Source organism: Virgisporangium aurantiacum (genome assembly GCF_016863635.1).
Taxonomy (GTDB): Bacteria; Actinomycetota; Actinomycetes; order Mycobacteriales; family Micromonosporaceae; genus Virgisporangium; species Virgisporangium aurantiacum.
On record NZ_BOPG01000050.1, the window covers coordinates 1 to 57132 of the forward strand.

The 57132-nt window shown below is 72.7% G+C and carries 51 protein-coding genes, 1 pseudogene and 1 riboswitch (1 of these 53 only partly in view); of the genes and pseudogenes, 25 read left to right on the forward strand and 27 right to left on the reverse strand.

What is annotated here, in order from left to right:
- The 5 genes from Vau01_RS37785 to Vau01_RS37805 all read right to left on the reverse strand — a co-directional run.
- Positions 1-222, reverse strand: a 222-nt coding sequence (locus Vau01_RS37785; protein WP_204003834.1) for a hypothetical protein, incomplete at its 3' end; no start/stop codon positions are given.
- Positions 219-617, reverse strand: a complete 399-nt coding sequence (locus tag Vau01_RS37790; RefSeq protein ID WP_204003836.1) for a hypothetical protein — start codon at positions 615-617, stop codon at positions 219-221. The genes Vau01_RS37790 and Vau01_RS37785, both read right to left, overlap by 4 nt.
- A gap of 13 nt (positions 618-630) precedes the next feature.
- Complete coding sequence (locus tag Vau01_RS37795) at positions 631-897, reverse strand: hypothetical protein (protein ID WP_204003837.1); 267 nt, start codon at positions 895-897, stop codon at positions 631-633.
- Between the two features lie 26 nt (positions 898-923).
- Complete coding sequence (locus tag Vau01_RS37800; protein ID WP_204003841.1) at positions 924-2564, reverse strand: conjugal transfer protein; 1641 nt, start codon at positions 2562-2564, stop codon at positions 924-926.
- A 1-nt stretch (position 2565) separates the two neighbouring features.
- Entirely contained in the window at positions 2566-3201 is a 636-nt protein-coding gene (locus tag Vau01_RS37805) for a hypothetical protein (RefSeq protein ID WP_204003844.1), read from the reverse strand.
- A gap of 171 nt (positions 3202-3372) precedes the next feature.
- Here Vau01_RS37805 and Vau01_RS37810 point away from each other — a divergent pair, with 171 nt between their 5' ends.
- Both Vau01_RS37810 and Vau01_RS37815 read left to right on the forward strand, forming a co-directional pair.
- The gene (locus Vau01_RS37810; RefSeq protein WP_204003847.1) at positions 3373-3717 is read left to right on the forward strand and encodes a hypothetical protein; all 345 of its coding nucleotides are present in this window, start codon (positions 3373-3375) and stop codon (positions 3715-3717) included.
- A 126-nt stretch (positions 3718-3843) separates the two neighbouring features.
- Positions 3844-4026 (forward strand): hypothetical protein, encoded by a 183-nt coding sequence (locus tag Vau01_RS37815; RefSeq protein WP_204003849.1) that lies wholly within the window; start codon positions 3844-3846, stop codon positions 4024-4026.
- Positions 4027-4085: 59 nt separating this feature from the next.
- Here the strand turns inward: Vau01_RS37815 and Vau01_RS37820 are convergent, their stop codons facing one another.
- The 6 genes from Vau01_RS37820 to Vau01_RS37845 form a co-directional block, all read right to left on the reverse strand.
- The gene (locus Vau01_RS37820) at positions 4086-7331 is read right to left on the reverse strand and encodes a S8 family serine peptidase (protein WP_204003852.1); all 3246 of its coding nucleotides are present in this window, start codon (positions 7329-7331) and stop codon (positions 4086-4088) included.
- Between the two features lie 26 nt (positions 7332-7357).
- Positions 7358-8623 (reverse strand): CU044_5270 family protein, encoded by a 1266-nt coding sequence (locus tag Vau01_RS37825; RefSeq protein WP_204003854.1) that lies wholly within the window; start codon positions 8621-8623, stop codon positions 7358-7360.
- A 9-nt stretch (positions 8624-8632) separates the two neighbouring features.
- Positions 8633-9196 (reverse strand): RNA polymerase sigma factor, encoded by a 564-nt coding sequence (locus Vau01_RS37830; RefSeq protein WP_239152178.1) that lies wholly within the window; start codon positions 9194-9196, stop codon positions 8633-8635.
- A gap of 101 nt (positions 9197-9297) precedes the next feature.
- Positions 9298-10776 (reverse strand): MFS transporter, encoded by a 1479-nt coding sequence (locus tag Vau01_RS37835; protein ID WP_204003857.1) that lies wholly within the window; start codon positions 10774-10776, stop codon positions 9298-9300.
- Positions 10777-10926: 150 nt separating this feature from the next.
- On the reverse strand, positions 10927-12861 hold the full coding sequence (locus Vau01_RS37840) for an ABC transporter ATP-binding protein (protein ID WP_204003859.1): 1935 nt from the start codon (positions 12859-12861) through the stop codon (positions 10927-10929).
- Positions 12862-12895: 34 nt separating this feature from the next.
- Entirely contained in the window at positions 12896-13108 is a 213-nt protein-coding gene (locus Vau01_RS37845) for a hypothetical protein (protein ID WP_204003861.1), read from the reverse strand.
- A 578-nt stretch (positions 13109-13686) separates the two neighbouring features.
- Between Vau01_RS37845 and Vau01_RS37850 the strand changes: the two genes are divergently transcribed.
- From Vau01_RS37850 to Vau01_RS37870, 5 genes are all read left to right on the forward strand, one after another.
- The gene (locus Vau01_RS37850) at positions 13687-16782 is read left to right on the forward strand and encodes a lantibiotic dehydratase (protein ID WP_204003864.1); all 3096 of its coding nucleotides are present in this window, start codon (positions 13687-13689) and stop codon (positions 16780-16782) included.
- Complete coding sequence (locus Vau01_RS37855; RefSeq protein ID WP_204003866.1) at positions 16779-18143, forward strand: lanthionine synthetase C family protein; 1365 nt, start codon at positions 16779-16781, stop codon at positions 18141-18143. The genes Vau01_RS37850 and Vau01_RS37855 overlap by 4 nt, the downstream gene beginning before the upstream one ends.
- Before the next feature lie 21 nt (positions 18144-18164).
- Positions 18165-18341, forward strand: coding sequence for a hypothetical protein (locus tag Vau01_RS37860; RefSeq protein WP_204003869.1), 177 nt, complete (start codon positions 18165-18167; stop codon positions 18339-18341).
- Between the two features lie 107 nt (positions 18342-18448).
- Positions 18449-18760, forward strand: coding sequence for a hypothetical protein (locus Vau01_RS37865; protein WP_204003871.1), 312 nt, complete (start codon positions 18449-18451; stop codon positions 18758-18760).
- A complete protein-coding gene (locus Vau01_RS37870; RefSeq protein WP_204003874.1) occupies positions 18727-21813 on the forward strand; it encodes an AfsR/SARP family transcriptional regulator in 3087 nt (1028 codons plus the stop codon). Before Vau01_RS37865 ends, Vau01_RS37870 begins: the two co-directional genes overlap by 34 nt.
- Positions 21814-21868: 55 nt before the next feature.
- Here Vau01_RS37870 and Vau01_RS37875 read toward each other — a convergent pair whose 3' ends face one another.
- The 5 genes and pseudogenes from Vau01_RS37875 to Vau01_RS65405 form a co-directional block, all read right to left on the reverse strand.
- Positions 21869-23017 carry a hypothetical protein gene (locus Vau01_RS37875; RefSeq protein ID WP_204003877.1) on the reverse strand — a complete coding sequence of 383 codons (1149 nt, stop codon included), beginning with the start codon at positions 23015-23017 and terminating at the stop codon, positions 21869-21871.
- A 159-nt stretch (positions 23018-23176) separates the two neighbouring features.
- On the reverse strand, positions 23177-23884 hold the full coding sequence (locus Vau01_RS37880) for a hypothetical protein (RefSeq protein ID WP_204003879.1): 708 nt from the start codon (positions 23882-23884) through the stop codon (positions 23177-23179).
- The gene (locus Vau01_RS37885; protein WP_204003881.1) at positions 23884-24426 is read right to left on the reverse strand and encodes a SigE family RNA polymerase sigma factor; all 543 of its coding nucleotides are present in this window, start codon (positions 24424-24426) and stop codon (positions 23884-23886) included. The genes Vau01_RS37880 and Vau01_RS37885 overlap by 1 nt, the downstream gene beginning before the upstream one ends.
- Positions 24427-24466: 40 nt before the next feature.
- Complete coding sequence (locus Vau01_RS37890) at positions 24467-26539, reverse strand: molybdopterin-dependent oxidoreductase (RefSeq protein ID WP_373320364.1); 2073 nt, start codon at positions 26537-26539, stop codon at positions 24467-24469.
- Between the two features lie 98 nt (positions 26540-26637).
- Positions 26638-26715 (reverse strand): annotated as a pseudogene (locus tag Vau01_RS65405) (hypothetical protein); the annotation flags it as partial.
- A 366-nt stretch (positions 26716-27081) separates the two neighbouring features.
- Between Vau01_RS65405 and Vau01_RS37895 the strand changes: the two are divergent.
- Genes Vau01_RS37895 through Vau01_RS37905 form a run of 3 tightly spaced genes read left to right on the forward strand, consistent with a single transcriptional unit; the run spans position 27082 to position 29211 of the window.
- Positions 27082-28050 carry an ATP-binding cassette domain-containing protein gene (locus Vau01_RS37895; protein ID WP_204003895.1) on the forward strand — a complete coding sequence of 323 codons (969 nt, stop codon included), beginning with the start codon at positions 27082-27084 and terminating at the stop codon, positions 28048-28050.
- A complete protein-coding gene (locus Vau01_RS37900) occupies positions 28047-28787 on the forward strand; it encodes an ABC transporter permease (protein ID WP_204003897.1) in 741 nt (246 codons plus the stop codon). The genes Vau01_RS37895 and Vau01_RS37900 overlap by 4 nt, the downstream gene beginning before the upstream one ends.
- Before the next feature lies 1 nt (position 28788).
- Entirely contained in the window at positions 28789-29211 is a 423-nt protein-coding gene (locus Vau01_RS37905; protein WP_204003900.1) for a hypothetical protein, read from the forward strand.
- Here the strand turns inward: Vau01_RS37905 and Vau01_RS37910 are convergent.
- Together Vau01_RS37910 and Vau01_RS37915 are read right to left on the reverse strand one after the other, a co-directional pair.
- Complete coding sequence (locus Vau01_RS37910) at positions 29189-32299, reverse strand: ATP-binding protein (RefSeq protein ID WP_204003903.1); 3111 nt, start codon at positions 32297-32299, stop codon at positions 29189-29191. The two genes, Vau01_RS37905 and Vau01_RS37910, sit on opposite strands and share 23 nt — an antisense overlap.
- Positions 32300-32387: 88 nt before the next feature.
- Positions 32388-33233 (reverse strand): alpha/beta fold hydrolase, encoded by an 846-nt coding sequence (locus tag Vau01_RS37915; RefSeq protein ID WP_204003906.1) that lies wholly within the window; start codon positions 33231-33233, stop codon positions 32388-32390.
- A 90-nt stretch (positions 33234-33323) separates the two neighbouring features.
- On the opposite strand from Vau01_RS37915, the gene Vau01_RS37920 reads away from it, so the two are divergent.
- The 3 genes from Vau01_RS37920 (at position 33324) to Vau01_RS37930 (ending at position 36045) form a co-directional block, all read left to right on the forward strand.
- Entirely contained in the window at positions 33324-33917 is a 594-nt protein-coding gene (locus Vau01_RS37920; RefSeq protein ID WP_204003908.1) for a TetR/AcrR family transcriptional regulator, read from the forward strand.
- 250 nt (positions 33918-34167) lie between these two features.
- Entirely contained in the window at positions 34168-35391 is a 1224-nt protein-coding gene (locus Vau01_RS37925; RefSeq protein WP_204003910.1) for a DUF418 domain-containing protein, read from the forward strand.
- Between the two features lie 42 nt (positions 35392-35433).
- The gene (locus tag Vau01_RS37930) at positions 35434-36045 is read left to right on the forward strand and encodes a hypothetical protein (RefSeq protein ID WP_204003912.1); all 612 of its coding nucleotides are present in this window, start codon (positions 35434-35436) and stop codon (positions 36043-36045) included.
- On the opposite strand, the gene Vau01_RS37935 is transcribed toward Vau01_RS37930, so the two are convergent.
- Entirely contained in the window at positions 36031-36777 is a 747-nt protein-coding gene (locus Vau01_RS37935) for a phytanoyl-CoA dioxygenase family protein (protein WP_204003914.1), read from the reverse strand. The genes Vau01_RS37930 and Vau01_RS37935 overlap by 15 nt on opposite strands.
- Before the next feature lie 96 nt (positions 36778-36873).
- Here Vau01_RS37935 and Vau01_RS37940 point away from each other — a divergent pair, with 96 nt between their 5' ends.
- A complete protein-coding gene (locus tag Vau01_RS37940) occupies positions 36874-37713 on the forward strand; it encodes a helix-turn-helix transcriptional regulator (RefSeq protein WP_204003916.1) in 840 nt (279 codons plus the stop codon).
- On the opposite strand, the gene Vau01_RS37945 is transcribed toward Vau01_RS37940, so the two are convergent.
- Together Vau01_RS37945 and Vau01_RS37950 are read right to left on the reverse strand one after the other, a co-directional pair.
- Positions 37705-38448, reverse strand: coding sequence for a haloacid dehalogenase type II (locus tag Vau01_RS37945; protein WP_204003918.1), 744 nt, complete (start codon positions 38446-38448; stop codon positions 37705-37707). The two genes, Vau01_RS37940 and Vau01_RS37945, sit on opposite strands and share 9 nt — an antisense overlap.
- A gap of 16 nt (positions 38449-38464) precedes the next feature.
- Positions 38465-39334 (reverse strand): bifunctional 5,10-methylenetetrahydrofolate dehydrogenase/5,10-methenyltetrahydrofolate cyclohydrolase, encoded by an 870-nt coding sequence (locus Vau01_RS37950; RefSeq protein ID WP_204003920.1) that lies wholly within the window; start codon positions 39332-39334, stop codon positions 38465-38467.
- Between the two features lie 13 nt (positions 39335-39347).
- Positions 39348-39425: riboswitch (ZMP/ZTP riboswitch) on the reverse strand.
- Positions 39426-39667: 242 nt separating this feature from the next.
- Here Vau01_RS37950 and Vau01_RS37955 point away from each other — a divergent pair.
- On the forward strand, positions 39668-40060 hold the full coding sequence (locus Vau01_RS37955) for a nuclear transport factor 2 family protein (protein ID WP_204003922.1): 393 nt from the start codon (positions 39668-39670) through the stop codon (positions 40058-40060).
- 7 nt (positions 40061-40067) lie between these two features.
- On the opposite strand, the gene Vau01_RS37960 is transcribed toward Vau01_RS37955, so the two are convergent.
- Positions 40068-40766: an SDR family NAD(P)-dependent oxidoreductase gene (locus tag Vau01_RS37960; protein WP_204003923.1), complete on the reverse strand. Its 699-nt coding sequence runs from the start codon at positions 40764-40766 to the stop codon at positions 40068-40070.
- Between the two features lie 57 nt (positions 40767-40823).
- On the opposite strand from Vau01_RS37960, the gene Vau01_RS37965 reads away from it, so the two are divergent.
- Positions 40824-41411 (forward strand): hypothetical protein, encoded by a 588-nt coding sequence (locus Vau01_RS37965; protein ID WP_204003924.1) that lies wholly within the window; start codon positions 40824-40826, stop codon positions 41409-41411.
- Between the two features lie 19 nt (positions 41412-41430).
- A complete protein-coding gene (locus Vau01_RS37970; RefSeq protein WP_204003925.1) occupies positions 41431-42579 on the forward strand; it encodes a hypothetical protein in 1149 nt (382 codons plus the stop codon).
- Between the two features lie 27 nt (positions 42580-42606).
- On the opposite strand, the gene Vau01_RS37975 is transcribed toward Vau01_RS37970, so the two are convergent.
- Positions 42607-43092 carry a MarR family winged helix-turn-helix transcriptional regulator gene (locus Vau01_RS37975; RefSeq protein WP_204003926.1) on the reverse strand — a complete coding sequence of 162 codons (486 nt, stop codon included), beginning with the start codon at positions 43090-43092 and terminating at the stop codon, positions 42607-42609.
- Positions 43093-43183: 91 nt separating this feature from the next.
- Between Vau01_RS37975 and Vau01_RS37980 the strand changes: the two genes are divergently transcribed.
- Genes Vau01_RS37980 through Vau01_RS37990 form a run of 3 tightly spaced genes read left to right on the forward strand, consistent with a single transcriptional unit; the run spans position 43184 to position 47837 of the window.
- The gene (locus tag Vau01_RS37980; RefSeq protein WP_204003927.1) at positions 43184-43759 is read left to right on the forward strand and encodes an NADPH-dependent F420 reductase; all 576 of its coding nucleotides are present in this window, start codon (positions 43184-43186) and stop codon (positions 43757-43759) included.
- Entirely contained in the window at positions 43759-44625 is an 867-nt protein-coding gene (locus Vau01_RS37985; protein WP_204004284.1) for a dioxygenase family protein, read from the forward strand. Before Vau01_RS37980 ends, Vau01_RS37985 begins: the two co-directional genes overlap by 1 nt.
- Before the next feature lie 20 nt (positions 44626-44645).
- On the forward strand, positions 44646-47837 hold the full coding sequence (locus tag Vau01_RS37990) for an ATP-binding protein (protein ID WP_204003929.1): 3192 nt from the start codon (positions 44646-44648) through the stop codon (positions 47835-47837).
- On the opposite strand, the gene Vau01_RS37995 is transcribed toward Vau01_RS37990, so the two are convergent.
- Both Vau01_RS37995 and Vau01_RS38000 read right to left on the reverse strand, forming a co-directional pair.
- Positions 47813-48583 (reverse strand): ABC transporter permease, encoded by a 771-nt coding sequence (locus Vau01_RS37995; protein ID WP_204003931.1) that lies wholly within the window; start codon positions 48581-48583, stop codon positions 47813-47815. The genes Vau01_RS37990 and Vau01_RS37995 overlap by 25 nt on opposite strands.
- Positions 48580-49521, reverse strand: a complete 942-nt coding sequence (locus Vau01_RS38000; protein WP_204003934.1) for an ATP-binding cassette domain-containing protein — start codon at positions 49519-49521, stop codon at positions 48580-48582. Before Vau01_RS38000 ends, Vau01_RS37995 begins: the two co-directional genes overlap by 4 nt.
- 197 nt (positions 49522-49718) lie before the next feature.
- On the opposite strand from Vau01_RS38000, the gene Vau01_RS38005 reads away from it, so the two are divergent.
- From Vau01_RS38005 to Vau01_RS38015, 3 genes are all read left to right on the forward strand, one after another.
- A complete protein-coding gene (locus Vau01_RS38005) occupies positions 49719-50621 on the forward strand; it encodes an epimerase (RefSeq protein WP_204003937.1) in 903 nt (300 codons plus the stop codon).
- 162 nt (positions 50622-50783) lie between these two features.
- Positions 50784-51143 (forward strand): hypothetical protein, encoded by a 360-nt coding sequence (locus tag Vau01_RS38010; RefSeq protein ID WP_204003940.1) that lies wholly within the window; start codon positions 50784-50786, stop codon positions 51141-51143.
- Between the two features lie 72 nt (positions 51144-51215).
- Positions 51216-51575, forward strand: coding sequence for a hypothetical protein (locus tag Vau01_RS38015; protein WP_204003943.1), 360 nt, complete (start codon positions 51216-51218; stop codon positions 51573-51575).
- On the opposite strand, the gene Vau01_RS38020 is transcribed toward Vau01_RS38015, so the two are convergent.
- Together Vau01_RS38020 and Vau01_RS38025 are read right to left on the reverse strand one after the other, a co-directional pair.
- Entirely contained in the window at positions 51572-51955 is a 384-nt protein-coding gene (locus Vau01_RS38020; RefSeq protein ID WP_204003944.1) for a VOC family protein, read from the reverse strand. The two genes, Vau01_RS38015 and Vau01_RS38020, sit on opposite strands and share 4 nt — an antisense overlap.
- Before the next feature lie 7 nt (positions 51956-51962).
- The gene (locus Vau01_RS38025) at positions 51963-53102 is read right to left on the reverse strand and encodes an MFS transporter (RefSeq protein WP_204003946.1); all 1140 of its coding nucleotides are present in this window, start codon (positions 53100-53102) and stop codon (positions 51963-51965) included.
- Between the two features lie 70 nt (positions 53103-53172).
- On the opposite strand from Vau01_RS38025, the gene Vau01_RS38030 reads away from it, so the two are divergent.
- Positions 53173-54081: a LysR family transcriptional regulator gene (locus Vau01_RS38030; RefSeq protein ID WP_204003948.1), complete on the forward strand. Its 909-nt coding sequence runs from the start codon at positions 53173-53175 to the stop codon at positions 54079-54081.
- Between the two features lie 183 nt (positions 54082-54264).
- Positions 54265-57132, forward strand: partial view of a non-ribosomal peptide synthetase gene (locus Vau01_RS38035; protein ID WP_204003950.1) — the 5' portion only. Its footprint extends 3699 nt past the window's final position; 2868 of the gene's 6567 nt are visible here — the first part of the coding sequence; the start codon lies at positions 54265-54267; its stop codon lies beyond the right edge, outside the window.

The window sequence follows — 57132 nt, forward strand, 5'->3', positions numbered from 1 at the left end:
CCGGTCCCACTCCTCGACGGTACGGAACTCCACCGAGATCGTCGGCAACCGGAGATACGTCCACGCGTCGACATCGGTGAGCAGCACGGCGTCGTCGAAGTACCGCACGGACAACCGCGCCGGTAATGCGGTGACCGTACGGTCCTTCCGTTCCCGGCCCGACATCCGTGCGTAGGCGACACCGGCGATCCCGATGACGGCCAGCAATGCGAGCACGGTCATCGGCCGCCACCGTCGGGGATCCACCGCGACGCGGTGAGCACGATCGGCCGGGCCGGGTGCGCGGCCGCCATTCCACCGAGCATGCGTGGCTCCTGGCTGCGCACCGCGATGGCGCCCAGCCACTCTTCCACCTTCTTCTCGTGCGCGACCGGCCGGTCCACCTGGAGCATCAACAGGACGGGTGGACCCGCGTACACCAGGATCGCGATTCCCACGTTGCCGACCAGGCCGCCCAGGCCGAGCAGTGCGCACAGCGGCATCCACACGGCCGCGGCGACCAGACCCGCCAGTAGTTGCGGAATACTGATGCCGTCACGCAGCGGCAGCCGCACGTCGTCGAAGGCGTAGATCCGGACCCGCATGTTCCACGTGTGCGTGAAGGTGCGCACTATCATCGCTGTCCGTCCATCACTGGAAGAGGGATTGAACAAAGCCACTCAGAACTCCGAGGATTTCGTATCCAAAGCTGATCATCGCGTAGACGCACGCCGCGATAGCGAGGTAGCCGAGAAACAACGCCAGTGACCTGTCGTCGCCGCGCAGATACCTGAGGCTGTACACACCGATGAAGAGTGCCGCGATCGGTGCGATGATCCCTTCCAGTTTGTTGGCGATGTTCTGGCCGTCCAGGGCCAACACACCGGATCCGGCCGCCAACTGCACGATGTCACTCACCACGTCGCACTCTCCAGATTGACAACTCAGGTGCCGCTGGGCGGCGGAGTCCTGCTCCCCGGCAGCGGGCCGGAACCCGACACGACGGGCTCCGGCTGACCGCCCGGTCGGGTGGGGGACGCCGTCGGCTCACTCGGTGGCGGCGCAACGCCGCCCACGGCTGGCGCGATCTCCGCCGACTCCACTCCGCCGTGGATGCTGTGGACGAACCACCGCCCACCGATGCTCCGCAGGGCCAACCGGTACGTCTGGATCACCGCACCGCCCGAAGCGGTCCGCCAACGCATGACCACTTCCGCGACGCGCTCGTCGCTTGCGTCGCCGTCACCGCGTAGCGGTACGAACACACGGGTGACGTCCACGAACACCCCTGCGCCACGGAGCCCGGTGATACCGGAGTCCGGCGTCACCAGTTGGGCGAGATCCGGTGACGACACACCGTAGGCCCGGAAGAAGCTGACGATGGTCGGCCTCATCTCCGCCGCGGCCGCGTCGTCGGCCGGCCTGTTCTCAGCCGGAGCACTCGCCGCCGCGACGGGCGGGCACGCGGTGAACGCGGCGTAGGAGGTGATCGCCAACGCGCGTCCACCGTCGGCGGCGGACACCGCCACATCCATGCACGTCCACCCGCCGGGCTCCACCAGCGCCGCGAGGTGCACGACGGCCCGGTGGTCGTCCCGCGTGGTCACCCCGGCCGGCAGCGGCTGCCCGACGACCCGTTGTTTTCCGTGACCGTCCCAACCGTGCTGGTTGTCGGTCCGCTGTGGGAAGAAGACACTCAGCTGTTCCGCGCGCTGGCGTGGATCGGCCTGATCCCAGGTCAGGTAGGCGTACACGAACCGCGCCGCGTACCCCGACGCCTGTGCGACCGGAAACGCGTCGCCCGGCTCGGGTCGGGGCGGGTCGTAGAGCGCCTTGCCCGCAAGCCGGTAGACGCCGTTGACGACGACCACCAGCAGCGCGAACATCATCATCAGCAACAGGACGTGGCGCCGCCAACGGCCACCGGCGAACCGCGACCGGAGGCGTACCTTTCGCGGGCCTCCGTCAAGCGGTTCCACGGTTCCGTTCTCGATGACGAAGCCGGGATCGGGGTCCGTGGCTTCGTCCCCCGCGACGTCCAGCCGATTCTCCAGGCTCGGGGTGTGTGTCTGCGCCGCTGCGGCCGCCGGGCCGATCCCGCCGGGCTTCTTTCTGTTGCGCCCGAAGCGCTTCCGCCGGGTCGGCTCCGCCGGACGGTTCGGCTCGGAGTTCACCGGCGGGGCCGACGGAAGCGATGGGACCGGCGCGGGGGAGGCCGGTGCCGGCTGTGCGTAAGCCGGGGCCGGCGGACCCGGCTGGGCGTAAGCGGGCGCGGCGGGCGGCGGACCCGGCTGGGCGTAGGCGGGCGCGGCGGGTTGCGGATAGGCCGGCGCGGCGGGTTGCGGATAGGCGGGCGCCGCCGGTCGCGGGTAGGTGGCCGGAGCCGGTTGCGGGTAGGCGGGCGCCGCCGGTTGCGGGTGCACGCCCAGGACGCCGTGTCGCACAGCGACGGCAACCTGCGGCGGGAAATGAGACGGTTGCTGCGCCGGTTGCACGGTCGTGCCGTTGCCCGGAGGCGTGGCGTGCGCCCACGGCTGGTGGTAGGTCCCCGCCGGATCCGGGCGGTGCACGTCGTTCTGTGTCATCTCAGCCGGCTTCCTCTGCACGGGTGGTATTCGGCGTTCGTGGCGCGTCGTCGCCGGACCGCGGCACGAGGGCGGCGTACGTGGTCCTCAGTTCGGCGGCGATACTGTCCAGCTCGACCCGGAGCCGGGCGGAGGCCTCGACGTCACCGGCTCTCTCGGCGTCGAGGCCACGGGTCGCCGCGGCGGCGACGGCCGCCGCGACCCGCTCTCGGATCGTCGCCGCGATCCGGTCGTGCTCGACGGGCGGCAGGACGTCGACCGAGTACCCGATGATGTCGTCCCGCAGTTCCTGCAGCACGAGAAGCGTCTCCACGAGGTCGCCCGGCACCTCCCGGGCGCCCGGAGGTCGGTGGGTGAGGCGCCGGTCGACGACGTGGAAAAGCAACGCCAGCCCCAACGCACCCGGCAGGACCAGCCACGAGCCCGGCCCGGACGCGCCGCGAGAGGTGGCGACAACCAACGCCACGAGCAGCACGCCGGACCCGGCGAGCAGTATCACCCGGCCCCGTCGTACCAATGCGACGATGCGTTCGTACTGGGCCTGTGTCTCCGGTGGCGCATCGCCCATGACGAAGGCGCTGTCGACGTGCGGGGTGGCCGTCCACTGTCGGAAGGCGGCGGAAAGCCACCTGGACATTCTCACGGCTCCTCACGTCGACACTTTTCTGATCTTGGCGACACTTGCGAACGGTAGCCTCCCAGATCGCACCGGCGCGACGCTGTCTTCTCGCTTTCGTTCCGCGACAACGCGGGAAGCGCCGCGGCCGGTGTCTGGACGACGGCCGGGTCGGCGTACAGGGTGGTGCGGATGAACGAGAGAACCGGCGTTGTGGTATCCGTCCGCGTGTACTGGCGACGCGACGACACCGGCCGACCCCACCGCCGCCAGCGGATCCGGGTGGAGTATTCCGACGGCACGACCACCCGCCTGGTCACGGGCGAATCCAGCCCCGGTCGGGAGGTCGGGACGGGCGACCGCGTCACCGTGCTGTTGCGGCCGGGCCGGCCGGTCGCCGTCGTGCCGGTCCCCGCGGAGCGCCCCACGCGGAGCACCGTCCGGGTCCGTAGCGGTCTGGTCGCGTACGCCGGTCTGGTCGCGCTGGTGCTTCTCATCGGTGGCGGCATCTGGATCCGCGCGACGTCGGGCCCGTGACCGCGGCGTGACCGTCGACACGGCAGTCAGCGGCGCGAAAGCCGCATGGCAGGGGAGTGAAGGCGGGTTCTGCTTCAGTTGGTGTGCCGAGGTGTTTCCCGACCGGCCCGCGAAAGGAGAACGTCGATGGGCGCGGAAGCCGCCGCACAACTGGTCGTGGAGGCCGCGACGATCCACGCTGTCCACGTCGCCGACGAGGACGGGTACTGCCGCGGCTGCCTGCTCCAATGGGCCCTGCTCACCCGCCACCCGTGCTCACAGGACCGCTGGGCGGTCGCGGTGATCGACGAGCACGCTACCGACCGGTAGCCGCGGCACACACCGGGGCGGGCACGACGTGCATACCCGCCCCGGTTCCGGTCCGGTCGTCAGCGCAGGCCGTACGCCCGGATGATGGTCTCCGTCACGGCGGTCCCCCGATCGTCGGCCGCGGTCGCCCGCAGCGACACGAACCGCGTGCCGGCGGGATGGTGCACGGCAACCGTCCGGTTGAGCCCGGTCCCGTGGACCGTTGCCGGCCTCCACGTCTGGCCGTCGTCGTACGAGACCTCGACCGTGAGCGTGGTCAGGTTCCCGTACGTGGCGCCGGCCTGCTGCTGGACGGTGACCGGATAGGTCGCCGCACCGGTACGGGCCAGATTGTGATCGTCGAGCGTGGGCGCGAACCGCACGGCCAACGCGGGCAGCGTCCCGGCGTCCACTCTGGACGATGCGAACGTCCACGCCGTCGACAGCCGGGTCGAGTACGAGGCGTTGGTCCGGGTCACGTTCGCCTCGAGCCGATAGGTCCCCGGGTCGTCCGGCACCTGGAAGGCGTCGGAGTCGTACGTGGACTCGCCGAGCTGCCGCCCGTCCTTGAAGAGCACGAGCCGCGCCGTGTCCGGACGGCTGTAGCCGATCCGGTCGGCGCCGGACCGGTCGCCGAACAACGGCACCCCGAAGCCGATGTAGGCACCGTCCCGGACGAGGAACGGCGAGTACACCGGATGCGGTGCCAGGCCGGGCCCGAACACCCCGGAGTTCCAGCACTTCACCACGACCTGCCCGCGGCGGTACGTCGCGTCGAGCGGAAAGTACACCGTCTGGAGGTCGGCGTCGCCGGGGCCTTCGCCCGCGCGGAACAGGCCCACGGCCGACTGCCAGGGCAGCTCCGGCGTTCGCAGTTCGGTGATGCCCGCCGGTGTCGTGAGTGGGCCGACCGCTGCGAGCCAGGCCTCCTGGTCCGGCCCGCTGTTGGCGATCCGGTGCTCGACGCGCGCGAACTCGCTGTCCCGCAGGCGTGGGGTCAGGTCGTCCGGCACGTTCCGGTCGTGCTTCCACTCGATCGCGTACGCGTAGGGCGAACCGCTGAACCCACCCTTGCCGTCGGCCCTGCCCGCCATGGCGGCGACCCGGTACGTGAACTGCCCGGCCGGAGCCGAGGTCTGCGACGGGACGACTGTGTAGCGCTCCGGCCGCCCGATGGACTCGTCGCTCCACACCTGCCCCGCGACGGTACGGAAGTAGCCGATGTTCGCGCTCCCGGCGAGCGCGGCACCCGGCCGGTCGAGCCGGAACCCGATCGGCCTGCCCTTGCGGGCGTCGAAGACGAACGTCTTCGAACCGTCCACTGTGTACGAGGGTTCGGCGCCGGTGACGTACCGCCACTCGGGGTCCGCCCCGATCGTCAGGCTGGAGATGACGAAGTACGTACCCTTCGGCAGCCGGACCGTCGATCCGGCCGGGCTTCCGCTGACGCCGGTGTCCACGTTGGCGAAGCTGACGCCGATGAGTTCACGATCGGTGACGGGTACGCCGTCGGGCCCGATCACCGCAACGGTCACGTCGTAGCTCTCCACCTCGCGGTTGAGCGCGACGGGCGTGCGCACCACGGTGTCCCCGCCGGTCGCCACGACGTAGCCCTGGTACTGCCCGTCCGGCCCGTTCACCCGCGGGTCGGCGACGAGATGCGCGGTGGCCGTGCCGTGTGCCGGCACCGTGATGTCGGCCGTGGGCACAGCGAACATGCCCGCCGGAGCGGCGTGCCCGGCCGGGTCCCGCACGTGGGCCTCGAGGTGCAGCGGCACCGCCGTGTCGCCGTCGTTGCGGTACGTGAGCGCCGTGTCGATCGGCTGGTCGTCGGTGTGCGGCCAGGCGACCGTCCTGTCGTCCACTGTGGACGGCGTGACGAACACCGGGCGCTTCGCCGCCGCGGCGACGTCGATCCGGCCCGCGCCCTGTGCGAACACGCTCGCGCCGTCGTTCGTGACGGCCGTTCCCATGAGGGAGGCCTTCAGCTCGGGTGCCTTCCAGCCCGGGTGCCCGCCGGCCAGGATCGCCGCCGCACCCGCCACGTGCGGTGTCGCCATCGAGGTGCCCGACAGGGACACGTAGCGACCGTCCACAGCGGGGTACGCGCGGGCGAACAGCGACCCCTCGGCCAGCGCCGACACGATGCCCACGCCCGGCGCGGTGACGTCCGGCTTGAGCGCGCCGCCCGGGCTGGTGGGGCCTCGGCTCGAGAAGTCGGCCATCGCGTCGGCGCCGTCCACCGCGCCGACCGTGAGCGCCCGTTCCGCCGTGCCGGGGCTCGCGACCGTGCCGGCGCCCGGTCCGGCGTTCCCCGCGGCGACCACGAACAGGGTGCCGGACTGTTCGGTCAGCCGGTCGACCGTCGCGCTCATCAGGTCCTCGGCGCCGTGCGTGACGAAGCCACCGAGGCTCATGTTCACGACCTGTGCGCCCTGCTGGACCGCCCACTCCATCCCGGCGATGATCCACGACTCCAGGCCCTGGCCGTTGTCGCCGAGGACCTTGCCGTTCAGCAGCGTCGCGTCCGGTGCGACCCCGACGTACCTGCCACCGGAGGCGGCGCCGTCGCCGGTGACGACACCCGCGACGTGGGTGCCGTGCCCGAACCTGTCGGCGGTACCCGAGGCGCTGCCCGTGAAGTCGTGCGCCCCGACCACGGCGCCCGCGAGGTCCGGGTGGCCGGGATCGATTCCGCTGTCCAGCACCGCCACCGTGACACCAGCGCCCGTGCGGCCGGCCTTCCACGCCTCCGGGGCGCCGATCTGCGGCACGCTCCTGTCCAGCACCGCCTTCACCTGGCCGTCCAACCAGATCCTGTGCACGCCGGTCGTCAGCGTCTTCGCCCGCGGGTCGGCGACACGCTTCCAGAATCCGGCCGCGTCGGCCTTGTCCAGCGTGCTCGCGCTCCCGTCCACACTGGACAGTGCCGTCGCCGCCGTCAGCCCCGGCGCCGACGTCTGCCCACCGAGAATCAGTGGCAGGGTCGTCCGGCTGCGGTCGTCGTACCCGGACCGCAACAACAGCGACACGTCGAACAGCCGGCGGTCGACCTTCTTCGCGTTCACCAGCGCCACGGCGTCCTCCGGGAACACGTACTCGTCGCCGTTCTCGGTCCGGTGCCGGAACGACATACCCGTACGCCCCTTGCCCGGCACCACGTCCAGCACCTTGGCGAGGTCGCGGTTCCCGCTGACGATCACCCGGTCACCGGTGATCAGCGTGACCGAGAACCCGCTCGGTTCCGTACCGGTCGGTGCCGCGCTCGCCGTGTCCGTTTCCGGGGTCACGACGATCCCCGCCGCGGCGAGGATCAGTCCCGCCATGGACAAGCAGATGAGACGGCGCATCGTCAGCATTCCCCCGGACCGCGCGTGACCACGGAGGGCGCGTTCGCGGCCGGCGGCTCGTCGTTCGTCCAGCGCATCTCCGTCACGGCCTGGTAGCCGATCAGCGCGCCCTTCGGCACCCACGACATGTAGTCGGCCGGCTTGAGCAGGCGGGTCTCGAACGAGAGCGTGTCCCCGGTGTCGGGGCTGAACACGATGCTCACCGCGTAGGGCCCGGCCGAGTCGGCGCGCTGCTCCTCGACCGTGTCGTTGCTGGTGATGGAGACGGCGACGCCGTTGCGGCCCGTGCCGTCCTTCACCGCGCCGAGCGACGTGATGCCGGGCATCCCGGCGAGTACCTTGTACGCGGCGGCGCGAACCTGTGGCGTGATGGGGTTGAAGAACAGCAGGTTCTGCACGCCGCCGAAGAGCGACTCGCCGAGCTCCACGTCGGTCTGGCGCGGCAGGTTCTGCTTCTCGATGACGCCGATCAGCCACTGCCTCAGCGCGGCCGGGTCGGACGGCAGGGCACGGACCTGGTCCGCCGTCAGGTGCTCACCGAGGACGGCGAACTGGGACGGCTCCCCGCCCGGTGTGCGCCTGACCTGGACGCCCGCCCCGGCCCCTGCCCCGTCGTCGGACCTGGAGACCCGGCTCGTCCCGGCGGCGTCGACGGTGTAGTTCCGGTTCGGGTCGGGCGGGCAGCCCGGCCCCTGGTCGATCGGCCAGCTGCTCGGCGACCCGGCCTTCCGCCAGGCCGCCTTGTCCGCGTCGGAGGCGGGCTCGGCACCGGCCCAGCGGGTCTCGGACACGGTGAAGCTGTCCGTCTTCGGGTACCACCGGCTGTTGGCGTAGCGGCCCATGATGGCGTATTCGGCGCCCTGCTGACCGACTCTGATGAGCTGACCCTCCGTCCAGCTGGACAGCCAGTACCTGCCCGAGCCGGGGTCGGTCCGGCGCAGTGTCTGCCCGGCCGCGGCGAACAACAGCTCGTGCGCCGACCGGTTGTCCGGCTTCAGCGGTCCGGTGTCCGGCGGGCGGGCCGACCCGCGGCTGCTGTTCGCGCCGGAGGGACCGGGAGGGTCCGGGCGCAGGGCGTGCGCACCGACCACGATCCCGGCCGACACGGCGATCGCACCGGCCGCGACGGGCACCAGGAGCCGTACCCGCCAGCGCGACGCGGGCTTCGTGGAGATCTGGCGCGTCAGGCGGCGCCGCGCATCGTTCACCGTCTCCACCGACGGCGCGCTGACCGGTCTGGCGCCGGCAAGCAGTTCAAGTTCGTCCACAGTGGAACATCACCTTTCGATTGGGTTGGTGTCGTCCAGGGCGGCGCGCAGCCGTCTTCTGGCGCGATGCAGCCGGGATCCGACCGTGCCCACCGGAATACCGAGCGCCGACGCGACCTCCTCGTGCGACAACTCGCTCCAGACGGTGAGGAGCACGACGTCGCGGTCGCCGGGCTGCAGATCCGCCAACGCGGCGACGAGCCCGTCCCGGGCCGCTGCCGCCGACACGCGGGAGTCGGCACGGTCCACGTCACCCGAGTACGAGGGCTGCGCCGCCACCCGCGCGTGTGCCCGGTAGCCGCGCTCCTCGATTCGCCGATGCTCGCGGACGAGGTTCGTCGCGATCCCGTACAGCCAGGCGCGGACCGTCCCGCGCCCCGGGTCGAAACGGTCCCGCTGCCGGAACGCGACGAGGAACGTCTCGGCCGCCACGTCGTCGCCACCCGCACCGCCGAGCCGTCGCGACGCGTACCCGTGCAGCGCCGTGAAGTACCGGTCGAACAGCGTCGAGAAGCTCTCCGGATCGGAGCGCGACCGCGTCAGCAACTCGGCGTCGTCCCCATCCACTGCCACCTTCGATCCCATCCGGCTCCCTTCTTCGGGTCATGCCTCCCATGTCCTGATTGACGATGCAGAAAATGATCTTCACGGACGCGATGCGCCCGTCCTTCGCCTCATGCGACGGCCGGCTCGGCCGGCGTCTCGACCGCCGGTTCGGCGTCGGCGTCCGTCGACGGCGTGGCCGCACCGGACGGGATGACCAGGATCGACAGCAGGCCGGCCGCTGCCGTCACCACGGCGGCGAGGAGCATGCCGACCCGGTACCCCTCGGTGAGCGCGACCGCCGCGACACGTTCGCCGCCGTTGAGGACGTCGGTGGTGCGGGCGGTGGCGATGGCGACCACGATCGCGAGAGCCAGGGCTCCGCCGAACTGCTGAGCGGTCGCGAACAGTCCGGACGCGAGGCCGGCCTGCTCGGGCCGGGTACCGGAGGTTGCCGCGATGGTGGTGGTGACGAACGCCAACCCGCTGCCCACACCGATCACCAGGGACGGGCCGAGGACGTCGGCCAGGAAGCTGCCGTCGGCGGACATCCGGGAGAACCACGCAAGCCCGACAGCCGTGATCAACAGCCCGGACGCCATCGTCGTCCGGATACCGATCCGGGCGATCAGCGCGGACGCGCCCCCGGCCGTGGCACCGATGGACAGCGCGAGGGGGAGTTGCGCCAGCCCGGCGGCGATCGGACCGTAGCCGAGCACCTGTTGCATGTAGAACGTCAGGTAGAAGAACAGCGGGAACATCCCCATGGCGGTCAGCGCCGACATGATGTTCGCGCCGCGCAGGGCCGCCGACCGGAAGATCCTGATCGGCACCAGCGGGCGCGCCGAGCGGGTCTCGACGACGAGGAAGAGCGCGAGCAGGGCCAGCGCCAGCGCACCCATGCCGAGCGTGCGGGTCGAGAGCCAACCCGCGTGGTTGGCGTTCACCAGCGTGTAGACGAGCAGGGTCAGCCCGCTGGTGACGGTGGCGGCGCCGGCGAGGTCGAACCCGCGGGCGGTCGGGTCCGACGCCTCGGGCAGCAGCCGGTACGCCAGGACGATCACCACGACACCGACCGGCACGTTGACCAACAACGTGGACTCCCAGCCGAGCCACTCCGTGAGCACCCCGCCCAGGATCGATCCGGCGGCGCCACCCACGCCGGCAACCGCGCCGAAAACGCCCATCGCCTTGTTGCGGTCCGGACCCGCCGGAAAGATGGTCATGAGGAGCGACAGGGCCGCCGGGGCCACAATGGCCGCACCGATGCCCTGCGCGGCGCGGGCGCCGATCAGCATCGACGCGTTGACCGACAACGCTCCGGCCAACGACGCGGCCGCGAACAACGCCGTCCCGACCACGAACATCCGGCGCCGTCCGAGCAGATCGGCCGCCCGCCCGCCGAGCAGCAGCAACCCGCCGAACGCCAGTACGTAGGCGTTGGCGACCCAGGACAGGTCGTCCGGCGCGAAGGTCAGTTCCGCCCCGATCGACGGCATCGCCACGCCGACGATCGAGGCGTCCAACACGAGAACGAACTGGGTCACGGCGAGGAGTGCGAGGCTGCGTCCCCGCCGCCGGGTGCCGGTTGTCGTACGGGATCTGTCCATGGCAATGCCCTTCGGGGAAATGCCCAGGTAACGGCTACCAGGGCCGCTGTGATCGTCACAGGAGCGACCCGGGCGGGGGCAGTGTCCAGCGCACGAGTTGGGCTGCGGTCTGCAGGGCCCGGATGTGCAAACCGCACCCGGGCCGCACCCCTATTCGTCGCTGTGCTGGGCGACCTGGAGCCGGAACAGTTCCGCGTAGCGTCCGTCGTGGCGCATCAGGTCGTCGTGGGTGCCGTGTTCGATGATGCGGCCCGCGTCGAGGACGTAGATCTGGTCGGCGCGGCGTACCGAGGCCAGCCGGTGAGTCACGAGGATGACGCTGCGTCCGTCACCGGCGAGGTCGCAGACCCGGTCGAACACCTCGATCTCGGTACGCGGGTCCAGGGCGGCGGTCGGCTCGTCGAAGATGACCACCGACGCGTTGCGGTAGTGGGCGCGGGCCAGGCCGATGCGTTGCCACTGCCCGCCGGACAGCGTGGTTCCGCCCCAGTACTCGCGGGCCAGCAACGTGTTCCAGCCGTTGCCGAGGGCCTCGACCACCTCGTCGGCGCGGCCGAAACGGGCCGCGGCGGCGAGGGCGCCGCGGTCGAAGCGGCGGTTGGTCCGGCCGATGGTGACGTTGACCCGCGCGGTGAACGGCCATTCGACGAAGTTCTGCGCGACCATCGCCACCTGGGCGAACACGCCGGCGCGATCCAGGTCGGTGAGCGGGATGCCGTTCCAGGACACGGTTCCGCGGTCGGGCAGGTACAGGCCGACGAGCAGGCGGGCCAGCGTGGTCTTGCCCGACCCGTTCTCACCGACGAGGGCGACGATCTCGCCGCTGCGCAGCGTCAGGTCGACCCCGCGCAGCGCGGGATGTGACCCGTTCGGGTAGGTGAAGTGCACGTCACGGGCGACGATCTCGCGCGGCGGGCCGGTCACCCGCACGTTGCCGCTGCGCATGCGTTCGGCCTCGGCACGGTCGCAGGCCTGCTGCCAGTCCTGGACGAACAGGCCCTGCTCGTACAGGACGTTGACGGCGGTGACGAGCGCGGTCAGGTGCTGGGTGCCGGTACGGATGGCGAGGACGACGGTGCCGGCGACGGCGAGCGGCACCGCGCCGGACACCAGCAGCAGCCCCAGCCCGCCGTAGGTGGCGAAGCGGGCAAGCCCGGACACCGCCGCGGCGACCAGGTCGGTGCGCGCCTCGGCTCCCGCCAGCCGGGCCTGCTCCTGCTCGGCGAGGGTGGCGAGGCGGCGGTAGTTCTCCAGCAGGTAGGTGCCGGCGTGGTGGGCCCGCAGTTCCTCGGCCGCTTCCGGCTCGGTGAGCAGGGCGGCCAGCATGTCGAGTTGTCGGTTGAGCTCCATCCACCGCTTCATCGACACGAACCGGGCCCGCGCGATCCGCACCGCGCCCCACGCCGACGGCACGATGACGGCCAGCAGCAACGGCAGTAGGGCCGGGTGCAGCAATGCCAGTACCCCGCCCGCGGCCGCGAGCCCGGCGACCGCCTCCAGCAGCGCGACCGTCCCGCTCGTGACCTGGCGCGCGGCGGTCGCGCCACGTTGGGCCGAGGCGAGCAGGTTGTTGAACTCCGCGTCCTGCAGCATGGCCAGTTCGACGTCGACGGCCCGTTCCAGCAGACGGACGTAGGCCACCCGGTCGACGCGCGGGCCGAGGCGCCCGTCGGCCGCCCGGCCGACCGCGGACAGCACGGTGCGGGCGATCCCGGCACCGCTCACCACGGCGAGCGCGGGCAGCGCGGCGACCAGCCGGGCCCGGTCCGGTGGTCCCGCCAGCAGCACGGCGAGGACCTTGCTGGTCGCGAACAGCGCCACCGCCGTCGAGGCGCCGGCCAACAGGTTGCACGCCACCGCGAACGGCAACGTCCAGCGTCCCGCGGCCCAGGCCAACCGGAACGCGATGCCGATCAGGCGGGGCAGGCGCCGCAGGACGGTCCAGAAGCCGAGTTCGGCGGCGGTGCCATCGTGCTGGGCCCACCCGGTGGAGTACCGGATGCCGGTGCCGAACAGCGGGTCGTAGGTAGGAAGACGGCCCGGCCGATGTCGGCCGGGCCTCCGTGTTTCCTTCTGCAGCATCATGCCCGTGCCGGATCGGCACCGGCCAGGGCTCGTTCTATTGGCACCGGCGGCAGGTGTAGTACGTCGGGCAGGCGTTGGTGACGCCGCAGTTGCCGTGGCCGGTGGCCGGGCGGCAGCCGGAGGTGCAGGGAAAGATGGATCCCGTCGCCAGGTTCGGGCTCAGCGAAGTCCCCCTGCCCTCCTCGACCGGGACGATCTGCAGGTCCAGGTCGAACATGAAGTCGTCGGTGATCGTGGGTGCAGTCATTGACACGCTCCTTCGTGAGAACAGCAACGTTGGGTCCCGATTGGCATGGCCCGGGACGGGACCAAGTGTCCACGTCGCCGCTGGCGCATCGATGACGCGCCGACGGCGTCCCGCGTGAGCACGGCGTCCGACGTGAGCGGCGCGCCCGCCGGACGTCGGCGACGTTCGTGCATGCCAGCGCGTGGGCAAACCGCGCCGCGCCGGTGTGCCGAACTGAGCGGACACCTTTTGTAGCCGGGACCGCAAAAAGCGTCCGCACAAGCCCACGGCCACTCGTACCGAGCCCACGCCACCCGCAACCACCACGTGTACGCGCGCACTTCGGCGAAAACACCATCCAGATGACATGCTTGCGCGATCGTGGAACGCCCGGCACCCGGCGAAGACGTCCGGCGACGACATTGCAAGCATCCACGTCGCCGCTGACGCTGTACTGACGCGCCGATGGCGTTGCCGCGTCGGTGATGCGTCCGCGACGGCGTGGCGATGGCGGCGCGCTGACGCGGGCCTTCAGGCGCTCCGACGGGCGGCCAGGACGTGTCTACAGTTCACCGGACCCGACCCGAGGAGACCCACCCATGGCCGAACCGCCGCGGTTCACGCCGGCCCACGTGGCGTTGTTGCGTGTGCCGACGCTGCCCGTGACACGGTCCGCCGCGACCCGGGTCGACCTGGACCTGGACGACCCCGAACGGCTCGCCGGTTTCCTGCGCACGGTGCTCGACGACCCGGTGCTGCGGGAGGCGGTGGAGGTGTCCAGCGAGTCGCTGGCACGCACGCTTGGCCGGCTCGATCACCGCCTCCCGGTCGAGCCGGCCAAGTTGCGGCGCGCGGCGCTCGCGGTGACCCGGTACCTGCTGCGGATGTCCGGCCGGCCGACACCGTTCGGACTGCTCGCCGGTGTCGCGGTGGCACGGTTCGACGACAGCGAGACGGCCGGCGCCGCCACCAAGGTCCGGTTCGACACCGGGCACCGCAAGGGGGTGCGTCCCGACGCCGGTTGGCTGTCGGCGGTGGTCGCCGAATGGGAGGGCCGGTCGGAGGTCCGCCGGCACCTGCGCGTAGTCGTCAACGACCTGTGCCAGATCCGCGGCGACCGGCTGGTGCTGCCGTACGTGCGGCGCGCAGCCGGCACCGCACCGGGGGAACGGGTGCAGGAACTGTCGGTGCGCTACACCGAGCCGGTGCGTCGTGCGGTGACGGCGGCGGCCCGGCCGGTGGCGTTCCGGGACCTGGCGGACCGGCTCGCGGCGGCATTCCCGCATGCGGGACCCGACCGGATCGACGCACTGCTCGGCACCCTCGTCGCACAGGACATCCTGCTCACCGACCTGCGTCCGCCGCTGGACACCGGCGACGCGCTCGGGTACGTGCTGGACCGGCTCGAAGCCGCCGGCGCTTCCGTGGCCGACCTACGATCCGTCGCGGGGCACCTCGCGCGCTATGCCGCCGAGCCGCTGGGCGCCGGCCTGCCGGCCTGGCGGGACGCGGTCGCGGCAATGCGCGCCCGGAACACGTCGGACGGCGCGACGATCCAGGTGGACCTCCGCGTCGACGTCGACGTCACGCTACCCCGTGCGGTCGCCGAGGAGGCGGCGCGGGCGGCCGCGGCGCTGTGGCGGCTCGCGCCGGGGCCGACCGAACCGCCGCACCTCGCGCAGTACCGCGCGGCGTTCGTCGAATGGTACGGCCTGGACCGCCCGGTTCCGCTCGGCGAACTGATCGACCCCGAACGCGGACTCGGCGCGCCGGCCGGATACCAGGTTCCGCCCGGCGACCGGACCCTCGAACCGGTCGCCGAACACGCCTCCACCCGCGACGAGATCCTCGCCGAACTGGTCGAACTGGCGCTGCTCGACGGGTCCGGAGAGGTCGTGCTGACCGACGAGGTGATCGAGCGGCTGGCCGGGCCGGACCGCCACGAACCGCCACCGGAGTCCGTCGAGCTCAGCGTCCAGGTCCTCGCCGGATCGACCGCCGCGTTGGACGACGGGACCTTCCGGTTGGTGACGGGGGCGGCGTCGTCCACCGCGGGCGCGATCTTCGGCCGGTTCGCCCATCTGTTCGCCGACGGCGCATACCTGACCGCCACGGCCGCCGGGGATCCACCCGGCGAACCGGTGCGGGCCCAGCTCGTGTTCGCGCCGTTGGAGCCGCGGCACGCGAACGTCATCCAGGTGCCGAAGATCTGTGCGGAGACGATCGCGGTCGGAACCTTCGCGGACCGGTCCGACCCGACGGTGCTGGGCCTCGCGGACCTTGCTGTGGTCGCTGGGCGCCACCGGCTGGCCCTGCGGTCCGTCCGGCACGGCCGGGAGATCGACGCGGTCTCCCCGCACATGCTCGTCCGGGACTACTCGTCGGCGAACGCGGTCCGCCTCATCCGGGAGATCGCGTCCAGTCGATACCGGGAATTCAACGGCTGGTCGTGGGGCAGGGTCATGCTGCTTTCCCGGCTGCCCCGGGTTCGCTACGGCCGCACCGTGCTGGCGCCGGCCACCTGGCAACTGCCGGAGAGGCTGCGGGACAAGGCGCTGTCGTGGCCGGACTGGAGCCGCGAACTCGATGCGTGGCGCCAGCGGTGGCGGGTGCCCGACCGGATCCTGGCGACGACGTACGACAACCGCGTCGAACTCGACCTGACGGTGACGCTGCACCGGCACCTCCTGCGCGACGAGACCCGGCGCCGTCCCACGCTGATCGTCAGCGAGGTGCTCAACACCGAGGCGGAGAAGGGCTGGCTCGGCGGCCATGCCAACGAGGTCGTGATCCCGATGGCGGTGCGTACCGCGCCTGAACCGGCCCGGTCTGCGGCCCGGACGCCGGCATCCGCGCCGGTCGTGCCGGCCAGGGCGCACCTGCCCGGCGGCGAGTGGCTCTACGCCAAGCTCTACTGTGGACGGTCCCGCCACAACGAGATCCTCGGCGCACACCTGCCCGACCTGATCGAGCGGGTCGGGTCCGATGTGGACAGATGGTTCTTCATCCGGTACGTCGACCCCCTGCCGCACCTGCGGCTGCGGTTCCACGGCGACCCGTCCGTTCTCAACGGCGCCGTGCTGCCGATGCTGCACGACTGGGCCGCCGAACTGTGCGCGGCCGGGTTGGCCGGCCGGCTCGCGCTCGACGCGTACGAGCCCGAGACGGTCCGCTACGGCGGCCCCGACGCCCTGGAGGCCGCCGAGCGGGCGTTCGCCGCGGACAGCGATGCGGTGCTCGCGCAGGTGCGGGCCTGCGACGCGGGTCTGGATCTCGCGCCCGACCTGCTCGCCGCGGCCAACTACGTCGACCTGCTGCGCGCGCTCGACGTGCCGGACTGGACCGGGTGGTTGCTGGACGAGTTCCCGGAAGGCAGGCACCACGCCGCGTTCCGGCGGATCCGCCGCGAGGCCCTGCGACTGGTGGACGCGACCGGCGACGCGCCGGCACTGTCCGATGTGGAGGGTGGGGTGGCGATCCGGACGGCGTGGCAGCGGCGCGTGCCGGCGTTCGCGGCATACGGCCGGCGCCTGCGGGCGCTCGGCGACACCGAACGCGGCACGGCCCTCGCCGCGCTGCTGCACATGCACCACAACCGGCTGGTCGGCATCGACCCCGAGAGCGAGGCCCGGTCGCTGGCCATCGCGCGCGGGGCGGTCGCCGCACACCTCGACCGGGCCCGGTTCGGCTCGTGACGGCCGATCACCTGGTCGCCGTCGACGTCGAACTCCGGTCGCGGGCGTCGGCGATCGTCGCGGACGTCGCCGAGCGGCTGGCCGACCCGACCGCGGTCGCCGCGTTCCACCGGGGATCGTCGGGACAGTTCTTCGCGCTGTCGCTCGCCGACGGCTACCCCGCGCTCGCGCTGCTGTACGCCGAACTCGGCCACACCGACCGCGCGTACCGGCGCACAGCCCACGCCCACCTCACCGCCGCGACGGGCGAGGGGGCGGGCACCATTACGAACGGGCCGGACGCGAGCCTGTACTACGGGTCGGCCGCGCTGGCGTTCGCGGCGTCGCGGGCCGCGCACCGGCCCGGCGAGTACGCCGGCCTGCTGACCCCGCTCGACGAGCGCATCGCGGCCGGGGTGACAAAAGCGCTCGCACCGGAACGGGAACGGATGGCGGCCGGGCGCGCCGGCACGGCGTTCGCCCGTTACGACGTCATCAGCGGGGCGGCCGGCGTCGGGCGGTACCTGCTGGACCGGTGCGTACATGGTCCCGGCGGCCCGGCACGGACAGCACTCACCGAGATCCTCGCGTACCTGACGGCGCTCAGCCGGCCCGTCGGCGACCTGCCCGGCTGGTGGGTGAACCACGCACCGGACACCGGGCCGGGCGAACACGCCAACGCCGGCCTGGCGCACGGCGTCCCCGGCCCGCTGGCACTGCTGGCCGTGGCCTGGACGGCCGGGGTGCGGGTGCCGGGCCAGGACGAGGCGATCGACCGGTACGCCACCTGGCTGCTCGACTGGAGCGGGCGCGACGCCGACGGACCGTACTGGCCGGACACCCTGCCCCGGGAGACACTGCGCAGCCGGCCCGTTCGGCCGGTCCGCGCCCGGGCCGCGTGGTGCTACGGCACGTTCGGGGTGGCCCGGGCGTTGCAACTGGCCGGCGCCGCCGCCGGCCGGCCGGCGTGGACCACCGCAGCCGTGACGGCGGCCGAGGCCGCCGCGGAGGCGGTCGTCGCCGACCCGCCGTGCGGACCCGCCGACGGACCCGACGGGAACCACGACCATCTCGGCCGGCCGACCGAGTCCGGCCTGTGCCACGGGTGGGGCGGCCTGCTGCACCTCACCCGCCGGGTCGCCGCCGATGCGGGCGATCCGCCCGGCCTGCGGTCGGCCGTATCCGGGCTCGCCCGCCGGGTGGCCACGCTGTACGACCCGCAGGCGCGGTTCGGGTTCCGGGCCCGCGACCCGGTGACGTGGGAGCTGACCGACATGTCCGGCTTCCTCGAAGGAGCGGCCGGAACCGCGCTGGCATTGCACGCGTACGCGACCGGCGAACCACCCGCGAGCGGCTGGGACGCCGCTCTGCTCGTCGTCTGACAAGCACCGAAGGAGACCACCATGCCGGACCGACCGGCCCCGCCCTGGGCGGCGCTCTTCGCCAAGCCGGAACAGGCCGACCAGCTCAGCTGGGGACGCGAACCGATGGTGTTCGCCGCGTCCGACGCGGCGGACCTGGTGGCGGCGGTGGCGCCGGCGGCACCGGAACCCGAGCTCCGCCTGGCCTGGCCCGCCTGAGCGGCCGTGACGACCCGGGGCCCCTACCCGACGGGGTAGGGGCCCCCACCCACAGTTATCCAGGCACGCAGAGGATGTGTTCCCGGTCGGTCCCTACGCAGCCATCCGTGATCCGCACGCTGTCCGAGGCCACGTCGTTGATCCGGACGCTGTCCGGGCCGGCGCCCGCGTGGATCGGCACCGCCGCGAAGAGCGCACCGACCACGAACGCCGATGCCCGCAGCGTCGCCGCCCGGCGGCGCGGGGTTGAGGTTCTGTTCATCGCCATGGGACGAGCATGCTCATCGGTGGCTTCATGGCGGCTTGATCGCGACCGGCTGAATGAAGCCGGGCGGCAGGCGCCGAACCATACGCTGACCCAAATCCCTACATCAGGAAGGCCACCGTGGCGGTCGAGTTCGGCGTTCTCGGTCCGATGACGGCGATGGTGGACGGTCGGCCGGTGGCCGTGCCGGCGACCAAGCATCGGATTCTGCTCGCGGCGCTGCTGTTGCGGGCGAACCAGGTGGTGACGGTCTCGGAGTTGGTGGAGTATCTGTGGACGGGTGCGCCGCCGGCCGATGCCCGCGGCACGGTGCAGACGTACGTGCACCGGTTGCGCAAGATGTTCGGCCGGCCCGACCTGATCGTCACGCAGGGCAACGGCTATCTGGTCAGAGTGCCCCCGGTCGACCTTGATCTGCACCGTTTCCGGAGCCTGTTGAAGCAGGCCGACGAGGCGGCCGCCGACGCCGATCCCGAAGCGGAGTCCGCCTGCCTGCGCGCCGCGCTCGCCCTGTGGCGGGGGCCGGTGCTCGCCGACGTGCCGTCGGAGCTGCTCCGCGCGGTCCGCTTGGCGGTGGAGGAGGACCGGCTGTGGGCCATCGAGCGGTCGATCGACGTCGAACTGGCGGCCGGACGTTATGCGGACCTCGTGTCGGAGCTACGCGGTCTGACCGCCGAGCACCCGCTGCGGGAGCGGCTCTGGCAGCAGCTGATGCTCGCCCTGTACGGCAGCGGACGCCAGGCCGAGGCGCTGGAGGCGTTCCGCACCGTCGGCCGGAAGCTACGCGAGGAGATAGGCATCGAGCCCGGCGAGGATCTGTGCGCGCTGCACAAGGCGATGCTGGCCAACGATGTGAGCCTGGTGACGCCGGTGGCAGCGGTGCCTCAGCCGGACAGCGCGGCGGCCTGGACCGCGCTGTGCACTCTCCCCTTGGACATCCGCCGGCATGTCGGGCGTGAGGAGCTGATCACGCGGGCGGAGCAGGAGTTGACGTGCGGAGGCGACGCCGGCCGGGTGCCCGTGATGGCCGTCTGGGGGCCAGCGGGCGTCGGCAAGACCGCGCTGGCCGTGCGGATCGCGCATCACCTGCGCGACACGTTTCCGGACGGCCAGTGGTACGTGCGGCTGACCGGCTCGCGTGGCGGCCGCGAACCGACGGAGGTGCTCGCCGAGCTGCTCCAGGCGTCCGGGCTCGATCCGATCCGGATTCCGGAGCAGCCGGATGCCCGCGCCGCCCTGTTGCGGGCCCGACTGGCGGGACGCCGTGTGTTGCTTCTCCTCGACGATGCCACCGACGCGGCGCAGGTTCGGCCCCTGCTGCCCGGTACGGCCGGGCCCGCGGTCGTCGTCACCAGCCGGTCCGATCTTCGTGGCCTCGCCGCGCTGCACGACGTGTGGGCGGTGGCGCTCGACGTCCTGTCGACCGCCCAGGCGCAGACGCTACTGGCGCAGGTCATTCCCGACGTGGTGGGAGAATCACCCGAGCTGGTGGACACGCTTGCCCGACTCTGCGGTCACCTGCCGCTGGCTCTGCGGCTGGCCGCCGCCAACCTGATCGGGCGCCCGCGAGCCGAGGTCGCCCGCTACCTGTCGCAGCTCCAGACCGGGGAGCGACTTCGCTACCTCGCTGTCGCGGGGGACCCGCAGGCGGCCATCCGCACCACGTTCGCCCTCTCCTACCTGGCGTTGCCGGCACCCGCGGCGCGCCTGTTCCGGCTGCTCGGGGCGGCACCGGGCGACGACGTCACGCGGGAAACGGCGGCGGCGTTGCTGGGCACCGCACCGGTGGACGCGGAAGACCTGCTGGAGCAGCTGACCGCGCGGAGCCTGCTGCAGCAACACCACATCGGGCGCTACCAACTGCACGACCTCCTGCGGATGTACGCGGCGGAGCGGACCACCGCGGAAGACCCGGTCACCGTTCGGCTGGACGCGCTGCGCCGGCTGTTCGATCACTACCTGAGCACCGCGGACGCGGCCGGCAGGGTGCTGTATCCGGACCTGGCCCGCCTGCGCCGGCCGGAATCCGGCCCGGCCGATCCGGTGGCGTTCGATTCCCCGGCTGCCGCGCTGTCCTATCTGGACGCCGAGCGGCACAACCTGGTCGCCGCCATCGCGGCCGCCGAACACACGCTGCCGCCGTACACGTGGCACCTCACCGACGCACTGCGCGGCTACTTCCATTCGCACAGCACCACCGATCAGTGGCGGGCCGCGGTCACCAGCGGACTCGCCGCGGCCGACCGGACCGGCGACCTGCCCGCACAGGCGGCGATGCACCTGAGCCAGGGCACGCTGTTCTGGCATCTCGCCCGTCATCCGGAGGCGCTCGACGAAACGGAACGGGCCCGGGAGGTGAGCCGGACGACCGGCGAACCGGTCATCGAAGCCGCCGCACTGATCAACCTCGGCGTGATCCACCTCGAGTGCGGCCACCCGGCCCGGGCCGCCGCCCACTTCCAGCAGGCCATCGCCCTCCCGCACGCCGATCGCCAGGAGTTCGCCACGGCGAACGCCCATGTCAACCTCGCCGGTGCCTACCTCGAAATGGGCGATCTGGCCGCCGCAGAGGAGGCCGCCACGCGGGCGAGCGCGCTCTGCGACCGGCTCGGCTCGCCACACTCCGCGGCGGTCGCGCGGGCCAACCTCGGCCAGGTGTACCAGGCTCAGGGCCGACTGGACGAGGCCGCAACGCAGCTCGGCGAGGCACTGGCGACCTTCCGCACCCTCCGGTCCAGAGGGGACACCGTGGAAACGACGGCCAACCTGGCGTCCGTGCTCCGCGAGTCCGGCCACCTCGACGACGCACTGGCCCTCGCGACCGCGGCCGTTGCCGAGGCACACGACCTCGACATCCCGCGGATCACCGCCGAACCCCTGGTCAGCCTGGGGTACGTGCACCTCGCCCGGTCGGAGTACGCCCTCGCCGCCGTGTCCCTCCACGAGGCACTGGGCCTGGTCGACCACGGCGGCCAGCGACGCACGGCCACCAAGGCCCGCATCGGCCTGGCCGACGTCAGCCGGTGCCTCGGCGACCTGGCCGCCAGCGCGACGTACGCCCGCCAGGCCCTCCGTGACGCCACGACACACGGACACCGGATCGAACAGAGAGCGGCCCTGACCGCGCTGGCGTACGCGACCCTGGCCATCCGCGAATCGAGGAAGGCAAGCCGACACGCGCCGAAGGCGATCGACATCGGCGTGTAGCGGGTCCACGTGGACCCGGCACGTAGGTGATCGCCCGCCGCGCTCCAGACAGCGCTCACGCGAGTTCGCGTACGTAGTCGAGGGCGGTCTCCGCTCCGCGGGCGATGACCGACGCGACCCCGATGCGGTCGAAGCCGACGATCGCGCCGGGTCCCGGATCCTCGACCATGCCCAGGCCGGTCGCGGCCGCCATGGCGGCGAAGGCGGTCCACGGCACGGGTGGGGGAGCGCCGCCGACGCGGTTCGTGGCGTGCAGCATCCTGGCGCGGGGGCCGCGTGCGGCGGGCGGGGTCAGCACGAACAACTTGTGCTGCAGCCCGTCGTCGACGATGTGCTCGAACTCCCAGCGCAGGCCCTCGGACGTGCCCGGTATCGCGACGATGCACCCGGCCGTCCGCATGAGCTCGGCGGCCCGCTTCTCCCAGTCGTCGTCGGCGAGGTACTCGCGTGCCGCGCCGCGCGCCGGCAGGTAGTCGGTCGGGTCGCCGAGGGCCACCAGCGGGCCGAGGTGGGCCACGATCTCGGGCCGGAGGAACTCGTCCATGGTGGCCCCGCGCACCACGTTCTCCAGAACGGAACCGGACACACCGACGTCGTCGGGCAATGCCGGTAGCCAGACCAGCAGCCGCTGATCGTCCTCGAAGTTGCGGAGATAGAGCACGGGTGGACGCTCGTCGGCGGCCTCCACGTCGGCGAGCGAGGGTTGCCGGGAGCGGCGCGCGGCCCAGAAGCACATCGAGCTGAGCATCAGGCCGGCCATGGTCAGTTGCAGGCCCGCGGTGACGCTGGTGCCCGTCCAGAAGATTGTGATCGCGAGGCCGAACGCGACCACCAGGACCAGCCAGCCGAGGCCGACGTAAGGCGTTCTGATCACCCGGCGGCCGGCGCGACGCACGGAGCGCTCCGGCAGGAACCGGACGACGCCGGCGCCGATGCCCGTCGCCGCGGCCAGGGTCGCGAAGATCGCGGCCAGGGAGACCGGTGCGATCGCGGCGTCCGGCAAATCCTCGACCAGCAGGATCGCGGAGACGACGAACACCGCGAAGACCACGAAGTTGAGGAGTACGAAGAGGACGGGCAGGAGGGGTCCCCGATAGCCCTTGGCCCGCGCCCGGCGCCCCAGCCGCGGGTAGGCCCACAGCATCGCGGCCACTATGACCGCCGCTCCGCCCACGATCGATGCGATCAGGATCAAGTCGAACATCGGTCGACGCCCTCCTGCGTCCTGTATAGGGCATCGGCCGATGGCGTGGTGTCGGGCGGCGGACTGTGCGGCAATGCGACGGTCGCGACGCGGGCCGCGCAGGACGTCCGTGCCCTGGCCGACGGGCTGGAGGGACTGGTGGCCCGGTTCCGGGTCTGATCAGTCGTCGTGGGCGCGGAAGAACCACCAGCCGTCGCGGATCCGGGTGTACTGCTCGCCGGGGAAGTTCGTGGGCGGCGGTGCGGCGGCGTCGGGCAGGTAGACGTACGCCCAGTTGTACTGCCAGGAGACGTCCTTGACCTGGACGTAGATGCCGCCGTTGTCGCCGCGGATCCGCTCGACGGCCAGCCCGGTCCGCTCGACGGCGTCGGTCATCCGGTTGAAGTCCGTCACGGCCCGGGCGTCGAACGGCGTCAACCTCTCGCAGTCCTCCTGGTCGCTGAAGTCGCCGCGGGAGTACTCCAGGATGCGGCACGTCCCCGGCTCCCGGAGGTAGTACCTGATCTGCAGCTCCCGCATCAGGGGCACCACCTCCCGTTCGAGGCGGTCGACGTCGTCGTTCCATTCGTCCGGTCCGGGCGGCCGGTCCGGGACGACGCGGGCCACCAGGGCCCGGAGGGCGTGACCGCCGGGGACGCTCACCGTGCCGCCGCCGGGAACGGGCAGCGGGCCGGCGAGCGCGAGTCCGACGTACGTGACGGCCACGGCGGCCACGGTCACGGCGGAGGTCCGGAGTTGGCGCCGGCGCCGGTGCCGCAGTGCGCCGCGGGCCCGGGCGGTGACCGCACGCGGGTCGAACGGCGTGTCGGGCAGGCCCGGTGCGCGGGTGCGGAGGTAGGCCACCAGGGCGTCGTCGGTGGGGTCCATCACGACCGCCCTTCGCCGAGCAGGGTGCGCAACCGGGCCAGGGCCCGCGCGTTGTGGGACTTGACGGTGCCGACCGAGACGCCGAGTTCGGCGGCGGTCTGCGCCTCGGTGAGGTCGAGCAGGTGACGCAGTACGACCACCCGTCGCTGGGCCGCCGGCAGTTCGGCCAGGACGCGGACGACCTCGTTGCGGTCGTTGACGGCGTCGGCGTGGCCCGGCGTCGCGTGCTCGGGCAGCGTGTCCGTGAGCAGCAGTTCCTGGCGGGTGGTGCGCCAGCGGTCGATCCGCAGGTTCACCAGGACCTTGCGGGCGTACGCCCGGGGATCGGCGATGCGGGCGCGCTCCCAGGACCGGTAGGTGCGTTCGAACGTGGCCTGCACCAGGTCCTCGGCGTGGGCCCGGTCGCCGCACAGCAGCAGCGCGACCCGGAGCAGGTACGGCCCGGCGTCGGCCACGAACACCTCGAACTGCTGGTCTCGGCCGTCACCGGCGCGTGGATGCCCGACGGCGTCCGACGGCGCCGAGGTCCGACCGCCTCGCATCCTCATACCTTCCACCACGGAGGCGGCCCTCAGAAGGTTGTCACCGGGCCAACGGCGCCAGGGTCGGCGGTTCGGTGACGGTGACCGGCGGCGGGGTCCCGGCGTACCGCTCGATCTGGACGCGGGCGTGCTGCCCGGCGCAGCCCTGGGAGAGCCGGGAACTGGGGACGTCGGCGGTGAGGACGTTGGGGTTGCCGTGGACGCACAGCACGCCGTCCGGGGTGTCGACGGGGTCGAACCAGGCGCCGGTGGCCAGTTGCACGACGCCGGGTCTGATCGCGTCGGTGAGGACCGCACCGGCGAGGCACGCGCCGCGGTCGTTGAAGATGCGCACCACGTCGCCGGCGGCGATGCCGCGGTTCGCGGCGTCGGCGGGGTTGATCGTCACCGGCTCCCGACCGTCCACTTTGGACGCCCGGCTGACCGGGCCGACGTCGAGCTGGCTGTGCAGGCGGGTGCTGGGCTGGTTGGCGATCAGGTGCAACGGGAAGCCGCTCGGCTCCGGTTCGAGCCATGCCGGGTGACCCGGGCAGTCGTCGTAGCCGAAGCCCCCGACGGTGTCGGAGGCCAGCTCGATGCGTCCACTCGGGGTTTTCAAAGGGTTCTTGTCGGGATCGGCGCGGAACCGTTCGAACAGCGTGAAGTCGGTGGGGCCGGGCGGCAGTTGGTATCCGCCGGCGGCCCAGAAGTCGGCGAAGCCCGGCGCGTCGGCGGTGCGCCACTTCTCGTAGAGGTGCACCAGCCACTCGCGGGCGGTGCGCCCCTCGGTGAACCCGTCGGCGAAACCGAGCCGCCGGGCGAGTCCGGCGAGGATGTCGTGGTCGTCGCGGGCCTCGCCGTACGGGTCGACGGCGCGGTGCATCGCGATGAGGTGGGTGTCGCGGCGCCCGCCGCCGAAGTCCTCGCGCTCCAGCGGCAGCGTCGCGGGGAGGACGATGTCGGCGTGCCGGGCGGTGGCCGTCCAGTGCGGCTCGTGCACGACGATCGTGTCGGGCCGGCCGAACGCGGTGCGCAGCCGGGCCAGATCCTGGTGGTGGTGGAACGGGTTGCCGCCGGCCCAGTACACGAGCCGGATGTCGGGGTAGGTCAGCACCTTGCCGTCGTAGTCGTAGGTGTCGCCGGGGTTGAGCAGCAGGTCGGCGATGCGGGCCACCGGGATGAACGTGCGAACCGGGTTGGTGCCCTGCGGCAGGTGCGGCAGCCGTACGACGGGGCCGTTGTCACCGACGTCACCCATCGAGCCGTACCCGTGCCCGAAACCGCCGCCGGGCAGGCCGATCTGGCCGAGCAGCGCGGCGAGCAGGAGCCCGGCCCACACCGGCTGCTCGCCGTACCGGATGCGCTGCAACGACCAGGTGACGGTGACCAGCGTCCGCTTCGCCGCCATCCGCCGCGCCAGGGCTCGGATGTCGTCGGCCGGGATGCCGCAGACGCCGGCGGCCCAGTCGGCGTCGCGCTCCTTCAGGTACTCCGCGACGGTGTCGAAGCCGACGCAGTACCGGTCGAGGAACGCCAGGTCGTGCAGCCCCTCGGCGATCAGCGTGTGGGCCAGCCCCAGCATGAGCGCGACGTCGGTGCCGGGCTCGACCGGGTACCAGGTGGCCGGTACCGTGGGCGGCAGGTCCGTCCTCAGTGGACTGACGAGGGCGACCTCGATGTTCCGCTCGGCGAGGGCCGCGAGGTGCCCGGGCGTGCCGTGCCGCGTGATGCCGCCGGGCGTCACGAACACGTTCTTCGCCGGGATGCCGCCGAACGCCACGACAAGCTCGGTGTTCGCGGTGATCGTCGGCCACGACGACGCCTTGCGCAGCACCGTGTCGGCGTCACCGACGACGTGCGGGAGGAGCACCACCGACGTGCCGTTGCTGTAGGAGTTGCGCGATCCGGTGAACCCGCCGAAGAGGTTGAGGAACCGGTGCAGCTGGCTCTGCGCGTGGTGGAACCGGCCGGCGCTCGCCCAGCCGTAGGAGCCGCCGAAGATCGCCTCGTTGCCGTGTTCGGCGCGCACCCTCCGCAGCTCCGCGGCCAGCAGGTCGAGCACCTCGTCCCAGTCGAGTTCGACGAACTCGTCGCGGCCCGCCGGTCGGTCGGGCCGGGACCGTGGTCGAGCCAGCCGCGGCGCACCGCGGGCCGGGCGACCCGGGTGGGGTGCCGCAACCCGTCGACCACGTTGCCCAGCAACGGCGACGGCGCCGGGTCGCTGGGGTGCGGCACGACGGCGAGCCGCCCGTCCGGCTCGACGCGCACCCCGAAGGCACCCCAGTGGGAGGTCGTGGGTATGACAGTCATGCCTCAACCAATACCTGATTCGTCGTCGGCCCCGCCGGTGCGCTCCTTCCGCCGCGCCTCTCTTGTGGGAGACAAGGGTCGGTTGCGGCAGACCTTTGTCTCCCGTAATCCGGGCTCGGATCGCCACCCCGTCACAGAGAGTGGCTGGATGAGTTGATCGAGGAAGATCGGGCCGGTGATGGCGAGCCCTTTCTTCCTCGATCGACTTTGTGTGCGACTCCCTGTTACCTGGGGGAGATGATATAGGCGTAAATATCGGACTCCGACCGCGCAAGTTCCTATGCGTGACGAGCGGGGACACCGTGTCAGGGGGCGTGTCAGGGGCGTGTCAGGGCGGTGGCATGGCGTCCGCCGATTGTTGCTGGCATGACAGCTACAGCGATTGCGGCCACGGGGCTGCGGAAGTCTTTCGGGGACAAGATCGTTCTCGACGGTGTCGACCTCGAGGTGCGAGCGGGCGAGGTGTTCTCCCTGCTCGGGCCGAACGGGGCGGGCAAGACCACGACGGTGAACGTGCTGACGACGTTGATCAAGGCGGACGCCGGAACGGTGCGGGTCGCCGGGTATGACGTGGCGAGCGAGACCAAGAGGGTGCGGGCGGCGATCGGGGTCACCGGGCAGTTCGCGGCGGTGGACGAGCTGCTGACCGGCCAGGAGAACCTGCAGCTCATGGTGGACCTGAGCCCGGTGCCGGCCCGGGAGGGCAAGCGGATCGTCGCCGAGTTGCTGGAGCGGTTCGACCTGGTGGAGGCGGCGAACAAGCCGGTCTCGACCTACTCCGGGGGCATGCGCCGCAAGCTGGACCTGGCGATGACGCTGGTCGGCAACCCGCGGATCATCTTCCTGGACGAGCCGACGACGGGCCTGGACCCGCGCAGCCGGCGCACGATGTGGTCGATCATCCGCGACCTGGTCGCCGACGGCGTGACCATTTTCCTCACCACCCAGTACCTCGAGGAAGCCGACCAGCTCGCCGACCGGGTCGCGGTCCTCGACCAGGGCCGCCTGGTCGCACAGGGCACGCCGGACGAGCTCAAACGCCAGATCCCCGGCACCCACGTGCGACTGCGGTTCACCACGGTGGAAGACCTCGACGCCGCGCAGAAACTGTTCGCCGGCTCCACGCGCGACGACGAGTCCCTCACGCTCCGCGTCCCCAGCGACGCCGGCACCGATTCCCTGCGGGCGCTGCTGGACCGCCTCGGCGAGCACTCCCTCGCCGCCGAGGAGTTCTCCGTACACACCCCCGACCTCGACGACGTCTTCCTCGCCCTGACGGGCCGGACCACGGACAGCACCACGGACACCACGAACAGCACGGAGGCTGCGAAATGAACCACTCGACCGTCATGCTGCGCCGCAACTTCAAGCACGTCGCCCGGAACCCGATGTCGGTGTTCAACGCGGTCCTGATGCCGATCATCGTCATGCTGATGTTCGTCTACATGATGGGTGACGCCTTCAGCGTCGGCGTCGACTACGTCGACTACGCCACGCCCGGGCTCATCCTGCTGGCCGTCTGCTACGGGCTCGGATCCGTGGCGACGTCGGTGAACTCCGACATGACCAAGGGGATCATCAACCGCTTCAAGGTCATGGACGTCTCCCGCGGCGCCGTGCTCACGGGTCACGTCATCACCAGCGTCCTCACCAACCTCATCGCCATCGCCGCCCTCATCGGGGTCGCGTTCCTGCTCGGGTTCAGCCCGGCGGCCGGTCCCCTCGACTGGCTCGGCGTCGTCGGCGTCGTGGTCCTGCTCGGCTTCGCCGCCGGCTGGCTCACCGTCGCCCTGGGGATCGCGGCGAAGTCACCCGAGACGGCGGGCCTGGCCGCCGTGCCGCTGATCATGCTGCCGTTCTTCAGCAGCGCGATCGTCCCGGCCGACAAGATGGGACCGGGCCTGCGTCAGTTCGCGGAGTACCAGCCCTTCACGCCGATCATCGAGACCATCCGCGGCCTGTTCGCCGGCGCACCGGACGCCGGTGACGTGATCCCCGCCGTCGGCTGGTGCCTCGCGATCGCCGTCGTCGGGTACCTGTGGGCGCGCTCCACGTTCAACAAGCGGGCCTGACATGCACGTCTTCGCCACACCCGGGCCCATCGTCGCCACCGTTCAGGTGGCCGGGGCCCGGGTGCGGCTCGTTGCGAGCGACCGGACCGACACCGTCGTGCGGGTCCGACCCGTCGACCCGGCGAACCGGTCCCACGTCCGGGTCGCCGCCCGGACCAGGGTCGAGTTCGCCGACGGACGGCTGTCGGTGCGGACGACCGTCTCCGGCGCCGTCGACATCACCATCGACCTGCCCACCGGCTCCAGCCTCGTCTCCTACCTCGCCCACGCCACCGTAGAGGCGGACGGCTCGCTCGGCGAATGCGAGCTGCACGCCGCGTCGAGCCGGGTCCGGCTCGACCGCGTCGGCGCGCTGCACGCGAACATCTCCGCCGGTCAACTCGCCGTCGGCCGGTCGTCCCTCACCCGGCGAGGGCGACCGTGACCAGTTCGGACCAGTCCGCCCGGCCGCCTTCCAGCGTCGCCTCGTCGAACCGGGCGTCGCCGAGGAGCTGCCGCGCGGTCCGCTCGATCCGGACCGCGTCCGGGTGGGACCGGTCCGCCAGGCCGCGCACGCCGGTGCTCGCACCGAGGAGCCGCGCGGCCTGCTCGGGCCGGTCGAGACGCAGCGCCAGGTCGGCGACGCCGACGAGCACCTGCGCGATGAACGGCGCGTGCCCCGCCTCGGCCGCGGCCCGGCAGGCCGCCGAACGGTGCGCCCGGGCCTCGTCGAGATCGTCGGTGAGGTAGCCGAGCAGGTCGTGGGTCGTCGCGCGGTTGTAGGCCTGCTCCGCTTCGTCGCCCATGAAGGTCGTCGCCACGGCGAGCTGGTGCTGCGCGTCCTCGGCCCGGCCGGCCCACCGGGCGAGCGTCGCCTTCGACAGGGCCAGCTCGGCCAGCGCGTCGGGCCAGGTGACGCGTTCGGCGTACCGCTCGGCCTCGGCGACGGCGGCCGCGCTGGCGTCCGCGTCACCCTGCAGCCAGTACAGCTGCGCCTGCCGCGACCGGGTCCGGATGACCCCGTCGACGTCGCCGACCTCGGCCAGGACCGCGGTCGCCTGGTCGAGGTACGCGCACGCACCGGCGAACTCGCCGCGCGTGGCGATGCGGTCCGCCAGCTCGTTGAGGGCGAACCAGATCCCGAACCGTTCGCCGAGCGCGCGGAACTCGGCCAGCGCCGTCTCCAGGTACGCGTCGGCGTCCCGCCCGCCGTGGCCGAGCAGGATCCGCATCTTGCCGAGCTGCAGCCGGGCGAGCGCGCGTACCCAGGGGTCCCCGCTGTCCAGCAACGATTCCCAGGCGGGCAGCAACGCGTCCGGCTCCCGCAACGAGCGTTCCATCGGGATGACCAGTGCCAGCGTCGGGTTGCGGAACCCGCTGAGCTCGCTGTAGCGGTACGCCTCGTGGATCCACTTCTCGGCCTGGTGCTCGTCGCCCCGCCCGCCGCTGACGAACGTCGCGATCAGCCCGTACACCAGGGCGCGGGTCTCGTCGGTCACCTCGCCGGGCACCTTCATGGCCGCCCTGAGCAGCTCGTTGCCTTCGGTCTTGTGCCCGCTGAGCCACCAGTACCAGCCGGCGGCCGCGGCGAGCCGCATGGCCGACTGCGCCTCGCCGGCGGCGATGGCCCAGCGCATCGCGGAGCTGATGTTGTCGTGCTCGGCTCCGAGCGTGGCGAGCCATTCCAGTTGGTCGGCGCGGCGCAGGTGCGGCTCCGCGGTCTCGGTGAGCTCGACGAAGTGGGCCAGGTGCGCGTGACGGGCGAGGTCGGACCCGCCCGCCTCCGCGAGCCGCTGTTCGGCGTACTCCTTGATCGTGCCGAGCATCCGGTAGCGCGGCGTGCCGTCATCCACGGCGACGAGCAACGACTTCTCGACCAACGCCGTGAGCAGTTCGAGCACGTCGCCGCCCCCGCAGACCCGCTCGGCCGCGTCGAGGCTCGCGCCGCCGGAGAACACCGAGAGCCGGCACAGCACGGTCCGTTCGGCGTCGGTCAGCAGTTCCCAGCTCCAGTCGACCATCGCCCGCAGCGTCCGGTGGCGGGGCAGCGCGGTGCGGCTGCCGCCGGTCAGCAGGCGGAACCGGTCGTCGAGCCGGGTGGCGAGCTGATCGAGAGACATGGTGCGCAGGCGGGCCGCCGCCAGTTCGATCGCCAGCGGCATCCCGTCGAGCGCCCGGCAGACGCGGGCCATCGTCTGCGGGTCGAGCGCGAGGTCCTTGCGCATCGCGCCGGCCCGGTCCACCAGCAACTGGACGGCGGGTGACGACCCGGGGTCGGCACTCCCCGCCGGGAGGGCCAGCGGCTCGACCAGCCACAGCGCCTCACCGGTGATGCCGAGCGGTTCCCGGCTCGTGGCGAGGATCCGTAGCCGGCGGCACTCCCCGAGCACCCGGTGGGCGAACGCCGCCGCCGACTCGATGACGTGCTCGCAGTTGTCCAGGATCAGCAGCATCTCCCGCTCGCGGATCGCGGCGACCAGCCGGTCCATCGGCTCCGCGTTCGGTGCCTCGCCGAGCAGCGCGTCCCGGAGGCCCAGGGCGGCGAGCGTCGCCTGCGCCACGTCGTCGTCGACGCCGATGGGGGCGAGCTCCACCAGCCACACCCCGTCCGGCAGGTCGCCGAGCAGCGTGCGCCCGGTCTCCGTCGAGAGTCTGGTCTTCCCCGCGCCGCCCGGCCCGACGAGGGTGGTCAGCCGGTGCTCGGCGACGAGTTCGCGGACGACGGCGATGTCGGCGTCCTTGCCCACGTAGCTGGTCAGCTCGGCCCGCAGGTTGGACTTCCGGTGCTCCTCCTTCGCCGGCCGGCCCAGCTCGCCCCGCAGCAGGGCGACGTGCAGCGCCGACAGCTCCGGCGCGGGGTCGACGCCCAGCGCGTCGGCCAGGGCCTCCCGCGTGCGTTCGTGCAGGAGCAGCGCCTCGCTGCCCCGGCCGGCGGCCGCGAGGGCACGCATCAGCGCGGCCACCAGGCGTTCCCGCATCGGGTGCGCGGCCACGAGGTCGGTCAGTTCGGTGACGAGTTGCGCACCGTGGCCGAGGCCGAGCTCCGCGTCGAACCGGTCCTCCAGCGCGTCCAGTCGCAGCCCGTCGAGGCGGGTGACCGCCGCGTCGAGCGCCGCGACGTCCTGGAGTTCGAGGTCCTGCATGGGTGTGCCACGCCACAGCGCGAGGGCCTCGCGCAGCAGCCGGACCCGCCCCGGAGCGTCCTCGTCGCGGGCCCGGCCGACCAGTCGTTCGAACCGCACCGCGTCGACGGCGTCGGGGTCCACCAGCAACCGGTAGCCGCCCGGTTGCCCCTCGACCGAGCCGTCCGGCAACGCCTTCCGCAACCGGGAAACCAGACGCTGCAGGGCATTCGCCGCATCGGCGGGCGGACGTTCGCCCCAGATCCAGTCGACGAGCGTCGCCTTCGGGACCACGCGCCCGGGTTCGAGCGCGAGGGCGACCACCAGCCCACGCAGTCGCGCGCCCGGCACATCGGCGAGGGTGCCGTCGTCCGTGCGCACTTCGAACGGTCCGAGCATCCCGATCTGCACGCGGCAGATTCTGCCACGGGGGTCCGGTGTCGGGGTCGGGCCGATCATCGCCCCCGTCAGCCGACGCGGCCGGTGCCGTTCGGGGCGGTCAGCCGGTCCGGGCGGGTCCGGCGGCGAGCGTGCCGAGGAACGTGGCCAGCAACCGGCCGATCCGCTCGGGCTCCTCCTCCTGGAGGAAGTGCCCGCACCGGTCCAGCACGGTCGCGTCCGCGTGGGGGATGCGGGCCGTCAGGCGGGCGACGGCCCGGTCGACGTCGGGCAGCAGCGGATCATGCCGGCCGAAGATGATCCGTACCGGTGCGGTGATGGCGGTGAGCCCGGCGGTCACCTCGGCCAGTGCCCGCGGGTCGAGTCCGTTCGCCGCGCGCAGCAGCGCTTCGCGGGCGTCGTCGTCGGCGAACGGCGCGGCGACGGCGGCGAGGGTGTCCTCGTCGAGCCGGGTTCCGCCGGCGACGCCGAGCCGCATGACCGTGGCGAGGCCGCGCGGGCTCACCAGGCGGTTCCGGGTGCCGGGCGCGGCCAGGACCCGGAGCAGTTCGGCGGCGGCGTCGGACACCTCGCCGTCCAGCACGGTGTTGAGGATGCCGAGGCCGAGGACGCGCTCCGGCCGGTGCAGCGCCCACGACACGGCGATCGGACCGCCGATGTCGTGGCCGACGAGCGCCAGCCGGTCGACGCCCAGGTCGTCGAGGAACCCGTCCAGGACGCGCTCGTGGTACGGGAGGTCGTACGGCGCGTCGAGCGGCTTGGTGGAGCCGCCGAAGCCGGGGAGGTCGATCGCGATGACGCGGTTCGCCGGTGCCAGCCAGGGGATGACGTCGCGCCACAGGTACGACGAGGTCGGCCAGCCGTGGATCAGGAGAACCGTCGGCCCGCGGCCGGCTTCGCGGTACGCGATCGTCAGCTCGCCGATCCGGGTCCGTCGCAGTGTCATGATCCGCTCCATCGAAATTCACACCGTCGAGTAACAAACCGACTGTCAGTCTGGAAACTAACAGACCGACAGTTCGATTACCATGCCCCGGTGAGCGACGTTCCGACCGACCGTCGGGTCCAACGCGGTCTGGCGACCCGGGACAGGCTGATCGAAACCGCCCGTCAGCTGTTCGGGGAGCACGGCTACGACGGCACGTCCATCGACGCGATCCTGCGGTCGGCCGGGATCCAGCGCGGCGCGCTGTACCACCACTTCGACTCCAAGCGGGCGGTCTTCGACGCCGTCCTCACCCGCGTCATGGCCGAGATCGCCGCCGAGGTCGTGACGGCCGCGCGGACGGCCGCCGACCCGGCGGCGAGCCTGCGCGCCGGGTGCATGGTCTGGCTCCACCGTTCGCTCGACCCGGCGATCCAGCGGATCGTGCTGCTCGACCCGCCGTCGGTGCTCGGCTGGACGCGGCAACGCGAGATAGACCGGCAGTACGTGTCCGGCGTGCGCCGCAACCTGGAACAGATGACGCGGGCGTCGACGCCCGGCGAGGTCGAGGTGCTGACCCACATGCTGCTGGCCGCCGTCGGCGAGGCCGCGCTGTACATCGCCCTCTCCGACGACCCGCGGGCCGCACTGGCCGCCGGCGAGGCAGCGGTCGACCGGTTCCTTCGCGCCGTCCCGACCCCGTGAATCATGCGACTCGGTGCTGCCCTGCCGTGCCCTTGTACTGCAACCGCGCCTGGCGGACGACGCTGATCTTGCAGTTGTGCTCGCCGAAAAGCGGGCGAATTCCGGCGAAAGGGCGGGCACAACTGCAAGATCGAGAATCGAGGGCTGTTCTCCGGCCTATCACCGGCGCCGCCGCCCCACCCTGAGGTGAGGGTGCGGGTCGTGCGGCTGGACGACGATCCGCCGCCCCGCCGCATCTAGCGTCGCCGGTATGACGGACGTTGCGGTGACGCGCGGTGCGGTGCGCCAGGACGAGCGGGCGCTCGCGCCGGACCTGGCCCGTGGCGTGATGCTGCTGCTGATCGTCATGTCGAACACGGCGTTCCACCTGTGGGGGTCGCGGCACGGCGCGTCCGGTTGGCATCCGGTCGACGGTTCGCGGCTCGACCGGGCCATCCAGTTCCTCATGATCGTGACGCTGGACCTCCGCACGTATCCGCTCTTCGCGTTCCTGCTCGCGTACGGCATGGTGCAGTTGTACGAGCGTCAGCTGGCCGCCTTCGCACAACCATCCACTGTGGACAGACGCCGCGCCGTCGCCCTGCTGCGGCGGCGGAGCCTGTGGCTGATCGTGTTCGGATTCGTGCACGCGGCGCTGTTCCTCGCCGGCGACATCCTCGGCCACTACGGGTTCGCCACGCTGTTCCTCGGCTGGCTGCTGATCCGCCGCGGCAACCGGACGCTGTACGTCGCGCTCGGCATCGCCACCCTGCTCTGGTTGCTGCCGATGGTCGACGTCGTGCGGGCGTTCGGCACCGGCGATCTGGGCGGCTCCGGCCCGTTCACCGAGCCGACCGTCGACCTGTACGCGGCGGGCGAGACCGACTGGGTCATCGCGGCCCTGCGCCGGTTGCAGACCTGGACCTGGGTCGCCGGCGTCGGCACGTTCGCCTGGATCGCCATGCCACAGTTGGTCATCGCGTTCCTGGCGGCCCGGCACCGCGTCCTCGAAAATCCCGGCGACCACCTCCGCCTGCTGCGGTGGACCGCGGTGCTCGGTATCGCGATCGGCTGGGCCGGCGGTCTCCCGCTGGCCCTGGCCCACGTCGGTGCGATCGACGTCCCGTCCGACGCGGTCGCCGAGTCGGGGGTGCTGTCGGTGCTGGCCGAGGTGACCGGTGTCCCTTGTGGACTCGGATACGTCGCGGCGTTCGGTCTGCTCGCGCACTGCATGAGCGCACGGAAACGACTACCGGCCGTCGCGGCGCTGGGCAAGCGGTCGCTGTCCGGGTACCTGGTCCACTCGCTCCTGTTCGCGCCCGTGCTCGCCGCCTGGGGACTCGGCCTGGGCGAGCACCTCGGCAGCGCGGGCATGGCGCTGTTCGCCGTGGGCGTGTGGCTGGTGACGGTCGTCGCCGCGGCGGCCGCCGACCGGCGCGGCCTACCCGGGCCGGCCGAGTGGCTGCTCCGCCGTCTCGTCTACGGCCGCCGCTGACCGGAAGCTGCCGCATCGACGATCTTCCTGCTACCGTTCGTCATGGCATTTCGGGGGACGGCCGGTCGGTCGGTGCCGAGCGGGGAGGAACCGCAGGCGCCGTGGGTCTTGGCGGCGGTGGTCACCGCCGCGGTGGCCGTGTGGGTGGCCGTCGACTGCCTCCGCCTCCTCTACGCGATCGGCGAGTACGAGAGCCGGATCGTGGCGGTCAATCACGACTACGCCGACGTGTTGCCCGCCTACACGGTCTACGAGGTCCTCGGCTACGACGTGCCGTTCGGCCGGGCCGTCCTGGTGGTCGTCGCGGTCGCCGTCGCCGCCATGGTCGGCTGGCTCCACCGGGCGCGGAGCAACGCCCGGCGGCTCGGTGTCCGGCTGACCGGTCCGTTCGGTGTGTGGCTGGCCTGCGTTCTCGTCACGGCCATGCTCAACGAGGTCGTGTGGTGGTACGACGCGAAGGTCTTCGACAACGAGGGACCGTGGGACACGCGCAACGCGGCGTACCCGCTGTGGGCCGCCGAGACGGTGATGGTGATGGTCACCGCGACGGTCACCGCGCGTCTCGTGCGGGTGACCACCGCGGCGCAGCAGGAGAAGGGCGACGAGCTCAGCGGTGCGTCGTTGCTGTCGGGGATCGACTCACGGTCGCCGTGAATCGACCAGCGGGAAGTCGGCGTCCGGCAGCCGCTGCCCGACGGTGAGGTCGAGCGGGTCGGTCACCACGTGACGCGGGGCGCCGAGGTACGTCAGGTCGGCGTCGACGTAGATGACGACGTGCGCGATCCGGGGATCGTCGGTGAGGTTCGGCGTCGCGGTGTGTGCCAGGTACGCGTTGTGGAACGTGCAGTCGCCGGCGCGCAGCGGCACCGTGACCCGTTCCCGCCAGGCCAGTTCGGGCGCGAGCCGGAACAGGTCGCCGCTGTCGGTCAGGTCCTGCGGGCGTAGCCCGCGCAGGCTGTGCGAGCCGGGGATGAACGTCATGCACCCGCGCTCGACCGGGACGTCGACCAGCGCGACCCACGCCGACAGCGCGTGCCGGGAGTTGCCGTGCGGCCAGTACGGCTGGTCCTGGTGGAACTCGGTGGCCGCGCCGTTGTGCGGTGGCTTGATGAGCAACTGGTCGTGCCACAGGCGCAGCGGGATGCCGGCCAGCCGCCGGGCGATGCCGGCCAGGTCGGGGTTGAACGTGAGTTCCCGCAACGTGTCGTCCTGCCGCCACAGTTGCAGCAACTGGGTGAAGGCCGCCCCGTGGTGGTGGTCCGCGATCCGGTCCTGGGCCGCGGTCGCCGCGGCGCGGAACCGCTCGGCGTCCCCGCGCGGGATGACCCCGGGGACATGGACGAAACCGTTGCGCCGGTACACCTCGACGAGCTCGTCGCTGATCATGCCGTCCTCCTGACGTGGTGGTGTCACATGCCACGCTGGCACGTCGGCGCCGACCGGGGTTAGGACGGTCGGGCGCAGGAGTAGCACAATCCTTGCATGCACCGGGTACAGCGAACCGAGGTCTTCGCCGCGGCCGCCGTCGCCGCCGAGCGGTTCGAGCGGCTGCCGGAGACCGCGCCGCACAGCCACGACTTCATCGAGGTGGCCGTGGTGACCCGCGGCACGGCCGTGCACCGCGCGGCGAGCGGGGTCCGGCGGCTGCGGCGGGGGTCGGCGATCCTCCTGCGTCCCGGCGACTGGCACGGCTACGAGGACTGCCGGGGGCTGTCGGTCGCCAATCTCTACGTGGCGCCGGAGGTGTTCCGGCGGGAGCTCGCCTGGGTTCACGAGCAGCCCCGGCTCGGTCGACTGGTCAGCGCCACCGGTTCGCCCGGGGACCAGCCGTGGCAGCTTCCGGCCGGCGTGCTGGCCATGGTCGACGATGCTCTTGATCTTGATCTTCCCGACGCTGGCCCGCACTTCGCGGTGGGGCTCGGACTGCTGCTGTGTGTGCTCGGCGCGATCGCCGCCACGGCCGGCCCCGATCGGGACGCCGCGCCGGCGCCACGCGCCCATCCGGCCGTGCTCGCCGCCGTCGGGCTGCTCGAACAGGACGTCGCGGAACAGTGGACGCTGAGCACGCTGGCCGCCGCGGTGCACGTCTCCCCGGCACACCTGGCAAGGCAGTTCACCGCGCAGCTCGGCACGCCGCCCGTCGCCTACCTGGGGCGGCTCCGCGCCGAACGCGCCGCGGCCCTGCTCATCGGGACCGACCTGCCCGTGGCGACGATCGGCCGGACGGTCGGCTGGACCGACCCGAACTACGCCAGCCGCCGGTTCCGGCAGTACTTCGGGCACAGCCCCGCGACGTACCGGCAGCTGTTCTCGTCACCCTGACCCGTGGCCGGCCGCGGTCGCGCGTTCGGCGTCGACGGCGTCGGCGAACCGGACCATGGAGGTGAACGTCCAGTCCGGGGTGACGTCGGCCGGCGGCCGCGGTGTCGCGCCCCAGCCGGGCTTGTCGTGCCGGCGGTCGATCCACACCGTCGGCAGGCCCGCGGCCTTGGCTGGCACGTGGTCGTGGAACAGGCTCTGCGCCACGTGCAGCAACCGGCCCTCGGCCACCCCGAGCCGCTCGACCTCGCGCGCCAACGCCTCGAAGTTGCGTGGCGACGGCTTGTAGGAACCGATGTCCTCGGCGGTGAGAATGCTGGTGAACGTGACGCCGAGGCGCTTGTTCGAGCCGGCGAAGGAGGCACGGTCCACATTGGACAGGATCACGAGCTTGTACCGGCGCGAGAGCCGCCGCATTGCCTCAGCCGAGTCGGCGAACGCCGGCCAGTCGGGCACCGAGCCGGCCAGCGCCGCGGCATCGTCGTCGCCGACCGGCACGCCGACCTGCGTTCCCAGGCCGCGCATCGCCCGGGCCAGGATTCGCGGATACAGGTCGGCCGGGTGCTCGGCCTCGGCCCGCGCCTCGTGCGTCGAGTACGCCGCCAGCAACTGCTCGTCGGTCATCGACAGGTCGTGCGCGTCGGCCCACGGACGCAGCACCGCCGCGATGCCGGCCTCCCAGTCGATGAGGGTCCCGTAGCAGTCGAAGCTGAGGGCGTCGAAATCGCTGAGTTTCACCGTGTACGGCTCCCTGTCAGGTGCGTTCGGTCGCGCGTTCGGCGGCGGTCACCGCGTTGCGGAACAGCATCGCAAGCGTGGTGGGGCCGACCCCGCCGACGCGTGGGGTGATGGCGGAGGCGACCTCGGCGCAGGACTCGTCGACGTCGGGGAGGAGGCGCCGGCCGGAGTAGCGGACGCCCGCGCCGATCACCACGGCGCCGGGCCGCACGTGGTCGGGTTGGACGATGCCGGGGACGCCGGCGGCCGCGATCAGGATTTCGGCGCGCCGGGTGTAGCGCGGCCAGTCGGTGACGCCGGTGTGTACCACGGTGACCGCCGCGTTCGCGGTCGGGCGCTTCTGGGTCAGCAGCATCGCCAGCGGCCGGCCGAGCGTGGCACCCCGGCCGAGGATGACGACCTCGCGGCCCGCGACGGGGATCTCGTGGTGGGCGAGCAACGCCTCGATGCCGGCCGGTGTGCACGGCAGCGGTCCGGGCATGCCCACGGCGAGGCGGCCCATGTTGAGCGGGTGCATCCCGTCGACGTCCTTGTCGGGGTCGAGGGTCAGCAGCGCCGCGTCGTAGTCGAGGTGGCCGGGTACCGGATACTGGATCAGGACGGCGTGCACCTCCGGGTCGGCGTTGTACCCGGCGATCACACCGAGCAGGTCGTCCTGGGTGGCGTCGGCGGGCAGGTGTTGATGCGGTGAGGCGAACCCCAGATCGGACGCCTGCCGCTGCTTGATGCGGATGTAGCCGGCGCTGGCATCGTCGTCACCGACCAGCACCGTGGCCAGGCCCGGCGTCACACCCCGGGCGCGCAGCGCGGCGACCCGCTGGGCGACCTCGGCGAGGACGGCGTCGGCCACGGGCTTGCCGGGCAGAAGGCGAGCGGTTCGGGACATGGAACCCCCATTCGACGGGAGCCCAGGCGGTCGACTCCCGTGACAGGCTCCCCGATGGTTGACCATCCCGTGCCGCCAGTCGCGTCGCGCCCGATGATATCGGCCCGCCATGTGCCACGTACGACCCGCCCGTCGACGCGACCGGCCAACTGCCACGCAGTTCGGGTCGTCACCCTCTCAAGATCACCTTTTGAGGAAAAAACCTGAAGCCTGACTGCGGGTTTCTTCCTCAAAAGGTGATCTTGTTGGTTCCTCGTCGCCGTCTACGCGCCGGGCGAGGTGTTCAGCCGGTACTCGTCGACCGGCCCGGCTCTGAAGGCCTACGCTGGCGGGGTGATCGACTTTCGCGCCGCGGTGGAGGCGCGCGACCCCGACGCCATGGCCGCGGCCCTGGCCGACAACGTCGTATTCCGCAGCCCGGTGGCGTTCAAGCCCTACCCGGGCAAGGCGATCACCGCGGCGATCCTGCGTGGCGTGCTGCGGGTGTTCGAGGACTTCCGGTACGTCCGCGAGCTGAGCGGCGACGACGGTCGCGACCACGCGCTGGTGTTCGAGGCGCGGATCGGCGACGTCGCCGTCGAGGGCTGCGACTTCCTGCACCTCGACGGGACCGGCCTGATCGACGAGTTCACGGTCATGGTGCGTCCGCTGTCCGCCGCACAGGCCCTGGCCACCGCGATGGCGGCACAGTTCGAGCAGATCCAGCGCGAGGCCACCACCGGCTAGGGAAGGCCTACCACGGAAGGGTGCCGTGGGCGTCGAAGTAGCCGCCGGTCGGGCCGTCCGCGGTCACCTGCGCCATCCGGACGATGATCTCCGCACCCTCCTCCACCGTCTGGTGACCGCCGTGGTGGTTGAGGTCGGTGCTCGTGTACCCGGGCTCCACGGCGTTGATGCGCATGGCCGGAAACGCCTTCGCGAACTGGACGGTCACCATGTTGACCGCCGCCTTCGAGGCCGGATAGGCGACGCCCGGGTACGCGTAACCGGGTCCGCCCCGCGTCGTGACCCGGGTGAACGAGGCCAGCCCGCTGCTGACGTTCACCACCACGGGTGCGGGGGAGCGCCGCAGCAGCGGCAGGAACGCGTGCAGCACGCGCACCGTGCCGAAGACGTTGGTGTCGAACGTCTCCCGCATCATGTCGGCGGTGACCGCGGCCGCGCCGTCCGTACCCAGTTCGACCTGGATGCCGGCGTTGTTGACCAGGACGTCCAGGCCGCCGTCGGCCTCGATGGTCGCGGCCGCGGCCGCGACGGACCCGTCATCGGTGACGTCGAGCCGCACGGCCCGCGCACCCAACCGCTCGGCGGCCCGGCGCCCGCGCCCGGGATCGCGGCTGCCGACGTAGACGGTGTGACCGGCCGCGACGAGCCGACGGGCGGTCTCGAACCCGAGACCCTTGTTCGCTCCGGTGATCAGCGTGGTCGTCATCCGTCCGACGCTACGGATGAGAGTGCGCTCGAAGTCAAGACACGTACGCTTTCCCGCGTGCTTGCTGTGACGGGGATTGTCGCGACGCCCGGTGGGGCCGTGCGCCTGGAGGTGGACCACGACGCGTTCACCGTCGTGCCGGTGCGCGACGGGGAGCCCGGCTGGGACGAGGAGGGGATCGCGGCGCTGTCGCTGATCGGCGGGTTCGTCGGTGCCTGGGTGATGTTCGGCCTCGGCAAGCTGGCCGAGGCCGCCGGCTGGGAGACGACGAGCCTGGCGCTCTTCTGGCTGATCGTCCCGTTCGGCGTGCTGCTGCTCGTCGGCCTGCTGGTGATGGCGGTCGACGCGGTGGCCGGGTGCGCGGCCGGGCTGGTGCTGGTTCTGCTGGCGCCGGCGCTGCTGCTGCCGCCGGTGCGGCGCCGGTTGCGGACGACCGGCCAGGTCCCGACGGGCGCGCCGATGCGGCTGCCCGCCACGGCGGTGATGCAGGCCTGGCTCGACCGGGCCGGCGATTCGGCCCGCCTCCGGCTGCAGTTCGACACGGGCGCCACGGTCGTGTACACGGCGGAGTCGCGGAAATCGGCCCGGGCGCTCGGTGACGCCTTCGGCCGGCTGCTCGGCCAACGGATGGCCGTCCGGGGCTGACAGCCATTACCGTGGGTGGATGCCGGCGGACGACCTCACGGTGTCCGGTGCCGACACCGGTGAGCCCGGTGGCGACGTCATCACGGGGCCCGACCTCGCGGTGCCGCCGGGCCTGATCAAGGTCCTGGCGGTGGTCGGGGTGATGGTGCTTGCCGGCGTCGGCGCGGCGGTCGTCCAGCGCGGCGGCGCCACCACCGCCCGGTATCCGCTGGTCGCTCCGTCGCCGGCGGTCGAGGAGTTCGTCCCGCGACCCGCCCGCGAGATCACCGCGCTGCCGGCCGACCTCGTGTTCGGCGCCGGCGACACGACCGTCCTCGTCGATCGCGACCGCCGCGGGACGCCCCTGCCGCCCGGCGGTCCGGTCACCGCGGCGGTGAAGGTGCCGTCGGGGTGGGTCGTCGGGCGGGACGGCCGGGTCCTGCACGTCCGCGCCGACGGAACCACCGACCTGCCCGCTGGCGCGACCTTCCACGTCGACGTCACCGGCACCCGCGTCCTGATCGACCGCGGCGGCGGACGGGCCACCGTGTGGTCGATCCCGGCCGGCCGACCCGAGATGTCGACGGATCTGCCGGCGCACGTGCGCGTGGTCGGGTGGCTGGGCGCGGCGGTGCTGCTCAGCGTCCGCGACGACGAGGGCCGGTGGCGGTACGACCGCTGGTTCCCGGGCGGGCCGTACGAGGAGGCGCCGAGCACCGTCGAGGGGAACTTCCTCGGCGTCGCTGGCGAGGCGCTCGTGGTCCACCAGCGCGACGGGACGCTGGACTGCGTCGTGCGCGTGCCGGACATCTTCCGCCCGGCCGGTCAGGCGTTGCGCTGCGGGTTCGGCGTCACGGTCGACGGTGAACTTCCGCGGGGACGCTGGGAAGCCGTCTCGCCCGGCGGCGGGTTCGCGGCCGTACCCGGCCCGAACGGGTCCGTCCACGTGGCGTCGCTGCCGGCGATGCTCCGTGGACGCGCGGGGTTCGCGCCGCTCGCCGGCCTGCCCGGTCCGGTGGTCGACCTCGTCTGGCGCGACGAAGCCACCGCCGCCGTCCTCGTCCACGGCGACGACCCGCACATCTGGAGTTGCGACGCCGCCGGCGCCGGGTGCCGGTCGACCCCGCTGAACGGACCCGTCGGCCTGACACCACTACTTCTGGCCACCCGCCAGCCCCCCGCCCGCTGAGCCGCCGCGCGGCGGCCGGCCGCGACGCTAAGCGCGGTGGTGCACCGCCGCCAGCTTCCCGTCCGGGTCGAGCCGGCCCAGGATCGCGTCGGTGATGGCCGTCAGCTGGGTGATCTGCTCGGGCGTCAGCGCGTCGATGACGTGCGCGCGGACCGTCGCCACGTGCCCGGGCGCGCTGGCCGTCACCGTGGCCCAGCCGGCATCGGTGAGGCGCGCGTTGGTGGCGCGCCGGTCCTGCGGGCACGGGAACCGCTCGACGAGGCCGCGGTCCTCCAGCCGCCGCACCACGTGCGAGAGCCGGGCCAGCGTGGCGTTGGTCGACTGCGCCAGCGTGGTCATGCGCAACGTCCGCTCCGGTGCCTCGGAGAGCATCGCCAGCACGTAGTACTCGAAGTGGGCCAGGTCGGCGTCGCGGCGGAGCTGGGTCTCCAGCACCCCGGGCAGCAGTTCGACCACGGCCACCAGGCGTACCCAGGCGGCGAGCTGGTCGGGGGTGAGCCATCGCGTGTCCACCGTCACATCGTCCCATAAAATTAGTTGTTGCTACAACCATCGCCGGCATGGGATAGTTGCCGAGACAACAAAACGACCGAGGGAGACCGTCATGGCACACGTGAGCATCATCGGCACCGGCAACATGGGATCCGCGATCGCCGGCCTGGTCACCAAGGGCGGCCACACCGTCGAGTCATTCAACAGTTCCACCGCCGACAAGCCCGTCACCGGCGAGATCGTGGTGCTGGCGGTGCCGCACCCGGCGGTCGCCGACGTCATCGCGCAGCGCGGCGACCAGCTCGCCGGCAAGATCGTCGTCGACATCACCAACCCGCTGAACTTCGAGACGTTCGACGACCTGGTGGTTCCCGCCGACAGCTCGGCCGCCGCCGGTATCGCCGCGGCGCTGCCCACCGCCCGCGTGGTCAAGGCGTTCAACACCAACTTCGCCGCCACCCTGGCCTCCGCCGACGTCGGCGGCCAGACCACCACGGTCCTCATCGCCGGCGACGACGCCGACGCCAAGGCGCTGCTGGCCGACATCGTCACCGCCGGCGGCCTGCGCGCGATCGACGCGGGTGCCCTCAAGCGGGCCCGCGAGCTGGAGTCGCTGGCCTTCCTGCAGATCGGCCTCGCCGCCGGGCAGAAGGTCTCGTGGACCGGTGGCTTCGCGGTGATCCAGTGATGCTGACCGGCGCCGACGCGCTCATCCCCGCCACCCACCCGTTCCGGCGGCACCTCGCGGGAATCGGGGGCTCACACCGGTCCTGGACACCCGACGACGGGCCGCTACCGGCGATCTACCTCAGCCACGGCGCGCCGCCGCTCTTCGAGCAGGCCGAGTGGATGACCGAGCTGCACGGCTGGGCCCGGTCGCTGCCCCGGCCGCGGGCGATCCTCATCGTCAGCGCCCACTGGGAGTCCGCGCCGGTGGCGATCTCCAGCAGCGCCGCCGGCACCGAGCTCGTCTACGACTTCGGCGGCTTCGCCCCGCTCTACTACCGGATGCGGTACGACACGCCGTCGTCGGAAGAGCTCGCCGGTCTGGTGAAGAAAATGCTGGGTGACGTGCACCAGCACGCCGGCCGCGGCCTCGACCACGGCGCCTGGGTGCCGTTGAAGGTCATGTATCCGGAGGCCGACATCCCGGTCCTCCAGCTCAGCCTGCCCACCGACGACAGCACCGCCCTGATGGCCCTCGGCGAGCGCCTCAAACCGCTGCGCGAGCAGGGTGTGCTCGTCGTCGGCTCCGGCTACATGACGCACGGGCTGCCGTTCCTCACCCGCGAGATGTGGGTGGACGGCGCGGTGCCCGGCTGGTCGTCCGACTTCGACGCGTGGGCCGCCGACGCCCTCGCCCGCGGCGACGTCGACCAGCTCGCCGCGTTCCGCGACCGGGCGCCGGGCATGCCCTACGCCCACCCGACCGTGGAGCACTTCACGCCGCTGTTCGTCACCCTCGGCGCCGCCACCGATCCGACCGCTCCGGTGGAGACCACGATCGACGGCTTCTGGATCGGCCTGGCGAAGCGCTCGTTCCAGACGCTCTGAGGGCACGCTAGTTTGGTGCGGTGACACCCGATCTCGTCCTGCTCACGCGGGTGTCGTTCCGCGGCCGGGAGATCGCCGGCCCGCGCCTGCGGGGGCTCGTCGCCCTGCTCGCCGGAGACCTGCGCACCGGCTGCGGCACCGGGCGGCTGGTCGAGGGGATCTGGCCCGACGAGCGGCCGGAGAACCCGGCCAAGGCCCTGCAGATCCTGGTCTCCCGGGCCCGGTCGCAGCTCGGCGCCGACGTCATCGCCCGCACCGCGACCGGCTACCGGTTGACGCTCACCGAGGATCAGGTCGACAGCTCGGCCGTCGAGCTGCGGGCCGCCGCGGCCGCGCGGTGCTCGCGGGCGGGCGATCACGCGGCGGCGCTGTCGCACGCCGACGCCGGTCTCGCGCTGTGGGGCGGGCTTTTGTCTGCACCCGCCGACGAGGGCCCGGTCGCGGCGCTCCGGGCCGAGCGTCTCAGCGTTCATCGGACGCTCGTGCGCGCCCGCACCCTGTCCCTCGCGCGCCTGGACCGACCGGCCGAGGCCGTGGACGGGCTGGCCGGCCTGGCCACCGACCGCCCCCGCGACGAGGAGGTGCTGGTCGAGCTGCTGCGGTGCGAGGCGGCCACGGTCGGCCCAGCCACGGCGCTGGCCCGCTACGAGTCCTACCGCCGGGCGCTGCGCGACGAGCTCGGCACCGACCCCGGCACCGCGGTGCAGGCCGAGCACCGGCGGCTGCTGCGGGGTGCGGTGCCGACCGTGCGGCGCGGCGTCACCCGGGAACCCAACCACCTGCTCGGGCGCGACGACGACGTGGCCGCCGTGGAGGCGCTGCTGCGGTCGGCGCGGGTCACCTCGATCGTCGGGCCGGGCGGGCTCGGCAAGACCCGGCTCGCCAACGCCGTCGCGCGCCGCGCCGGGGTGCCGACGGTCACCGTCGTCCCGCTCGCCGGCATCCGCGCCGGCCGAGACGCCGGCCGAGACGCCGGCGGAGGCGCCGATGGGGACGCCGCCGACGACGTGGTCCGCGAGGTGGCCGCCGCCGTCGGGATCGGCGGGCGCCGGAACCCCGGCGGGGCCGCCGACGTCGCGGCGGCGCTGGCCACCGGCCCGGCCCTGCTCGTGCTGGACAACTGCGAGCACGTCGTCGTCGCCGTGGCCGCCCTGGTCCGCGACCTCGTGGCGCTGACGGACGAGCTGCGGGTCCTCACCACCAGCCGCACCCCGCTCGGCCTGTCGTCGGAGTCGGTCTACCCGCTGCCCGAGCTGAGCCTGTCGACCAGCGTCGAGCTGTTCACCCAGCGGGCGCGGGCGTCCCGGCCGGGTGTCGACCTGCCGGCCGCGGCGGTAGAGGACCTGTGCCGCCACCTCGACGGGCTGCCGCTCGCGGTCGAACTGGCCGCCGCGCGGGTGCGGATCTCGTCGGTGGCCGAGGTCGCCCGGCGCCTCGACGACCGGTTCGGCCTGCTGCGCGGCGGCGCCCGCGACGCGCCGGAGCGGCACCACACGCTGCATGCGGTGGTCGACTGGAGCTGGAACCTGCTCGACCCGGCCGGCCGGTCGGCGATGTGCGCGCTGTCGGTGTTCCCCGACGGATTCACCGCCGACGCCGCCCGTCACCTGATCGACGCGCGCGACCCGCTCATCGAGCACCTGGTCGACCACTCGCTGGTCAAGGTCTCCGACACCCCGGCCGGGACGCGGTTCCGGATGCTGGAGACCGTCCGCGAGTTCAGCGCCGCGCGGCTCACGGCGGCGGGGGAGACCGACGGCGTCACGACCGCGTTCCTGGCCTGGGCGCGGGAGTTCGGCGTCGACCACCACGCCGACCTGGTCGGCTCCGACCCCTACGACGCCGTCGCGGCGATCCGGGCGGAGCAGGAGAACCTGTTGCAGGCCCTTCGACTGGCGCTGGGCCGCGACGACCTGCCCACCGTCGCGGCGGTCACCGCCGTCCTCAGCGGCCTGTGGTGCCTGGAGTCCAACTACGGGCGGATGACCGGGCTGATCGGGGAGACCGCCCGGCCGCTGTCGCACTACCGGCCGGAGCCGGCGTTCGTCGAGGTGACGCGGACCGCGTTGTCGATGGCCACGGTGTACGCGTTCGCGTTCCAGGGGTCGCGTCCCGGGCGCGCGGTCGTCGCGCTGCGCCGGCTCGGCCCCGCGCCGCCCGACACGTTCATCCGGGCGGGCGGCCGGGTGATCGGCGCGCTGGCGGACCCCGCGGAGCTGCACCGGTTGTGCGACAGCGCCGAACCGCTGCTGGCCGCCGGTGCGAACATGATGGCGAGCTACCACTGGGAGGCCGCCCGGGACCTCGACGCGGCGCTGAAGGCGGCCCGGCGGGCGCTCGACGTCCTCGTCGACCGGAACCTGCCGTGGCCGTGCGCGCTGGTCCACAGCCGGCTCGCCGAACTCTGCCTCCAGGAGGAGCTCGGCGCCGAGGCCCGCGACCACCTGACCGCCGCGCAGCCGGTGCTCGAACGGCTCGGCGCCCGGTCCGACGCGGGTGGAGCCCGGGCCTGGCTCGTCCTGGCCAACCTGCAGATCGGTGACACCGACGAGGCCGAGCGCTGGCTCGACTGCCTGCCCCGGCACGCGCTCGCCGAGGACGAGGCCAAGGCGATGGGCTACGACCTCGCCCTCCGGGCCGAGGTGCTGTTCGCCCGCGGCGACACCGACGCCGGGCTGCGGTTGTGGCGGCGGGTGGTCGACCTGGTCTCCACCGCCGCCGTCACCGAGGGCGTCCCGGCGGACCTGGACCCGTGGGTGGTGGAGGCGCGGTCGGTGGCCGTCGTCGCGCACGCCCGGCACGGCCGGCTCGACCTCGTCGCCGGGGTCGCCGACGCGCTGCCCGACCGGTTGACCCACCTGCTCACCCATCCGCTGGTCAACCCGCCGCCGTACCTGGTCGAACCGGCGGTCTGCGGCACGCTGCTGCTCGCCCTCGCGACGGCCGACCTCGCGCGCGACACAGCGCGCGACACAGCCAGCGACACCGCCCGCGGGTCGTCGGTGGCCCGGATGATCGCCCTCGCCGAGCGGTTCCGGTTCCCGCGCACCTTCCAGCCGACGATGTCCGGCGCGGCCGCCCGCGCGGACGCCGAACGCGCCGACCGGACGGCGTACGACCGGGCGGTGTCGTCGTACGCCGCCCTCGACGGGCCCGGCCTCCGTGCGGAGGCGCTCGCCCTGCTGGATCAGCGGGTGCGGTCGCGGTTGTAGAGCCGCCTCGCCCACAGGTACCCGAACACCGCGATCGCGGCACACCAACCGAACGCGAGCACCGCGCTCCCGCCGATCGCGGTGCCGAGGAGCAGCCCGCGCAGCGTCTCCATGATCGGGGTGAACGGTTGGTACGCGGCGAACCAGCGCAGCCCGGCCGGCATCGAGTCGGTGGGCACGAACCCGCTGCCGAAGAACGGCAGGATCATCAGCGGCATGGGCAGGTTGCTGGCCAACTCGACGGTCTTCGCCGCCAGACCCATCGCGACCGTCAGCCACACGAGCGCGACCGTGGCCGCGACGAGCAGCCCGATGGCGCCCAGCCACTCGATGCCGGTGGCGTCGGGCCGGAACCCGACCAGCACGGCCACCCCGAGCACGGCGCCGAGCTGGAGCAGGGTCTGCAGCACGCTGCCCAGCACGTGCCCGGTGAGCACCGACACCCGCGCGATCGCCATGGTCCGGAACCGCGCGATGATGCCCGTCGTCATGTCCATGGCCACCGCGATCGCGGTGCCCTGCACGGCGCCGGCGATCGTGATGAGCAGGATGCCCGGCGTCACGTAGTTCGCGTACAGGCTGCGGCCGCCTTCTTCGCCGAGGCCGTTGCCCAGCGTGTCGCCGAGCACGAACACGAACAGCAGCAGGATGACCACCGGCACCGCGAGCAGGATCAGGATCAGCGACACGTTGCGCGACATGTGCTTGAGCTGGCGGCGCAGCATCGTCGCCGAATCCCGGATCATCGGTTCTGTCCGATCGTCGCGAAGAACACGTCGTCGAGGTCGGGCGTGCGCACGGCGAGGCCGTCGACCTCGACGTGGCCGGCGTCGAGCCGTTCGAGCAGAGATCTGAGGTGACGCACACCGCCGTCGCCCGGCACCCGCAGCACCAGCGGGTCGTCGCCCCGTTCCGGCACCACGCCCAGCAACACCGCCGCCGTCGCCAGCGCCTCGTCGTCACCGAACCGCAGTTCCACGTGCCCGCCCGGCACCCGGCTCTTCAGCTCGGCCGGGGTCCCTTCGGCGACGATCCGGCCGCGGTCGAGCAGCGCGATGCGGTCGGCGAGGTGATCCGCCTCCTCCAGGTACTGGGTGGTGAGGAAGACGCTCACGCCGCCGGCCACCAGGTCCCGCACGATCTGCCACATCTCGCGCCGGCTGCGCGGGTCGAGCCCGGTGGTGGGCTCGTCGAGGAAAATCACCCGCGGGTCGCCGATGAGACCCATGGCGAGGTCGAGCTTGCGCTGCATGCCGCCCGAGTACGTGGCCGCGCCCTGCTTCGCGGCGTCGGTGAGGCCGAACCGCTCCAGGAGGTCGGCGATCCGGCGCCGCCCCTCCCGCCGGTCGAGGTGGTGCAGGTCGGCCATCAGCAGCAGGTTCTCCTCGCCGGTGAGGTAGACGTCGACGGCCGAGAACTGCCCGGTGACGCCGATCGCGGCGCGCACCCGGTCGGCGTCCGCGATGACGTCGTGCCCGCAGACCCGGGCCGTGCCGGAGTCGGCCCGGATGAGCGTCGAGAGAATGTGGACCATCGTGCTCTTGCCGGCGCCGTTCGGTCCGAGCAGCGCGAAGACGGTGCCCTCGGCGACGCGCAGGTCGATGCCGTCGAGCACCAGTTGGGCACCGTACGACCGGCGGAGGCCGGCCACCTCGATGGCCGGCCGGTTCGGGATGTTGGTCATGCCGGTACGGTGCGCCGGTCCCGGATTGCGCCGGTTTCACCGCGGTTTCACCACCCGGTCCCCCTGCGCAGGCCCGATTTTGTGGATCTTGGACTGCGTGAGGTGCCATGGCCCCTTCGGGAGTCCAAGATCTCGGAAGCAGCCGTCGACGCGAAGTACCCGCCGTGGCGTGGGGGTGGTCTGGCACGATGCTCGGCGTGAAGGTGGTACTCGCGGGCGGGTCGGGCGCCCTCGGTCGCGCCATCGCGGCCGATCTGGCCGGCCGGGGCGACGAGGTGGTGGTGCTGACCCGCACCGTCCGGGAGGGGTCGCCGTACCGGCAGGTGCGGTGGGACGGTGTCACCGTCGGCCCGTGGGCAACGGAACTTTCCGGCGCCGCCGTCGTGAATCTGGCCGGCGAGCTCGTCGACCGGCGGCCGACCGCGGCGAACGTCGAGCTGCTCACCCGGTCGCGGGTCGAGCCGACGACGGCGTTGGCGCTCGCGGCGGCCGGATCGGACCGGCCGCCCACCGTGTGGGTGCAGGCGAGCACGCTGGCGATCTACGGCGACGGCGGGGAGGCCGTCCTCGCCGAGGATGCGCCACCCGCCGACGGTCCGCCGCAGATGGCCGGCGTCGCGCGGGCCTGGGAGGACGCGGCCGCCGGTGCGCGGGCGGGCCGGCAGGTGGTGCTGCGCACCGGCGTCGTCCTCGATCGTGGCACCCCGGCCCTGAACCGCCTCGCCGGCCTGGCCCGCTGGGGCCTCGGCGGCCGGGTCGGTTCCGGCCGGCAGTGGGTGAGCTGGCTGCACGTCGCCGACTTCCTGACGATCGTGCGCCGGTCGCTCGACGATCCCGCGATGGCCGACGTCGTGCACGCCACGAGCCCGAACCCGGTCCGCAACGCCGAGCTGATGGCCGCGCTGCGGCGGGTCCTGCGTCGCCCACCGGCCCCGCCGACGCCCGCGCCGCTGGTGCGGGTCGGCGCCCTGCTGCTGCGCACCGACCCGGCGCTCGCCCTGACCGGCCGCCGCTGCGTCCCGCGACGCCTGCTCGACGCCGGGTTCGGGTTCGCGCGTCCCGACCTGCTCCCCGCGCTGCGCGACCTGCTCACCGCCTGACCGTCGACCCCGCGGCGGCACGGCCGCTCCGATTGTGCCGACATCGTCCGATCAGGTGGTCTGTCTCGGCTAAAAGACCGGTTAAAGCGTGTTTGCCGTGTTTGGATCCTTCTGTGACGGGAAAGTACTAACAGTAGTCAAGCAGTCACGGAGGGATAATTCATGAGGACCATGCAGCGCGCGGCCGCGATCGCCGGCCTTGCCCTGATGACGGGCGGCCTCTTCGGCGTCACCGCCACCGCGGCCTCGGCCGCGCCGACGCAGGAGAGCACCGCCGCAACGAGCACGGAGAACGACCGCCGCGGCGGCGGCGACTGGGACGACCGTGGGGGCCGCGACTGGGGCCGCGACTGGGGACGGCGCGACCGCAACTACGTGGTGGACCGGTTCGACACCCGGCGCGAGTGCCGGTGGCGGGGCTGGATCGGCGAGAACCGCGGCCGGTGGGAGAACCCGCGCTGCTACCGGGTCGGTGGCGACTGGCTCCTGGTCGTCGAGCGCAGTCACCGTCGCTGGCACTGAGCGGCTAGTACGAACGACGGAGCGGGTGGCGTGCCACCCGCTCCGTCGTGCTGTCCGTGGCACCATGTCCGCATGGCGTACGGGGCGGTGCTGGTGATCGGGCTCGATCCCGTCCGGATACCGGGCTGGGACCCGGAACCGGTCGTGGCGGGCATCAAACGGGGCCAGGCCCGGTTCGACGAACTGGGCATCGAGGCCGACATGTGCCTGGTGGTCCCCGACGACGATCCCGAGGGGGTGATCGTCGCCGCCCTCACCGCGAAGCCCTACGCGTGCGTGGTGGTGGGCGGCGGCATCCGCAAGCACGAACCGCTGCTCGACCTCTTCGAGCGGATCGTCAACCTGGTCCGGCGGCACGCCCCGGACGCGGCGATCGCCTTCAACAACGCTCCCGACGACACCGCCGACGCGGCCCTGCGCTGGCTGCGCTAGTCCCACTCCCGGGAGAGGCGCCGGAACGTCTCCGGGTCGCTGTGGCACGGGATCACGCACAGGACGTGCCCGCCCGGGGCGCTCAGCGTCCGGCACTCCAACCAGCGGCCGGTCTCGACCGCGCCGAGGCCGATCAGGCGCCGCGTCTCGGCCTCGACGTCGTCGGTCTCGATGTCGACGTGGTAGCGCGGTCGGTCGTCGACCGCCTGCACCGCCAGGACCAGGTCGGGCAGCGCGCCGGGTAGCGAGGTGAACTGCTCCTCGCCGGGCACCGGGTCGGCCGGCACACCCAGTGCCTGCGACCAGAACGACGCGGCGGCGGGGGCCTCACCGGTCGGCGCGTCGATCAGGATCGTCGAGAGTCTGCTGCGATGGGTCACGGTCGCATTATGTCGTCGCGAACCGTGCGGTCGGTACGGCGGCGGCGGCGAATCCCGTGGCCACCAGGAAGGTGACGGTGGTGCCGCGGGCGTCGACGACCTGTCCCGCCGTCGCGGATCCGACCGCGATGCCGACGCCGGCGGCGGTCGTCATCCAGGTGAGCCCCTCGGTGAGGCGGTGCGCGGGCACGGTTTCGTGCACCACCGCGAAGCCGTCGATGAAGGTCGGCGCGAGCGTGAGTCCGAACAGCGCGGCCGCGGCGAACAGCGCGGGGACGTTCGGCGCCGCGGCAAAACCGAGACTGGTGACCGCGAGCAGCGCGACCGTCCACATGAGACGGTCGCGGGGCGGCCGGCGCCACCGCCGGACGCCGTACCACAGGCCGCACAGCGCGCTGCTGAGCGCCATCGTCGCCAGGATCCAACCGGCCGCGGCGGGTTCCGTGGACGCCACGACCGCCACCTCGACCGTGATCGTCGCGACAGCGACGGCGGCGAACGCCGCCAACAGGGGACCGAGCCCGCGGATCGCGTCGCCCGATGGCTGGGCGGCGACGCTGCGCGCGTCACCTTTCATTCCGACCGCGAGCGCCGCGAGGCCCGCCGTGGCCAGGACCACGGCGGCGATGAGGCCCGCCGACGGGTCGACCCAGCCGGCGAGGGCGGTGACCGCGACCGGCCCGACCACGAGGATCGTCTCCTCCATCACCGACTCGAACGACAGCGCCGGATGCAGCAGCGGCGAGCCCCGGTACAGCCGGCTCCACCGCGCCCGCACCAGCGAGCCGATCGCCGGCGTGCTGCCGCCGGCCGCCGCGGCGAGCGTCACGAGCACCGGCGCCGACGCGTGCGCCCACACGGCGACGAGCAGCGCGACGCGGGCGCCGGTGGTGCACACCGTCGCGGGGACCAGCACCCGCCGGCACCCGATCCGGTCGACGAGGCGGCTGGTGACCGGGCTGACCGCCGCGTACGCCAGCGCGTAGCCGGCCGCCACGGCACCGGCGAGCCCGTATGACCCGGTGGTGGCGGAGACGAACAGGACGGTGCCCAGCACCGTCATGAAGTGGCCCATGCGCGCGACGACGCCGGCCACCGCGACCAGCACGGTGCCCGGCGCCGCGAAGACCTGCCGGTACGGAGACACGCCACAGCGTTGCTGGCGCGTACCCATCGGAGCAAGCGGCGGTTTCCGACGCCGAGCGTAAGCTGTGCCGATGCTGGATCTCACCCGCCTGCGCCTGCTCGAGGAGTTCGCCCGCCGCGGCAGCATCGCCGAGACGGCCGCCGCCCTGGGCTACAGCGCGTCGGCGGTCTCGCAGCAGCTGGCCACGCTGGAGCGGGAGACCGGCGCCGCGCTGCTCGACCGCACCGCCCGCAGCGCCCGGCTCACCGACGCCGGACGCCGGCTGGCCGCGCACGCGACGTCGATCCTCGCGGCGGTCGAGGCGGCCGAGGCCGACATCGCCGTGCGGGCGGCGACCCCGGCGGGCCGGGTCGTGGTGGCGGCGTTCCCCGCCGCGGGGCCGGCGTTCGCGCCGGCGCTGACCCGCCACCTCGGCGCGTACCCGGACCTGGCGCTCATCGTCCGGCAGGCACCGGCGGACTGCGACCTCAACCCGCTCCGCTCCGGCGAGTTCGACGTGGTCCTCGACGTCGCGTGGAGCCCCGTGCCACCCGACGACACCCTGACCCGGGTGCGCCTGTACCGGGACGCGCTCGTGCTCGCGGTGCCGCCGACCCACCGGCTCGCCGACGCCGCCGAGCCGCTCGACCCCGCCGCGTTGCGCGCGGAGACCTGGATCGGCCTGCCGGCGCCGGACCCGAGCCGCGACGCGCTCGACCGGTTCCTCGGCTCACCCGGCGCCGGCGCGATCCGGTGGGAGTTCGAGGGGCTGGCCACCATCATGTCGCTGGTCGCGCACGGGGCGGGGATCGCGCTGGTGCCGCTGATCGCGCTCGTCGGCGACCGGCACCGGGTCGCGGTCCGCGAGCTGCCGCCACCGGCGCCGACGTTCGAGGTCCACGCGGTCGTGCGCACCACCGGCCTCCGCAACCCGGCGGTGGCCGCGACCGTCGCGGCCCTGCGGCAGGCGGCGGACGAGCTGCGCCGGGGCCCGTCATGACTCCCCGACCCGTCGGCTACGCGGATTGAGGATCTTCCGGTGGGGTACCACCTCACCGCAAGCCGTCCGGTCCACGGTAGAGAAAGATCGGCATCTTTCGCATTGTCAACCGACGTGGTTGGATTCAGGGAGGGATCGGGCGGGCCTACGGGGGTAGTGTTGTCTGCCAAAATTCCTCGCGCCATGGTGCGGGACGTTCCAGCCGACCGGCCGGCGCCGATGGCGTCGGCGGGGCGGGAAGAGCCGGCCGAGCCGCTTGTCGCCGTGCGGGCCTCGTGGAGTGCCGAGGTCCGAAACGCGGTGCGCGCGCTCGCGAACGGGTCGGGGCCCGCGGTGGTCGCGCTCGCCGGTCTGGTCGCGGTGGTGCACCGGTATTCGGGACGCGATGTGGTGTGCGTCAGCGTCGGCGGGCGACCCGTCGAGGTGGACGTGTCCGGGTCGCCGCGGTTCGGCGACGTGCTCACGCGCGTCACCCGTCTTTCTCCACGGGGTGAGGAGCTCGGCGTCGGTCCGGCCGGTCCGGAGTTGACGCTGTCGCTCACCGACGACCTCGACGCGGTCGTGGGCTACCGGGCCGATCTGTACGACGAGTCGACCGCACAGCGGTTCGGCGACCAGGTCGGGCACCTGTTGGCGGCGGCCGTCACCGATCCGGAGCGGTCGATCGGTTCGCTGCCGTTGCACTCTCCCGCCCACGGGCTCGACGTCGTGGCGCGGTTGTCCTACGGGCCACCGGCCCGCACCGGGGGGACCGTGCACGGTCTGGTGTCGGCGCGGGCCCGGCGGACGCCGACCGCGACGGCCGTCGAGCGGGGTGCCGACCGGCTGTCGTACCGGGAGCTCGACGAGCGGTCCGACCGGCTGGCGCGGGCGTTGGTGGCGCGCGGTGTGGGCCGTGGCGGTCTCGTGGCGTTGTGCCTCGACCGCACGCCCGACCTCGTCGTCGCGATGCTCGGGATTCTCAAGGCGGGCGCCGCCTACGTTCCGTTGGACCGGCACGGGCCGGCGGCGCGGCTCGCGGGGATGCTCGCCGACGTCGACCCCGTGCTGGTGCTGGCGGACGTCGACGACCTGGTGCGGTCGGCTCCGGACACGACGCTGCCCGCGGTCGCCGACGACGACCTCTGTTACGTGCTCTTCACGTCGGGCTCGACCGGGCGGCCCAAGGGGGTGATGGTCGAGCACCGGTCGGTGGTGAACCTGGCCCACGTCGCGCGCGACACCTACGATCTCGGGCCGGGCGTGCGGTTCCTCCAGTTCTCACCGGGCACGTTCGACTGTTCCACGCAGGAGATCTGGGGCCCGCTCGCCGCCGGTGGCACGGTGGTGCTGCCGCCGGCCGGTGTCGCGTTGGCCGGGCCCGACGTGCTCGACGTGCTGGCAGCCGGGCGCATCACCGTCTCGTTCGTTCCACCGTCGTTGCTGGCCGCGCTCGACGTGCGGCCGCTGCCGCACCTGCGGGTGCTGATGGTCGGCGGCGAGGCGGTTCCCGACCCGGTCGCCGAGGCGTGGGGCGCCGGGCGTCAGGTGGTCAACGTCTACGGTCCGACCGAGACCACGGTGTACGTCAGCGAGGGGCGCCGCCGGCTGCCGGGCCACCCGCCGCCGATCGGCCGGCCGGTGGGCGGCGCGGAGCTGTATGTGGTCGACCCCGACGGTTTGCCGGTGCCGGTCGGCGTCGTCGGGGAACTGTACGTCGGCGGGATCGGCGTGGCCCGCGGCTACCTGAACCGGCCCGAGCTGACCGCCGAGCGGTTCGTGTCGACGGCGTTCGGTCGCGTGTACCGCACCGGGGATCTGGTGCGGTGGCTGCCGTGCGGCGAGCTGGAGTACGTCGGCCGGGCCGACGCGCAGGTTCAGGTGGCCGGGCACCGGGTCGAGCTCGGCGAGGTGGAGTTCGCGCTGAGCCGCGTACCGGGCGTGCGGTCCGCGGTGGTGATTTTCCGGGACGGGGAGGGAGCGGCGCCGGTGCTCGACGCCTTCGTCGTCGGGTCGGGGGTGACGCCCGACGGCGTGCGCGCGGCGCTCGCCGATCACCTGCCGGCACACGCCGTTCCGGCGACGGTGACGCTGCTGCCGGAGCTGCCGCTGACCGCGCACGGCAAGGTCGACCGGGCGGCGTTGCGCGCGCTCCGGGTCCGTCGTCGGCCGTCGCATGTGCCGTTCACGCCGTGCCGGCCCGGCCTGGAGACCGACCTGGCGGCGGCGTGGGAGGCGGTGCTCGGCGTCGGTCCGGTCGGGCGTGACGACCACTTCGCCGACCTGGGCGGCTCGTCGTTGCAGGCGACGCGGGTCCTGGTGCGGGTGCGGGAGACGCACGGGGTCGCGGTCACGATGGCCGACTTCCTCCGCGCGGGAACGGTGGCGCGGCTGGCGGAGCTGGTCGGCTCCGGCTCGGTTGCCTTTGACGGCGTCTCCGCCGGGGCCGACGACGGCGCGCCGTCGTATGGCCAGCGGCGGTTGTGGTTCCTGGAACAGCGCCATCCGGCCGCCGCCGCGGCGTACACGGCGCCGACCCTGACCCGGCTGCGCGGGCCGCTCGACGTCGCCGCGTTGCGGTCGGCATTCGACGCGCTGGCCGCGCGCCACGACGCGTTGCGCACCAGGTTCCGGTTGAGCGACACGGGACTCGTGCGGGAGGTGCTGCCGCACGTCGAGGTGCCGTTCGTGGTGCGCGACGCGTCGGGGCCGGCGGATCCGGGCGTCTCGCGGGCGGCCGGCGAGCCGGTTCCGGCCGACGGGGCTCCACTGTGGAGGGTGACGCTGTTCCGGCTCGGACCCGACGACCACCTGCTGCTCGTCGTCGCCCACCACCTCGTGTCCGACGGCTGGTCGGTCGACGTGCTCGACGCCGACCTCGCGGCGGCGTACTCCGGTCAGCTCTCCGGCGGGCCGGGTCTGACGTTCGGCGACTTCGTGCGGTGGGAGCGGGATGTCGTCACGTCGCCGGCGGGCGTGGCCGCCTACACGTACCGGCGCGACCGGTTGGCCGGCGCGCCGACCGTCGTCGGCCTGCCCACCGACCGGCCGCGGCCGGCGCGCCCGCGGTTC

Excerpts from the sequence above, each read along its gene's own strand:
- Vau01_RS37790 (WP_204003836.1), bottom strand. The coding sequence starts at position 617 with ATGATAGTGCGCACCTTCACGCACACGTGGAACATGCGGGTCCGGATC.
- Vau01_RS37800 (WP_204003841.1), bottom strand. The coding sequence starts at position 2,564 with ATGACACAGAACGACGTGCACCGCCCGGATCCGGCGGGGACCTACCAC.
- Vau01_RS37805 (WP_204003844.1), bottom strand. The coding sequence starts at position 3,201 with ATGTCCAGGTGGCTTTCCGCCGCCTTCCGACAGTGGACGGCCACCCCG.
- Vau01_RS37810 (WP_204003847.1), top strand. The coding sequence starts at position 3,373 with ATGAACGAGAGAACCGGCGTTGTGGTATCCGTCCGCGTGTACTGGCGA.
- Vau01_RS37815 (WP_204003849.1), top strand. The coding sequence starts at position 3,844 with ATGGGCGCGGAAGCCGCCGCACAACTGGTCGTGGAGGCCGCGACGATC.
- Vau01_RS37820 (WP_204003852.1), bottom strand. The coding sequence starts at position 7,331 with ATGGCGGGACTGATCCTCGCCGCGGCGGGGATCGTCGTGACCCCGGAA.
- Vau01_RS37835 (WP_204003857.1), bottom strand. The coding sequence starts at position 10,776 with ATGGACAGATCCCGTACGACAACCGGCACCCGGCGGCGGGGACGCAGC.
- Vau01_RS37840 (WP_204003859.1), bottom strand. The coding sequence starts at position 12,861 with ATGATGCTGCAGAAGGAAACACGGAGGCCCGGCCGACATCGGCCGGGC.
- Vau01_RS37845 (WP_204003861.1), bottom strand. The coding sequence starts at position 13,108 with ATGACTGCACCCACGATCACCGACGACTTCATGTTCGACCTGGACCTG.
- Vau01_RS37850 (WP_204003864.1), top strand. The coding sequence starts at position 13,687 with ATGGCCGAACCGCCGCGGTTCACGCCGGCCCACGTGGCGTTGTTGCGT.
- Vau01_RS37860 (WP_204003869.1), top strand. The coding sequence starts at position 18,165 with ATGCCGGACCGACCGGCCCCGCCCTGGGCGGCGCTCTTCGCCAAGCCG.
- Vau01_RS37875 (WP_204003877.1), bottom strand. The coding sequence starts at position 23,017 with ATGTTCGACTTGATCCTGATCGCATCGATCGTGGGCGGAGCGGCGGTC.
- Vau01_RS37880 (WP_204003879.1), bottom strand. The coding sequence starts at position 23,884 with ATGGACCCCACCGACGACGCCCTGGTGGCCTACCTCCGCACCCGCGCA.
- Vau01_RS37885 (WP_204003881.1), bottom strand. The coding sequence starts at position 24,426 with ATGCGAGGCGGTCGGACCTCGGCGCCGTCGGACGCCGTCGGGCATCCA.
- Vau01_RS37895 (WP_204003895.1), top strand. The coding sequence starts at position 27,082 with ATGACAGCTACAGCGATTGCGGCCACGGGGCTGCGGAAGTCTTTCGGG.
- Vau01_RS37900 (WP_204003897.1), top strand. The coding sequence starts at position 28,047 with ATGAACCACTCGACCGTCATGCTGCGCCGCAACTTCAAGCACGTCGCC.
- Vau01_RS37905 (WP_204003900.1), top strand. The coding sequence starts at position 28,789 with ATGCACGTCTTCGCCACACCCGGGCCCATCGTCGCCACCGTTCAGGTG.
- Vau01_RS37915 (WP_204003906.1), bottom strand. The coding sequence starts at position 33,233 with ATGACACTGCGACGGACCCGGATCGGCGAGCTGACGATCGCGTACCGC.
- Vau01_RS37925 (WP_204003910.1), top strand. The coding sequence starts at position 34,168 with ATGACGGACGTTGCGGTGACGCGCGGTGCGGTGCGCCAGGACGAGCGG.
- Vau01_RS37930 (WP_204003912.1), top strand. The coding sequence starts at position 35,434 with ATGGCATTTCGGGGGACGGCCGGTCGGTCGGTGCCGAGCGGGGAGGAA.
- Vau01_RS37935 (WP_204003914.1), bottom strand. The coding sequence starts at position 36,777 with ATGATCAGCGACGAGCTCGTCGAGGTGTACCGGCGCAACGGTTTCGTC.
- Vau01_RS37940 (WP_204003916.1), top strand. The coding sequence starts at position 36,874 with ATGCACCGGGTACAGCGAACCGAGGTCTTCGCCGCGGCCGCCGTCGCC.
- Vau01_RS37950 (WP_204003920.1), bottom strand. The coding sequence starts at position 39,334 with ATGTCCCGAACCGCTCGCCTTCTGCCCGGCAAGCCCGTGGCCGACGCC.
- Vau01_RS37960 (WP_204003923.1), bottom strand. The coding sequence starts at position 40,766 with ATGACGACCACGCTGATCACCGGAGCGAACAAGGGTCTCGGGTTCGAG.
- Vau01_RS37970 (WP_204003925.1), top strand. The coding sequence starts at position 41,431 with ATGCCGGCGGACGACCTCACGGTGTCCGGTGCCGACACCGGTGAGCCC.
- Vau01_RS37980 (WP_204003927.1), top strand. The coding sequence starts at position 43,184 with ATGGCACACGTGAGCATCATCGGCACCGGCAACATGGGATCCGCGATC.
- Vau01_RS37985 (WP_204004284.1), top strand. The coding sequence starts at position 43,759 with ATGCTGACCGGCGCCGACGCGCTCATCCCCGCCACCCACCCGTTCCGG.
- Vau01_RS37995 (WP_204003931.1), bottom strand. The coding sequence starts at position 48,583 with ATGATCCGGGATTCGGCGACGATGCTGCGCCGCCAGCTCAAGCACATG.
- Vau01_RS38000 (WP_204003934.1), bottom strand. The coding sequence starts at position 49,521 with ATGACCAACATCCCGAACCGGCCGGCCATCGAGGTGGCCGGCCTCCGC.
- Vau01_RS38010 (WP_204003940.1), top strand. The coding sequence starts at position 50,784 with ATGAGGACCATGCAGCGCGCGGCCGCGATCGCCGGCCTTGCCCTGATG.
- Vau01_RS38015 (WP_204003943.1), top strand. The coding sequence starts at position 51,216 with ATGGCGTACGGGGCGGTGCTGGTGATCGGGCTCGATCCCGTCCGGATA.
- Vau01_RS38030 (WP_204003948.1), top strand. The coding sequence starts at position 53,173 with ATGCTGGATCTCACCCGCCTGCGCCTGCTCGAGGAGTTCGCCCGCCGC.